Source organism: Thiocapsa roseopersicina, from assembly GCF_900106925.1.
Classification (GTDB): Bacteria; Pseudomonadota; Gammaproteobacteria; order Chromatiales; family Chromatiaceae; genus Thiocapsa; species Thiocapsa roseopersicina.
The window spans coordinates 173,015-230,685 of sequence record NZ_FNNZ01000001.1 but is presented as its reverse complement, the minus strand read 5'-3'; the positions used below and the strand labels follow the sequence as shown (position 1 = coordinate 230,685).

The following is a 57,671-nucleotide window of genomic DNA, read 5'->3' as shown; positions in this document are numbered from 1 at the left end:
AAATCGGCCAGCTCGGTATCATCCGGGTTCGTGACGAAACGGACGCACTCTCCGAGCTGATACTCTCCCATTACCTTCATCAGCGGACCATCCGGCGCCGGACCTGCCATCACCAAGCGCAGCTCCGGGCGCTGGCGGAGCATGATCGCGAAAACCTTCAGGACGCCGGCTCGGTTCTTGTAAAAGCTGTTATTCCCCACGTGCAACACAAACGGCGGATCGGAGGAACGACACTCCAGACCCACCACCTCAATAGGCGGAAAATTCTTCAAAGGCGAATGAATCACCGCATCAACGGGGCGCTTGGTCAACGCGAGCACATCGTCCGCCGTCTGCCGGCTTACAGCGCACACACTTCCGGCTCGGGCGATGACTCGCAGACTGGAATCGATGAGCCGCCTCGCTGCCCATCCAGGCGGTCGCACACCGAACCGGCCATGGGCCTGGAGGGCCGGGATCAGATCGTGCACCGTAACCAGCGTACGAGCCCACGGGAGCCCAGCGACCATATAACCGAAGCTGCCGTCGAGGAGGTGATAGACATCCGCCTTCACGGCTTCAGCGAGCCTCCGCGCAACCAGTATTTTGCGCACGCGGATAAAACGCTCCGTCATCCGACCACCCGGCGCATCTTCACGCGCACCCAAAAGCTGCACCAGTTCGACGTCCCATTCCGGGGCAAAGGTCGCCAACTCACGAGCCACCAGGTCGGCATAGACCGACATGCTCCCCAGCACCCCTGGTGAGGCAGTCGACAGCAGAGCGACATGCAAACGACTCATCAAACCAACAACCCCCGCATCAGACACCCCTCGCGAGGACGCTCGGCGCAGCGCTACCACGATCAAGCAGGCGAGGCCCCCTCAACGCCAACCAACCAGCCCAGAGGATCCCGAGCAACTCCGCAAACAGCGTCGCAGGGATCCACCATGGCGCACGCAGATGATGACGCGTGCGGATCGCTCTGATGGGCTGGACGACGACGGCTGTGACGCCCTCCCGAAAGCCTTGCCGAAAGGCGAAATAATACTTGCCGACAGAATGATGGGGTCGCCAGGTCGTCAATTGCCCGCCTTTTGAACGTGTACCGCCATGTCCAGCACGCAGGTGTCGAATACTGACGGTCGGATCGAACATAATGCGCCCCTTCGCTGCGACGACCCGCCGCGCAAACTCGCTCTCGAAATGCAACGCAGCGCCCTTGAAATTCTCATCAAATCCACCGATCGCCAGCGCAAGATCCCGCCGCACACACAAATTGCCCGCCATAACGACCGACACGGCCTGCCTTCGATCACTGTTGAAGGGAAACCAGGGTCGCTTCCAGCTCTCGAACGCGATGACCTGCTCGCCGGGCTGCAACACCTGCCCCGCAATGCAAGCGACGCGCTCCTCAACAGCCTTCAGCGCGTCAACCAACGCAGCGACCAGCCTCCGATCCGGAACGATATCGTCATCGAGATAAAGCACATAGTCGGTCTCCGCGGCGATTAGGCCGACGTTCATCGCCTGCGGAATGCTCGGCGGTCCGAAGGTGACGCGCCGAACGAGCCCTTCTGCCCCCCAAAGCGCCAGTTGTTCCTCGACCTCCGGCGAATGCACAGGCGTCTGATCGACGATCAAGATCTCCCGCGCCCGAACGGACAGATCCAAGAGTGCAGCAAGCGTGTCGACCAACACGCAATCGCGCCCATAGGTCGGGATTACAATGGAAATATCACTGGAATGAATCACGGCATAGCCCCGAATTTCCGCCGCCAATCACGCTGCGTCCAGTGCCGATAAAGGCTTGCCGGCGTGAGCCGCCCGACTTGAAACAAAACCCCGTCTACGCTTTCCGGGAGAAGCCGGTCCCTCTGCAGGTCAAGAATCCAGTCCACTGTACTCTGAAACACCACCGATTTGCCAAACCATGTCTCCCACGCGTCACGTGCCAATTCACCCATGTTGACGCTTTCCGCTTCCCGCGCCTCAAGTAACTGCGGAAGGGAGGTCACGTCGGATTCAGGTACGATAATCGCGAAGCGATCCCACTCCGGGCCTACAGGTGGGATCCAGTCATCAGCCAAGATCACCGGCGCCCGCCCAGTCTTCATCGCCTCGAACAGTCGGAAGCTTGACGAACCGAAGCCGCGCGGGCACAGCACGAAAGCACTTTCCTGGATGACTCGCGCATACGCATCGATCGCCAGGCTCGTCCCTGGCGCCGACGTATCCAGAACGAGGCCACGTCGATGCTGGAGCTGTACAAGCGCACGGCGTACGGGCGCCGTTTCCGAACGCCCAACAAAAGAGAAGAGAAAGCGGTGCGCACCATTGACAGGGGTGTGATGAAAGTGGTGACTAAACGCCATCCTTAGATAGCCGCCAGTCCGACTGCGTCGGGGCGAGTGGGTTGCGCGCTCCGCAGAGGTAAACAGACCCGGAACAAAAGGCATCACCCGGTCACCGCAATGAAGGACGAAACTCTTATCACGGAATCGACGAAAGACCGAGCTTCCACGGATATCACGCATATCGGGACGCGCCGAATCGACGAACAGGATGATTTCCGCATCTTCAGGAGAAGGACAGACCTCATGATCGCCTATCGCATCGTTCTGAATCGCAGCCAACAAGCGCTGCAATTCACCTGAGCCAACGCGGCTCTCCGGACAATATTGCTCGGCTGTCGACAACAAATGTACCTTAGCCATTACCTGATACCACGGGTCAGTTTCCGCGGCTGCGGTTTTACCCTGTCAGATCCATCACGATGGCTGCTATCGAACTGCATAGGATAACGGATCGAACAATAAGTTTGCCGCAGCATACCTTCGGGATCGCTCGGGATCGCTCGGGATCGCTCGGGATCGCGAAAACGCTATCGTATCAAAACCTCCTCGCCCAAAAAGAAATCACGGGAGAGCGCGAGGCAATCACGACCGTACTCAATGAAGTCGTAGCCTGCATGATCCAAGCGCGACCTCATATCCATTCGATCAGGGTTTGATAGATGCATGATCTCAAGATTGATAAGTGATGGCCGTATTCCGAGGTCCAGAACCCCGCTTACGATTTCCCAATCGAGACCTTCAGTATCCACTTGCAGGACATGCACTCCAGAGTGCCCGATCTTCTTGAACAGATCACCCGGTGTCACGACGGCAACGCGCACAACGTCAAGAATACGGTTAGCCGTACCGAACCGCCGGTGGTGATCCGCCTGGAGACTAGCCAGAAATGATTTGCCCTTGGGAACGTAAAGATCAGCTGTTCCCGTTATGCGTCCGACTGCAAATTCAAGGACGTGAACATCCGGGTTGCCCTCATGAAGCTTTCGGAGCTTCTCCGCCTCCGTGGGTTGAGGCTCCACTAAAAAACATTCTGCCGATCCCGGTTCGGCAATGAGCTGACGGAGAGGGTCGTCCAGCACCCCATCATGCGCTCCGATTTGGATAACGACCGGCTTGCTCGCACGTGCTTTAAGCAAACGAAAAGCATATGCGAGAATATTCCCATGAGTAAGCGGTAGCTTCCATGATGGAGTCAGTGTATAGCCGAAGCGATTAATCGCTTGACCGATCAGAAAGTTAATGCCCTGCACGATGCCCCCTATGTCCGACGCTTGTTCGCACCGAAGTCGATTAACCTGTCTTCATGCATAGCGACCGCGTTGTTGAGCTTCGTAAAATCATCAATCGGTCTACGTTCTCCACGCACGACGCTTCCCAATTCGTAGACGGAGCTGTACCCAAGAGTCTTGATTGCTTCCAACAAATCGGCTGGAGACAATCCGGCTGTACGAAGCGCCTGGGGGTTGATCTCGAACCAAAGTAGCGGGCGATGGTTTCGGATTGTCTCTGCAGCACCCTGAAACACGAGAAGCTCAGCCCCTTCGACGTCGATCTTGATCAGATCCACCGAACTAAGCCCGGCTGCCTTGACAAGATTGTCAAGCGTGTCGATCGTAACGCGGGTCCGTTTCGAGACCGACGCCTGCGCAGCATGTGACGCGAAAATAGATCCAACACCGGATGCCAGACCCGGGATAAAGAAATCCTGTACCCCGGACGTGTCGCCTACTGCCGACTCGACGACCTCCATTTGGTCAAAATCGTTAAGCAATTTGGTACGGCGCAAGGCGCTTGCCAAACGCGCGTTCGGCTCGATCGAAAGGATACGGCCGCCGCGCCCGATCAAGGTCGCGGCATGCACTGAAAATAGTCCTTGATTTGCCCCGACATCGATAAAAACACTCTCAGGACCAAGCACACTGTCCTGTAGAGCCATTTCATCGTTACCCCGCGATGCTAACGGGAGTGTATGTTGATAGCTCTCGAAATCACACAAGTCCACGACCAGATCTCGGTCCCAGCGGCTCATCTTCACCGGATGGAGATTATCGCGATTCGCGGGAATCACTCTGAGATAACGATGTAACAGAGAGAACAGGCGGTTACCGCCTAAGGTGCCACCCGACCCTCTCTTTGGCCCAACCGCACACCACCAAACCCAAAGCCTGACCGCCAACGGGAGTTGGTTGAGCTCCGGCGTATCGTACCAGTCAAGTCGCGAAGGACAGTCCATCAAGCGATTTTCCCAATCATGTAAATGTCTGAGCACAACTGGGGGCGTAGACGAAGCGGATAATCGAAGATCTGTGCGGCAAGCCGGATCCACGCATGTCGCGAGGAGTATCCAAGCCAATTGCGTCCATAGATTCTGACCTCGCGAAGATTCATATCCCCTGCGATGTATCTCAGATCGGCGACATCGGGTTCCCTGACGTGTCCCCGAAAGGTCGCCTGCTCGTACCAATCACTCATAGCACTCCACTTTCCGAAACCTAGCGGCACCGTCAGACGCTTGCGCAAGTTCACGCAATTCGGTACCCCCAGGCAAAAGACGCCACCGGGCTTCAGCTTTGACTTGATCTCAGCGAAAAGCTTCTTCGGTGAATGATGCCAATGCTCCATACTGTCAAAGGTGGTGACGATATCAAATTGCCCAGGAAGATCTTGTATTCCAGTTTGGATCACATCGCGCGAAACAACATCAACGCCAAGGGTGCGATGCAGATCCAAAATCCCGGCTCCGATCTGATGATTCACTGGATCATCAAAGTCATCAACCAAGACCATACGCTTGGCGCCATAGGCAGCGCATCCCGCAGAGAACAGCCCGATCCCGCCTCCAAGATCGCAGATCTCGGCTGTGCCGACAGGTCGATCGAGTGCGCGCAGGACCATGTGGATGTTGAATCGGATTCGAGGGACATCCCGTAACTGATACGAACGTAGAGTATCGGGGTAGCGGTACGCAACCTCGATCAGAACGTCTTTTAAATCCTCTTTCTTCATATCAGATGAACCTAATGAGTTAGGTCTGAAAAGGCCATGAGGGTTACATTAATGACGCGCTTTCGATTCCATGGGTCGGACGTGATTCACCGTGATTTAGAATGTTCCCGTATATCAAGAGGAAAGAGGCGGTACGGCCCGGTGGCGCATCGACAAAAGTGATTGATAAAACTCTGCGGTTTCATGCCCAACTCTAGTCCACGAATAATCCAGTGCTGTTTGTCTCGCCTCGGCGGCGATCGCGCGCGCCCAGTCAGGACGCCCGACCAACCCCCTCACGGCGTCTGCCAAAGCCACCGAGTCACCCGCCGGCACAAGCACTCCGTCTCGGCCGGACGTGATTACATCCGCCATGCCTCCGGTGTTGGACGCGACGACGCAGAGCCCCCTGGCCATCGCTTCGAGGAAAGCCTTACCAAATCCTTCAAATAAAGACGGAAAGAGGAAGACGCCGTGCCGATCATAACAGTCGAGGAGCTCTTTCTGAGGCATTGGATCCTGAAACAAGACCCGAGAAAGCACTTGAGCCGTTATATGACTTGCCGCAAGCCGCTGTTCGTCTCGGGCGCACACCCAAGTGAACGTCAAACCCGGGTCTATGGCCAACAATGCGGACACAGCGGCGCCCAAGACATTCGGGCCTTTGATAAAAATCGATGGTCCCACAAACAGCAACCGCCGCAGACGTTCGGGTGTCTGGGCCCGCACGGGGGTCATCCGGTACGCCTCGGGCGCCGCCTGCGGAATCAAAGCCACCCGGTCGGCAGCAACATTATAGCAACTCAAGACGTAGGACCGATCGGCCCCGCTGCTGACGATCAAGCCATTGGCATAACGAAGGACGAGGCGGCAGTGTCGCCGGACCCCAGCGTCGATGACCGCGCCTGGCAGATTCCTCGGAAAGCGGCGTTCCCGCAAGCCCCACCGGTTTCGCCAATCTCCAAGCGCGGCCATGACGTGTGTCTCGAAACCGTGGCTCCGGTTTACAAATACGCCCGGACGCCCGAGGGAACGGTGTTCGCGCGCCGCAAGAAAGGCATGGGGCTGGTTGCAGTGAATCACGTCGTAGGTTTTTCGAATACACGCTTCTCGGATGGCTCGCGCGAAAGAACCGGGAAGCTCGAGAAGATAGTGCAGGTTCGGATGCGTGATGCGACGGGGCATGCCGTCGGCCCAGATGGCATCAACGTCATGGCCCCCGGCGCGCAGAGCCAGAATCGTTTGATACTCGGTACCTGCGGCACCGGAGTTTGGATCAGCGGGGACGTCCGAGACAAAAAGAATTCGCATTGACAGTCAGCGCCGCCGAGATCCGATCGCAAGCACCCAAGCCCAGGGGAGAAACAGCCATGCATAACCATGCACAGGGTTTCTCTTTATGCACTGTAGTAAATATTTGAGCGATCGACCGTCTCGGCGATCGATCAGACATTTCCCGATAAAGTAGAGTGCTGCACCTTGAGATTCCTGCGATGGACGGATACTGGCAGCCGCAAGATGCCGAGGACTCGCTTGGTGGCATAGCTGTTTCGCTCGCTCCAGAATTGGTTTCTCGCTGCGGCCTGTAAGGCGGGCGGTATGCAGCTCGTTCACAATATCGATAAAATCCTTTTTCATGAACTGCCCACCACCACTAATTGAATCCGGGGAAAGTCGGTACCGGTAGAGTACCCGAGGAATGTACTGAAGCTTTCCGACAACTCCAAGTCTTAGCCACAGGTCGCTATCCTGCGCGTAATAGAGTTCCTCAACGTACCCACCGACGCTTTCGTACGAGTCCCGCCTGAACATCACACTTCCATGACCCGGCGGACCCGCAATCCGCTGCAATAACATTCGGGTTGCCGCGTCACACCCAATCGGGCGTTTGTGGACGATCAAAGGCTCGCCTTCAGGGCCCACTACCTCGGCCCAACAAGACACGAACGCAAGAGAAGGATCACTCACCAACAGACGCGCTTGGGCGCTGAGCCGACCCGGTAGGGAAAGGTCATCGGCATCTTGCCTTGCAATAAAAACTCCTCGCGCTTCCGAACAACCACGGATCAAGGCTCTGGTGAGCCCGGTATTCGCTTGGTAAATGACCCGGATTCTATCGTCTTGCTGGGCGTAGGCTTCGAGCATCTGCGGTGTATCATCGGTCGAGCCATCATCCACGACAATTAATTCGAAATCTACGCCCTCCTGAGCGCGCAAACTTTCAACGGATTCCGCGAGATAACGGGCGCCGTTGTGAACGCTCATTACCACCGACACTGTCGGGCTTTCTGCCATCATGAGTCCGTCCAGGACAGTGGAAGACCTTGACCGCGCCGACTCGCATTGCGGAGGCGCTCGCTAAAGAGACCGAGTCGTCCTGCCCCTTTCCATCCGAACAACCCTACGGCGGTACGATACAACAGAAACTGTCCTTTCAAACGCCCAGCAGAAGCACTCAAGGCAATTTCATAACATTCGCGGCTTTCATTCGGAAAGCCTGAAGCGCCGGCTCGCCGTGCCTCAAGAAACGCCCACCGAGAAAAATGCGCCATCTCTCTGCTTGTCGGGTTGACACCCGCTTTTGCTCCGCTGACATTCAGCGCCTTTATCAGCCGCGTCATATCCTGCGGATGCGCCAATGGATCCGCCTGACTCGTCAATCTGTCCCCCGAATGCCGACGCGTGTCGGAACATGCTTGCGGGCAGAACACAAGGCGCACGCCGAGCGCCCCGACGCGAGCTTCATATTCCCAATCCTCCGACATCCGCATGTCAGTCCAGGGTCCGACTTCATCGCAGACGGACCGTCTGTAGAGCGGTGTATGTGTATTCCACCATCGATCGATCAGCAATGACGGAAAGAGCGTGTCGAGTCCTTGGCCAGTCCATTTATAGGGTACCTTGATGATATTCCCGTTGGCATCGATTAGACGGGTCCATCCGTAAGCAATACCACATTCGGGATGGCGTCGTAGCGCCTCGATCTGAATTGAGAATTTCCCCTGCAGCAGAAGGTCGTCGCTGTCGAGATACTGGATGAATTCTCCCTGGGCAATCCGGCGACCTGCCTCACGCGCAAGTCCAGCTCCACGATTTTCGATATGCAGAACTTTGATTAAATCAGGATAACAGCTCTGCAGTGCATCCGCCGTTCCGGCGGTCTCGTCGGTCGATCCGTCATCGACGATGATCACCTCGATTGGTCGATGGTCCTGATTCAGGACCGAATGGACCGACTGCAATAACATCTCGGGCCGATTGAAAACCGGTATGATTGTCGAAACCAGTCCTACGATCGTTGCCATGACTTCAAACCTTCAGTCCCGAGATTCACCATACACATATCGACCGTGGCGGACTGCGCACCCGGACCCGGACGGGTGCACGATTCCACAAAACAAGAAAACCGGTTCTTTGTTTGTCTTAATCGTGATCTCGGATACTTCCAGCCAAGTTGGTCCGAAGTAGAGTTGAACATCGGGCAAACCATGCTCGATGCGGCTTCGGCGATGGGTCTATATCCGGCTGATCGCTTTGGTCGGATCGGTCGTGAATTCGATCGGATCGATGGTGATCGGGTGGGTATTTGCGGACTCTCTTTGCGAGTACACCGTTGTCGAGATCCAGGGCGAGCGAGAAGGACTTTCATTTCTTTATGGATGAGTGAGAAAACGAAAGTGACGTCGGTACTCTCCACATTGACATGGATCTTGGCCTGCCGGGAGCGACTGTAGCTGTCGATGCAAAGTTGAGTCGGTTTGGAAGCCGTCATGCTGACTGTGTGCGACACCAAGGGCCGGCGAGGTCACCCGGTCGGTACTGAAGCAGGCTTGACATGCGCTGAGTGGGTGGTACTTCCATTTTCTGACGGATGAAAGATTCACGTTCAGTCAGACCGGCATGTTTTTCAGGTTGAGACGGATGCCAAAGATGGATGAAAGGCAGAAACGCGCCGGGGTATAATCTCAGCGTTTCGGCACGCTGCAGGATCTCATCATCCTCCCCGCCCCAACCGTAAAACGACTCGTCATGTCCCCCGATGTCCCAGTACGCTTGTTTGGTCATTGTCAGTGGTATTCGGCCGTTGCTTTGAATATCCGATACGAAACCGATGTGATCGAGAGATTGACGAGTCTGAACCGAGACCGTGCTCGGCGCGTCGAGATAAAAGATCAATCGAGGAAGGCGTGCCCCGGCAAAACCTCGTGCGATCAGATCCAGTACGGCCTGAGCATAACCGTGGGGGGCCAGCATATCGGCATCGTGAAAAAGCAGGATGTCGGAACGCGCAAGTCTGGCACCGACATTCAGTGCCCAGGACTTGTTGAAAGGCATATCCGGTGAAGTCGAGCGAGCGTGAACAAGGCGGACGCCTGGGACTTGAGTGGCGTCGAGAAGGGAATCCCAACTTTGCTCCACAAGGATAATCTCAAGCGACACTCCGAATTGGCCCCAGAGGCTGGCCAGGCAACACCGTAATTGCGGCAGTCGCGCGGTACCGCGAAACGCGATGATGAGGCTCAGGTCTGGCGCGCCGAAAGAGGCTTGCGGCGGCTCAGCGAAGCGGATCGGCCACTGAGTCAGACAGTGTCTAAGCAAACGGGCGCCGGTGGCGGGGAACAGGCGACAGACCGTCAGCGGTGAGGTATCGGACCAGTTGCAGGCCCGGGCCCGCCCGCTATCGGTCTTGGTCAAAGATTCGTGGCGGTTGCAGAGGTCAAGCCATGGGAAGCCCGGTACCCGCAAAACCAACTCGGTCCGCCAGCGCTCGTGAACCCAACAACCGATTTGTTGCCGTAGGGTCGCGGTCATGGCCTCATTGGGTTCGCCGCGGGCATACGCAGGATCTAGGTTGCAGGGGCTGCGGCGCGAAAGATGCCGAGCAGACATTGTCCGCCAGCTTGAAACCGGGATGAGGCTGACGGATCCGATCCAGGCAGGCTAGGTCCAAACGCCGATCTCCGAGAAAGCGCAACACTTCCGGGTAACGTAGCAGGGCAAGACCACGCAACCAGACGGAGAGACGCCCGCTGCTCATGCCGAAGCCTCTGCGCGCTCATCAAGGCGCTTCGCCAGGGACCAGAAGTCTTTATTCCAGTAAGCGGTACCTCCGTGCGAATGCGGCCATTCGCCGCCGGGGCCGGCATCAGGGCCGATGCGCCCGACCCGGCTCCTCAGCGTTTCGGCCAGACTTGCCCCAAGCCAGCGGTCGAGGCGACCCGCTGCGGCAGGCGAATCAAGCGCGGGTGTTGCCTGCAGCGACGCTTGCTCATTCATGGCGCGCAGATGACGGTCCCAATTGGCGACGGAGACCGGGATGCTGTAGCACTCCTCGATCAACGCGTACGCATTCGCCCGCAATCGCTCGCCCAGGTCCGGCTCTTGCCACAAGCGGCGTACATTTAGCGCCGCCTGTCGAGAGTCGCCGATGGAGAACAGCAACGCGTTCTCTTCATGACGCAGGGCACCTTCCAGACCGGACCCAACATAGCGCGACGACACGACCAGCACCCCGGCGGCCATGGCTTCCCAGATCACCAGAGGACCGGTTTCCCAATCGGACGTGAGAAGCAGAACATCGACTTGATCCAGCACCTGCCGTTGCAGCTCATCCGGCGACAGGAACCCGAGAAAGCGCACCCGGCCCGCGGCTAGGGGCTCCGTCAACTCCTGCCTCAGGAGCGACTCGTCGGGTCCGCTGCCAGCGATCTGCAACTCGTAGGGAACCCCCTGTGCATCAAGATCAGCGAGGATTGGCGCCAGGTCGAAGATGCGTTTCTGGTCTTGCTCCAGACGGCCCACGAAGGCGATGCGCAGCGGCTCCGCCCGGGCGGGACGCACGATACATCCAGAGTAGTTCACTCCGTAAGGGACATGAGAGACCCGCCTGTCGTCGATGCCGCCAAGATCAGTGGCCAGCCGACAGGCCAAACGATTGGTGCAGTACACACGATCGAGCAGGCTCCCGTAGGCACGCAGATCGTCATACAGGTCCGGTTGGATCCCGTGCACGGTCATCGCGATCTTCAGTTTGGGCCGGCCACGTCGGCGCGCACGGGCGGCGCCCAGTACGCAATCCGGCAGGTTAACGGTCGCGACCATGTCTGGCGCAACCTGTTCAATGGCTTTCTCTACCGCACGCATTCGACCTTCCGGAGTGCCGGTCGAGCTGGAGATCGCGATCCAGTTGTCGACGGGATGGCGGGCGAGATAGCGCTTGGGTCGATGGTAGCGAGGTCCCGCAACCAGACCCAGGGTCACCGCCCACCCGACCGACCGCAGACCCGGCACCAGGTAGTCGAGCCAAGTCGCCAGCCCGCTGAGCACATAGGCACTTGGGGAGACGAACAAGAGCGAGCCGCGAGGACTTGAGATGGTCAACTGTGTGCTCCTTCGGAGGCCGAGAAGGCTTCGCGCATTTGCTCCAAAATGAGTTCGTCCGTGCAGCGGAAATGCGGCCACTCCTCGCCGGGGCTTGCGTGCGGGATGCGTTTGCGCAACAGCCGCCGCAATCGCTCCCACTGTGGTCCGGGTAGACCGAACCGACCGCGCACTTCGAGGCTGGACGGACGCGCAGGGACCGGTAAAGCAGGCAGCTTCAGACACTCGTTAAGGGTCTGCGCCCACCGCTCACCAAATCGCTCCAGCGAAAAACCGTCCCGGATCTGTGTCTTGGCCGAGGCCGACAGGCGCTCTCTGAGCGGGGTGTCGGAGCACAGACGTACAGCCAACTCGACGGCCCTGGGAACGTCACCCACCGGGAACACCAGCCCCGTCTCCCCTTCCGTCACGAGACCGTCCGACACCAAACCAAGAAACTTCGACGTGACCGGCACGACTCCATAACTCATCGCCTCTGCGATGGAGAAACCCCATGCCTCAGCGGCTGAAAAATGCACCAGGAGATCAAGCACGGGATAGAAATCCCGTTCCAGCACCGATCGGTCCAGTTCGCCGAAGTATCTGAATGAGAACGGGAACTCCGCCGCCAGCAATCGCATGCTCGGCGCATGCTCGCCCTCCCCAGCCACCCACATTTCAACTGTTGGCAACCGACGATGCAACGCGCGAAAAAAAGGCTCAATGTCGCCTGCGCGCTTCTCCTCGGCCAAGCGGCCGACGTAGCCAATACGCATGGGATGATCGGCCTTGTTTCGAGACAAGGTCGGCACATCCACGGCATTCGGAATGTGCCGCACACGCTCCGGCTCGAAGCCCTCAAGTGCTCCTCCGATAGCCTGATAGCTCAGTCGGCTAACGCAGACCACCTGGTCGATCACATCGCGGTTTTGCAACAGGCTCGCGGCTAGGATGGGCAGATTGCCATGGTTGACTGCGACTAGGCGACATGACGCTCCCCGGTAACGAACCCGGCGCATTGCCTCGAACGCGGAATCGAGGACCGTCAACAAAACCACGTCAGGATCTGTCGCTACTATGGCTCTCTCGATTGCCTGGATACGCGACTCCTCAGTGCCCGAACGCCCGTCCATACGCAGGGTCTGCAGACCCAGCCGAAATACCTCGACACGTGAGGGATCATGAAAGCGTCGGCCCCATGCCAAACCAACCCGCACATCCCAGCCCTGCGGGTGGAGCGTCGCTGAAAGTGCGTCTATCCATGTGCCGACCCCGCAGGCAGCCGTAGAGGACTGGTATAGGATCAATACCCTTTTCATGACACAGACATCTATAAGGAACGGCTGAGCGCCGTCGCGTCCGGCACAAAAAGCCCAGAGGTGCTAACAAGTCCCGGATACCGCTTCCGGTAGAGTCGCCAAATGTCTCGAAGCGCACGAATCGCGGTCTTCACCGTACCGGCAAGCGAGTGACATTCAAGTCGGTATTCTACCGAAGACAGTTCGAGTCTTTTAAAACCGGCCCTCCCCATCAGAGCGTCTAAAGTCCGCGGACTGAAATAGGAGAGATGCTCCCACGGGTTGAGATCCTTTGGCACCTGCCCGCCCTTCGCGATCATCTCGACAACAGCATCCATGCGCCAGTCGATAAAATTCGGAACATTAATCCATAGCACGGAACCTGGATGACAGAAGTCCAGCAACCTCGAGGCGAAGATCATTGGCTCGGGAACATGCTCAAGCACGTCATTTAGGATGATTCCGTCGAAAACGCTTCCACAAGGTATATCGTCGAGTCGAGCATAAGTTGTGACTCCGGACCTAGTTAGGTAGTCCCGAACGACAATGGAACCCTCTACGCCAGACACTTCGTATGGGAAAAACTCGCGGGTCAGGCCCGAGATACCGACTCCAAATGCGCATCCCACATCCAGTATTCTGACACCGTCAGAGACACGCCCTTGAGCATCCCGAGGGAGTCTCCGGTCCAGCGCGGTGAGCAGCTTCGACAACGATTCGAACGCGAAAGCCGCCCGTCCAGGACGCGCGAAGACGCCAACCATATCCTCGACGGAAGCAGTGTCGACTCGATAAAGCCTCTGTAAAACTTCTTCGGAGGGGATTTCGGACGAAAAGACCAAGGAGCAGTCCAGACATCGAGACAAGGCAAACCTCGTTTCGGGTGTAATTCCGAAAGCCTCGTAAAATGAATCATCATAATAAGGACTGGATTCGATAACCTGTACCGCCGACACACTCGCCACGAATTCATTGCGCGTCGAATGACATAACGGACAAGGACGGCTCGTAGAAGTCTGTGCGGTCACGCCGAAATTCATCCCGTTCATATCCACTCACGAAATTCCCAGCAAGGGACCATTGGTAATTTATAATAAACTCTTCACCCAGGCCGGGTGGCGTTGGGAAAAGTCGTTAACTAAAAACGAAGACGAAAGGCTGGGACAGCGGCTGGACAAAACTACAACCCCGCCGCACCTAGAAGACGCGCGCAATCCGGTGCGCCCATCCAAGCACCCGCCACCTCCAGTGCATCAAAAAATTGCCCTGTTTCAGGGCCTTTTGCTGGCGGATGAAGCACTCCTTTGCACGCTCGGCAGCCAGCCAAGCCTCGACGATCACTCGGTCGTTCGCGGATAATCCAGAACGTTTCTCCCGAACGACGTCCATTACCTCGATTAGGAACATCTCTCCGGTGGAAACCGTTTTGCTCGAGTCATGAAGGCGGAATTGCGAGAGGACCGTATCCAACTGTCCAGGCGGGCCGAAGTGCTCTCGAATACGATAAAAAAACTCGAAATCGAAGGCATAATGGAGATCCTCCCGCAGAGGCCCGACAGCCTCCCATGCCTCCCGTCGCCAAAAGGTGGAAGGTTGAAGTATCGCCGCACGATTATCACGAAAGTGCATAAGCCACGAAATCGAAGGCAACGCTGCATTGACCTCCAACACCTGACCGGGTACCCCGGTTTCATTGATGAGCTGGCACTGTCCGGTACACCAAACCGCATCCGGATGATTGGAAAAATAGTCCGCAACGCGCTGCAGACAACCAGGCGCCAGGAGGTCGTCCGAGTTGATCCAGCATAGAATATCGCCGGTTGCTTTAGCGAATCCCTTATTAATCGCGTTCGCTTGTCCGCTGTCCGGCTCGCTAACCCAGTCCGCAAGGTGGTCCGAGTGTGCGTCTATGATCATGGTCGAACCATCTTCGCTTGCGCCGTCGACGACAATATGCTCCAACCTCGAGTAGCCTTGACTCAGGACTGATTGAAGCGTGGCTTCTAGAAACTTCGCCTGATTCAAGGATGGCGTCACAACCGAAATATCAAACTTAACTGATTCCATAGTAACTATTCACAAACAAGCACGTATATTATCTCGGATTTCTGTTATAAAAATAGCGTTACCGCTTTGAGCAGCTATCGACCTTCTGCGAGCATCACTCTCGACGATCCGAACGGAGGAATCGCACCATGAGCAAATTTCCGCGCTACGCGGACTCGGCGCCGAAGGCGTGCGGGTCAACAGTGCGGTTGCTCGCTCGCACCTTGGGCGAGGAGCACCGGCGGCGCAACGCGGCGATCGAAGCGCCCCGGATCTGTTGGCTTCGGTGCCCATCGCCAACGTGACGTGCGTGCTGGCTTGTTGAGGGGTTCAAAACATCGACGGCCTCGCCTGTTTGCGCAGTATCGCGGATGACGGAATCGAGCGCTCGGCAATGATATCCGGCAGCGAAGCGACCGCCTTCAGGATACCCAAAGTCGATCATCACCATCCACGGAATGAGCCCGTAATCATTTCGGATCTCCACTCATGTATTCATCGTCGTGTTAAAAAGACTCAAAAATAACGAGAACGTGATCTTTCATGGCCATCGTCCACGGCGGTCCTTGCCTATGCATCAGTCCTCGGTAACGTGGTAAAGACTGAATCAAGCGCTGCGGTAGGCGGTAAAAGCCGCCTCGCTGGCGGCATTCCCAATACCCGAATTCAAATAACTGATCCAGCTTTACCTGGGGGGAGGCATCCTGATGCGGAATCCGATACATCGCGACCAATCGCAGGGGCAGCAGTCTATGAATCTGTTGAAAAAAGCTGCGTGATCCAAACGAAAGATGTAGCAAGGTCTGCAGATACCAATAATTTCCACCCGCCAACCGCCAAGACCACGCATCCATATCACCGGTACTCAAAAGCAACCGACCACCTGGCCGCAACCAAGTGGCGACCTGAGCGAGTTGCTCGAACGGATGTACGAGATGTTCAAACACATCGAACATCGTGACGGCATCAAAGGCGTGCTGCCACCGACACGGCACCGCCTCGATTCGCTCACCGATGAGCGTGACGCCATGAATCTCCGACGCATGCCTACGTGGCTCAACCGCACTCTCAATGCCGAAACGCTTCCAGCGGGACGGTAACCTGTTTAGGAAGGCGCCTGCGTGGCACCCGACGTCACAGATGTGACGTACTTCGTTACCTTCGAATGTCAGAAAACTCCGCCCCAACCGCCAGGCGGCGTTCTCGACCAGAGAATAATCCATTTCTTCCGCGGAAGTCGCACGATAGGCTGCGGCAAGCACTGTATCTTCAAGATGCGGCGAACGTTGTCCAAAGTGGCATCGCGTACACCGGTAGAGCCGTCCAGGGTTCTGATCGGAAAACGAAAGATTTATCTGGCATTTCACCACCGGTGCACACGGACCCAAATCGATCAACTGATTTGAGCCGCAAAAACGACAAGTCACAGGCATCTGCCTATCTCCTGCCCGCGCTTATGCACCAAAGGCCGTTCATTCAACATGCGACTCTCTCATTACAACCGTGAAAATGAGAAAAGGACTCTAATCATATTGCAACAAGACAAATAAAGTAACGATTCACTACCAAGCAACGTATTTTTAACTCGGCCTGTTCTTTAAGAAGGGTTAACGTTGAGAAGGTATCGACCTGCTTCGAGTGTCGCCGAAACCGATCTTCAGCCCCTCGATCGCCGCGTTGCGGCGACGATGGTCCTCGTCCAAGGTGCGCGAGTACAATCGCATCCCCGCCTCATGCGCCGCTGCGTAGCCCAGAAGTTTGTTCATCGTGCGACCGCTCCAGTTCGGATCATCGGGAGCGGTGCTTGCAGCAAGTCGATGCCTTTTCAAGTGGATAACGCTCATCGCCATCCACGGCAATGAGTCAGTCAAAAATATTCTCAAAAAGGGCATCCGCAAACAGGATGCGGTCCTGTTGATGGCTGAAAGTCTGCTCAAGGCTACCCCGATAGACGTAGCCAAGCGCCCTCAACTCCCGATAAATACCATCGAATAAAGGTTGTCGCTCGTACAACTCGAAGAAGGAGACCTCGACAATCGCGAAGCGAGCCTGTCGTAAGGTATTAATGCCACCCCGGATCACTGCCAACTCATGGCCTTGTACATCAAGCTTGACAAGGACATGAGGCCCGGCCTTAAGACCAGAGGCCGTCATCCAATCATCCAGGCGCTGGACATCGACCTCAACGGTAGTCTGCGGCGCGCTGTGTGGATACTCAGTACGATGCAGTTCCGCCATGGGAAGTAACGAAGAACTCGGGCTGAAGGTGCTTCGGTTCATCACAACTCGCCCTGCTCCATCGCTTAGCCCACAGGGGACGGGAACGACGGATGGATCATTTCTGAACCGTCGTTGCAGAAGGATATGAATGTCGGGTAGCGGCTCGAATGAATAGACCAGGGTGCGGGGACAGAGATCCCGAATCAACTTGGCAAACTGACCCTCGTTCGCGCCGATATCGAGAACGGTGCGCACGTCATAGTGTTGCAAAAGACGCCAGGGCTCAAGCTGGCGTTCGGCCCTTTCGCGTTCTCTGGCGGCTTGGAGATTACGCGTCAGCCTAAGCTCCAGGCCGAAGCGGTTTAGAGTAGTATGAACAGCTTGACCGAAAGGGTTTTTCATATATTGAGAATACTGTCGGAGAAGCAACCCGGTGATGATCAAGGCCACGGTCCGCCCTGACCGATAGGTGACTCGGACGGCACTAGGCGAAGGTATTTCTGTCTGAGTTGCTCTGCGGCTTAATCGAAGAGAATGGATCCGGTTCTCGCGAATCCGCGTCGTGTCCGTCACTCTCGGACATCTGACCGGGCCACATCCGTTAGTCTATTTGCGAGACTCCCGGGCTCATGGAGCTTAAAATTGTACGGAATCGACACAAGACTTCTCCGAGGACCGGAATATCGGAGATCACACCGCGCTTCGCGATGGTGGTCCTCATGTAAAACAAAGCGATACCCATATCACGGATCTACGTCAGTCCAAGCGGCAATCCCTGGGCCAGTTATACCTGTCCATGCGTTTTCGGAATATCGACCCATCGCGGTGCAATCGGCGGCTATGCTGAACGACACTGCATGGGGTTCATTAAATATAAGACGCTTGTATGGGATAGCGGCGCTGGCAGAAACCGAGTAAAAACCTGCGTTTAGTAAGTGTGAAGGAAGTAGAGCGCTTAGCTTATGCTCGCCAACTCCCATTTTCCGCAGAGCGCGATTCATAATGCTTGAGCTATGCACGACGATCTTCCCTTCCGAGTTAACGATGATAGTGTTTATTCCAATTTCTTCTGCTGCGCTATCGATCCTCACCGTCGTCCGGATATCGACTGGCAAGGTTATTAATGCGGCTGATGTCGAAATAGGTTGGTTTGACTGAAAAACCTCGATAGACAAAAGTCTGCAGCTTGTATCCCCCGGGGCTTCGTCATTCTGCCATTGACGGCTGGAAGCGTTATGCGTTCCCGAAGTAAGATATCGTTCAACAATATCTTTCGGGTGCCCTTCCGTTTTCATCTTGCCGTGCTCAATGAGTGTCGCCCTCGTACATAGATCGCTGATTGATCCCATATTATGACTGACGAACAGAACGGTTCTTCCATGACCTGCTACATCCTTCATTTTTCCCAGGCATTTTTTCTGGAAGGCTGCGTCGCCGACAGCCAAAACCTCGTCAATAATCAGGATCTCGGGCTCTAGATAGGCAGCTACGGCAAATGCCAGACGTACCGTCATGCCGGATGAATACCGCTTGACGGGCGTATCGATGAATTGCTCTATCTCGGCAAAATCGATGATCTCATCCAGCTTGCGGGTGATCTCGGGCTTCTTCATGCCGAGGATGGCGCCGTTGAGATAGATGTTCTCGCGCCCCGTCAGTTCGGGATGGAAGCCGGTGCCGACCTCGAGCAGGCTGCCGACACGGCCCCTGATCTTGATCTGCCCACTTGTCGGCGCGGTGATCCGGGAGAGGATCTTGAGCAGGGTACTCTTGCCGGCGCCGTTTCGGCCGATGATGCCGAGGATCTCGCCTTCGCGCACTTCGAAGCTCACGTCGCGCAAGGCCCAGAGCTCGCCGCCCACGCGGTTGCCGTGGTCTTCCTGGCCGATCCTGAGCAGTGGATCGGGCCTGCCGCGGGTCATCGCCCACCAACGGTTGATGTCTTCGCGCAGGGTGCCGCCGCCGATCAGGCCCAGGCGGTAGTATTTGCTTAAGTTCTCGACTTGGATGACTACGGACATGGAATAAGGTGAAAGGTGAAAGGTGAAAGGTGAAAGGTGAAAGGTGAAGGGTGAAGGGTGAAGGGTGAAGGGTGAAGGGTGAAAGGTGATGCCGGATGAGGGCTTTGGCTATCTCGCGGGGGTGGGCCTGGGCCAACGGCGACCGGGCCCGCGGGCGGTCATCGGGCGGCGAGCCAGGCGTCCAGGTCCGGCGCGGCGGTGAATTCCAGAAGGTCTTCGCCGAGGGCTTCCAGGGTGTCGAGGGTAAGGGCGGCGATGCGCGTCTGTTGGCTGGGGGTCAGGGGGCCAAGGCGGCGCTGCAGTTGGCGTAGCACCAGGCGCTGGGCTTCGGCTTGGCGGCCTTGCGCATGGCCTTGTTCTAGGCCCTGCTCCAATCCTTCACGCTTCCATTGATCGGTCCAACTCTCGATGCGTTCAGCTAACATGCTGCGTACCTCGTGTAAATCGTTCATGGAATCGATCTGCACCCCAGGGAGTCGCCGCGGCAGGAATACACGGCTGAACCAGACCGTGAAGGCGCGGCGCAGGCTGGTCTGCTCGGGGGCCTGCAACCAGTCGACGAGGGCCTGCAGGATACCCAACACGTCCGCCGGCGAGCGGCTGGCTTCAAGCCGAAACAGCGCGGCACTCAGATTGCGCTCCGGCAATGCGCCTTGCTCGGCGAGGCGGATCTCGTCGATCAGATAGTAGCCCTGTCGGGGGCGATACTCCCGCACGAAGGGCGGCGCCGGGGCGATCAGCTCGCCGACCTCGCGGGCGGCGTTCCAGGGTTTCAGACCATTGTAGAGGACGATCGGCAGCACCGGGGGCAATTGACCCGTCGCGCCGAGCTGTTCGGCACGGATGAGGTCCTGGTAGAGGAGTCCGACGTAGGTCTGGATGCGCACCGCCATCCAGGCGTCGATGCTGGATTGAAATTCGAGCAGCAGGTAGATGTAGAGCCAGTCACGCCCCCAACGCACCCGCCAGACGAGGTCGTCGGCGCGGTCGCGCAGATCGTCGCTGACGTAGCTGCCGCTGCATTTCTCCAGGGTCTTCAAGTCCAACTGGTCGATCCAGTCGCCGGGCACACAGCCATGCAACAAGTCGCGGACCATGGCGACGTGGGAGTACAGCAGTTTGTAGCCGCCATCGTGGGCGGGATCGCGCACCGGGCGAGGGCGTGGTTTGCGCTTGGTCATGGGGGTGCAGTGGTGGGCGACTCAGGGGCTCGGGAGAAGCTTGCGCAGGGAGGTCAAAGGTCAAAGGTCAAAGGTCAAAGGTCAAAGGTCAAAGGTCAAAGGTCAAAGGTCAAAGGTCAAAGGTTAAAGGTCAAAGGTTAATGTTGGCGGGTTAGGGGGTGAAGGATCTTCTTGCTTTGATTAGGGCGGCTAGCATTTTGCTGATTTGTTGGGCTTCGTTGAGCCAGTGCTTGCCGGTTTGTCGATCGATGTAGCCGATGTCCATTCCGATGTAGATTTGGGTTCGTAGCTCGCCGGCGCTGCCTTTGGCGTAGGAGAGGAAGTTGATGCAGTCTCGGTTGGATTCACGCTCGTAGCCTTCCGCGATGTTGGATGGAATCGAAAGCCCTGAGCGGGTGATCTGATCCCGGAAACCCCAGTCCTTGAGGTCCCGCAGGCCGCGGTAGATATCCGCCGACAGCCGCGCCCCACGCTTCCACACCTCCAGATCCTCAAATGCCTCCGCCATCCCCTACCCTTTCACCTTTCACCTTCCGCCTTCCGCCTTCCGCCTTCCGCCTTCCGCCTTCCGCCTTCCGCCTTCCGCCTTCCGCCTTCCGCCTTCCGCCTTCCGCCTTTCCGCCTTTCCGCCTTTCCGCCCTTCACCCTTCACCCTTCACCCTTCACCCTTCACCCTTCACCCTTCACCTTTGACCTTTGACCTTTGACCTTTGACCTTTGACCTTTGACCTTTGACCTTTGACCTTCTTCTTAAACCGTATCCATGAACGTACGTTCAACACGGTTAAAAAGCAGGATACCGACGACAAGGATCAGGCCGATCAACGCGGCGGCATAGAGCAGCAGACCGACGCTTACATCACCCGCCCCCAGATAGGCGTGGCGGAAGATCTCCATGATGGGCGCCATGGGATTGAGCAGCATCCAGGTTCGGTAAGGCTCGGGCAGGACCGACAGCGGATAAATGACCGGGGTCGCGTACATGAGCAACTGTACGCCGAAGCCGACAACCACCGTGAGGTCGCGGTAGCGGGTCGTGAGCGATGAGACGATGACACCGAGCCCGAGGCCCAGTGCGGCCATCATGAGCAGCAGCAGGGGGGTCAAGAGTGCCCAGGCGTTCGGGGCAACATCCGCACCTCGCCACATGAAAAAGGCCAAGAAGCAGAGGAAGAAGAGAAATTGTATGCCGAAGGCGATCAATTTCGACAGCAGACCGGCAACCGGCACGGCGAGGCGCGGGAAGTAGACCTTGCCGAAGATGCCGGCGTTGCTGGTGAAGGTGCCCGAGGTGCCGGTGAGCACGCCGGAGAAATAGGTCCAAAGGACGGTGCCGGCCATGAAGAAGAGAAAGGGCGGTACGCCGTCAGTCGGGATCTTGGCGATCTTGCCGAAAATGATGGTGAAGGTGATGGTGGTGAGCAACGGCTGAATCAGATGCCAGGCGGGGCCGAGGATGGTCTGTTTGTATTGGGCGACGAAGTCGCGGCGGACGAACAGGGCAATCAAATCGCGGTACTGCCAGAGCTCCCGGAGCTTCAGATCGAGGACATGGCCGTGGGGCTCGATCACGAGATCCCAGCGGTCTCGTTCCGGTGCGGTGTTACTAGTGACGGGGTGCATGGGCGATTCGGGTTCAGGGTGACGCGGGACAGGCGAGGGTTCAGACATCGCGGGATGCGACGGTCTGGGGCTCGGCATCCGCCATCAGGCGGACGACGTCGGGCATCTGGTGGATGGCGTGCCAGTTCAGCAGGCGCCTGGCCTTCGCCGGGTTGCCTGCGTTGAAGGCGATGTCGGATGGACGCAGGAGCGTCGAGTCCGGTTCGACGTGGCTCGTCCAATCGAGGCCGTATGTCTCGAAGGCTGCGGCGACGAACTGTTCCAACGAGTGGGTGGTGCCGGTGGCGATGACGAGGTCCTCGGGCTGATCATGTTGGAGCATGCGCCACATCGCATCGACGTACTCTGGCGCCCAACCCCAGTCGCGGTGGATCGCCAGATTGCCGAGACGCAGTCTCTCCGGACTGCCCCGAGCGATGCGGCGAGCGGCCGCGACGATCTTGCGGGTGACGAAGCGTTCCGGGCGCAGGGGCGATTCGTGGTTGAAGAGGATGCCGGTGCAGGCAAAGAGGCCGTAGGCGTCGCGGTAGTTTGCGACAAGCCAGTGCGCGGTCGCTTTCGCGACGGCGTAGGGGCTGCGGGGGTGGAAGGCCGTCTCTTCATCGGCAGGTTGTCCGCCGGTATCGCCGAAGCACTCGCTGGATCCCGCGTTGTAGAGACGCGTGCGCCAGCCGAGGAAACGGATCGCCTCCAGCAGGTTGAGGGTGCCGGTGGCGATGCTCTCCAGGGTCTCGACGGGTTGATCGAAAGACAGCCCGACGGAGCTTTGGCCGGCGAGGTTATAGATCTCGTCGGGCTGCGCCTTGGCCAGGGTCTGCAGGACGCTGCGAAAATCCGTGAGGACCATGGAGGCGAGGCTCACGCGGTCGAGGATGCCGAGGCGCCGGAGGTTCGTGAAGGGTGTGATCTGGGCATCCCGGGAGGTGCCGGTGACCTGATACCCCTTCTCCAGAAGGAGTTGAGCCAGGTAAGCGCCGTCTTGACCGGAGATGCCGCAGATCAGGGCCTTTTTCACGCGAGCATGTCTCCTGTGTGACCTTTGCCGTCATGGTGGGCCGAGGTCCGACCGAGGGTGTGTTGGGCATGGCGGCGGTTGCGTCGGTCGTCGCCGGTCGGGTTGGGGCAATCCCGTGTGAGTGGACGACGGCAACGGCGCTGTGGGTCGGGCATCAGGTGCGGTCATCCCTTTGACATTGGGACTCTGCTTCCGCGGTCAGTTGCGCGATCTCGGCCTTGAGGGCTTCGTACTCGTCGCGTTTGCGCTGCAGGAAGCGCGCGGTGATACGGGCCTTGGCCTCGATGCCCTGCGGGGTCAGCAGGTAGGCGTAGGCGAGCTTGTTGTCGCTCCTGCGGAAGTTCTGGACCTTCACCCACCCTTGATCGATCACGGCGCGCACGCAGAAATTGGTGCTGCCCAGGCTGATGCCGAGGGCCTTCGCCAGGTCGCGCTGGGTGGCGTCGGGGTGCGCCTGGAGGTGCTTGAGGACGCGGTAGTGGAGGTCGTCGGTCATGGCTGTGTGCGTCGCGGGGTGCCGGGGGTGACCGTTGGCGTCGGGGGTCGGGTTCGTGACGCGGAGCGTCGGGGCGACACTCCCACGCGGAGCGTGGGAGCGAGTGCCGCGATGAGGAGCTTGGGAGCGAGTGCCGCACCTGCGAGTGCCCCAGGGCGTGGGAGCGATTGCCCAGTCTCGGAACGTGGGAGCCAGAGCCGCACCGGCGAGGGTCTTGCCTGGTGGCCTGGGTCGGGCTTGCTGCGGCGCTTCGGAAACGCTACCGCCCTACCCTGTCGTTTTCGGGGTATGGGCGCGGAGGTGATTTGTTCAGGCGTTGTACAGCGGAAGTAGGTTAGCGGGTTGAGCGCGGCGGGGCAAGGGCATCGGAGGTGTCGTGTCTCCGGGATGAATGTCGCGCAGCTGCGGCGCCGGATCTTTTCGCGGTGCTGGCCAATTTGGCCGCTCGCGAAAGCGCGGCCGGCGGCTTTGTTCATCAACGTAAACCGCGCCCGGCGCGGTATGCGACCCACTCGCTCCCACGCTCTGCGTGGGAGTGTCGACCCGACGCTCTGCGTCGCGGGACGGCGCGAGCGGGCACCGGCGCGGGACGTACCGCCGGCGGTGCGCGTCGACCTGGCGGCAGGGACGCCGCGCTCTCCTCTCCCCTCCCGCCTCGCGGGGGAGGGGTCGGGGAAGAGGGGGCATCCCGGTCGGGCATGCGCAGCAACACCCTACGGCATGCGAATCGCCGAGGTTTCGGGGCTCACCCCGCGTCGTCTCCGATCAGGTCCTCGAGGACAAAACCGGCGTCGCATCCGCTGGCTGCCGACTCACTCCCACGCTCCGCGTGGGAGTGTCGCCGGGACGCTCCGCATCCCTGCCGCCAAGTCAAGGCGCCCCGCCAGCGCACGATCGCGCCGGGCCCCGCGACGCAGAGCGTCGGGTCTACACTCCCACGCGGAGCGTGAGAGCGAGTTGGGGCGCGGAGCGTGGGAGCGAGCTCGAAACAGGAAAGCCGCCACGGAGAAGTGCGTCGGGAGTCGTGCATACAGCTCGCCGAGCTGTTGACGCAGTAGATCATCCAACCACACCACGGGCAGAACACCGTCGGCGTTCTTAATTTGGTCGCTGAGCATGTGCCATTCATTCAGCGCGTGCTCGGGGACCGCATCTCCCCATTTGTAGAACTGCATCGCCAAAGTCCGGCGATTTGTCGCCGCGGTCCATCACATGGTATTCGTACCATCCGCGCGTCGACATGAAAGACTCCTCCAGATTTTCTTGAGCAGCCGGTCGTCTGTCGTGCGGCATCCTGGCCGGGCCTGCAAAGCGACACCGGGCGACCAAAGTCGCCCCTTGTTGGTCGATGCATTCCCGGAATTCACCTTAAGGTCGCGGCTGCAGGTTGCCGCCACCCTCTCGGGATTCGCTTAAGGCGATTTCCGCAAAATTCCATGCCCGTTGTGCCGACGATAGGAGGCACGACTTGCGCCGACGTTCGGCCTAGTGTCCGTCGCCGGCACTCATGTTCTGCACCGCCCTCAACCAATCGGCCCCGTCGGGGCTGATGAGCAGTTGGTCGCCGAGGTCTTCCAACATCCGGAGGTCGACGATGCGCGCAAGCAACGGTTGTGTCTGCTCGGCGATCGTTGGACCAAAACGGCGTCGCACCTGACGGACCAGGATGTGGCGGGTCGCCTCGCGACCTTGCTCCAAGCCTTGTTCCAAGCCTTGTTCCAAGCCTTCTTGTTTCCACTGATCGGTCCAGGTTTCCAGATTCTCGGCCAGCATGTGATTAACCTCGCTGAGATCGCCAAGGGGTGGCAGTTGCACGCCGGGCAGTCGCTTGGGCAGGAAGACGCGACCGAACCAGACCGCGAAGTCACGGCGCAGACCGGTCTGTTCCGGCGCCTTGAGCCAGTCAAGCAAGGCGTGCACGATGCCCATCGCCTCGGCCGCGCCGCGACTGGCCTCGAGCCGAAACAGTGCGGAACAGAGGTTGCGCTCGGGCAGGGGGCCGGCTTTGGCGATGCGCTGCTCGTCGAGCAGCAGGTAAGCCTGTCGCGGGCGATAGCGCTCGAGCATCGGCGGCGCCGGCTCGATGAGCGGCTCCAGCGTGTCGGCAGAATGCCAAGGCGTGCCACCATTGTAGAGCACCACGGGCAGAACGGGCGGCAGACGTCCTGCTGCACTCAGGGTCTCGGCGCGAATGAGATCCTGGTAAAGCAGCCCGAGGTAGGTCTGGATGCGTACGGCCATCCAAGGATCGACGGTGGATTGGAATTCCAGCAGCAGTTACTTGGTCATCACGATCGGCCCTTTCCAAATTCGACGGGGATCGTGGAGTTGAGCTCGACCCCGCCGGCCGTCAAGGCAGCGGCGCGCACGGACAGACGAGAGTATCTCGGTTCGTCAAAGACGACCGTCGACGGCCTGCACCGGCAGAACGGATTTCACGTCGTAGAGGATCGCCTTGGGTTTGGCCCAACGGCGGATCCCGGTCGCTCCCGTCTCGATGAAGTCGCGGTGGGCGACGGCGAGGATGACGGCGTCGTAGGTGCCTTCGGCCGGAGGCTCGGGGAGACAGTCGAGGCCGTATTCGTGCTTGGCCTCGGCGGGGTCGATCCAGGGATCGTAGCAGTCGACCGCGATGTTGTATTCGCGCAGGGCCTGGATGATGTCGAGGACGCGGGTGTTGCGCACGTCCGGACAGTTTTCCTTGAAGGCGAAGCCGAGGACCAGGATGCGGCTGTTGCACACACCGATGCCGCTTTTGAGCATGAGCTTGACCACGGTCTCGGCCACATGGGCGCCCATGCGGTCGTTGATGCGTCGCCCGGCGAGGATGACCTCGGGGTGGTAGCCGATGGCGACGGCTTTGTGGGTCAGATAATAGGGGTCGACGCCGATGCAGTGTCCGCCGACCAGGCCGGGGCGGAAGGGGAGGAAGTTCCATTTGCTCCCGGCGGCTTCCAGAACCTCGAGGGTATCGATGCCGAGCTTGCCGAAGATCAGGGCGAGCTCGTTCATGAGGGCGATGTTGAGATCGCGCTGGGTGTTCTCGATGACCTTGGCTGCCTCGGCGACCCGGATGCTGCTGGCCGGGTGAGTGTCGGCGGTGATGATCTCGTTGTAGAGGGCGTCGACGATGGCGGCGATCTCGGGGGTGGAGCCGCTGGTGACCTTTTTGATGGTGGTCAGGCGGTGATCGCGGTCGCCGGGGTTGATGCGCTCGGGGCTGTAGCCGAGGTGGAAGGTGTTGGTTGGATGCCCCCTCTCCCCCGGCCCCTCTCCCGCGAGGGGAGAGGGGAGATGTGCTCCCTCCCCCCTCGCGGGAGAGGGTCGGGGAGAGGGGGATCCAAAGTACCGAAGCCCGGAATGCCGCTCCAAAACGGGCGCGCAGTCGTCCTCGGTGCAGCCGGGGTAGACGGTGGATTCGTAGATGACCAGGTCGCCGGGTTTGAGGACCTTGCCGACGGTCTCGGAGGCCTTGAGCAGGGGCGTCAGATCGGGCCGCTTGTAGTCGTCGACCGGGGTGGGCACGGTGACGATGAAGATGCGGCAGCGACACAGGGCGCCGAGGTCGCTGCTGTAGGTCAGGTGGCGGGCGGCGGCGAGATCCTCGGGGGTGGTCTCGCGGGTGCTGTCGCGACCGGCTTTGAGCTCGGCGATGCGGGCTTGGTTGATGTCGAAGCCAACCACTGGGCGGTGTTTGGCGAATTCCACGGCGAGCGGCAGGCCGACGTAGCCCAAGCCGATGATGGCGATGGGCGTGTCGGGGTCCGTGAGATGGGCGAGGTGTTGGTCCATCGTGGTTTGCGCCTGGGGCTATGTAGGTGTGTAGGTGGGGCGACTTCAGTCGCCCATAAATCTCGGCAAGGACATCCCGGGGCGACTGAAGTCGACCCTACCCCGACACCTGTCAACTCGCTCCCACGCTCTGCGTGGGAGTGTAGGTGCGACGCTCTGCGTCGCGGGGCAGTGCGGTCGGGCGCCGGTGCGGGTCGCAGCGCCGGGGGTGGGCGTCGGTATGGCGGCAGGGACGCGGAGCGTCCCGGCGACACTCCCACGCGGAGCGTGGGAGCGAGCTCATAAACCTCGGCACGGACGTCTCGGGGGGACTCAAGTCGACTGATACGCCTTCGTCTCCTGAATCGGCGTCACTAAGTTCAGCATCGCCCGGAGCTCCTGCACGGTCAGTCCGCGAAATGTTCAGCCGTCCTGCAATTCCAAACGACGCTCGATGCGTTCGATTCGGGCGACGAGTTGATCGGTGTGCGCGTGCTGCTCGACGATTTCGCCATACATGTGCGCCAGATCACGCCGCATACCGGCAACCGTCAGCTCCAAGTTGCTGATGCGCGACTCGATTCGGGAGAAGCGCTCGGTGTGTTTGTCCTGTGTTGCACGAATCGCGCGCAGGTTCTCGAGTACGAGGCTTTCGATGTTGTCGGTCATGGCCCACTCCCGGTCGTGCTCTTGGTCTTGATCATCGGTGATGGCAAGCTGCCCTATGGCCACGGGTATCGGCGGGATGCTAGAACGATTGCGCGGTTTGCGCCAGCCCGCGTCAGATCGCTGGCTCCGCCCGCGCTCCATCCCCCAACTCGCTCCCACGCTCTGCGTGGGAGTGTGGACCCGACGCTCTGCGTCGCGGGGCGGTGCGGTCGTGCGCCGGCGCGGGTCGCAGCGCCGGGGGTGGGCGTCGTCATGACGGCAGGGACGCGGAGCGTCCCGGCTACACTCCCTTCGCAGACCAACACGCGTAGCGGGGATCATATCTCCGGTGCACGCAGGGACTCTTCCGTCAGACAGGCATTGGATGGCGACGCACTGCCGAGGTCGACGATTGGAGGAGTGAGCGGGGTTTGGCTGTGGTGACAGTTCATCCGAGGTTGCCCTCCCCGACATCGGGCCAATACTCATCGTCCAGAATCTGATCGATGGTAAAGGGACAGGTCGCCGGAAAACGGTTCAGCGCCAGCCCGGTCTCCTGCGCCGCCTCGCGCCGAGCCGTATCGTAGATCTCACCCAGGGTCGCAGCCGGGGTTGGCCATAAGCTCGGACTCTCTTTGAGCAGAAGCTTGATATCGATCCGCTGGGTGATGACGGTCACGCCCCAGCTGCGGGAACGGCGTTCGGGTTGGCACTGCATCTTGAGGAGATGTAAAACCAAAATGATCAGACGGTTGCGCAGTTGTCGCCGCTCGCTTCGGCTCATGCCGTCAAGCTCCTCCGACAGATGTTCCCGATCGAGTCGTTCGAGGTCGCCCGCGCGGAGATGACTCGCTTGCTCTTCGAGCCAGCGCAGGTAATCGGTGTCATAGCATGTGGTTTGGGTCATGAGCGGTGCCTGATGCTTGCAGTACCGAACGCTAGGTTACGCGGATGCCGCTATATCCGTCATCCAGTAGCGCGTGCTGGCGATCCGGCGCAGAGATCTCCGAGACTGGTCGCGGCCAGTCGATGGCAATGCGCGGGTCCAAGGCGTTGAGCCCGGCTTCCGCCTCCGGTTTATAGGCCGCAGTGTGCAGGTCAATCAGCTCGCAGTCGTCGGTCAGGGCATGGAAGCCGTGGGCAAAACCTTCCCGGATGGCCAGGGTCCGGTGGTTGTCGGCACCGAGGTGCTCGGCATGCCAGTGCAGGAAGGTCGGTGACTTTCGGCGCAGATCGACAGCGACGTCGAACGCCTTCACCCAGTTGCGCAGGGTCTGCTCGACCAGACCCACCTCCTGAGCGACCACGCTCTTGCCGTACTTGACCCGCTTCGCTGCCTGTTCCTTGAACTCGGCGGTGCACTCTTGCTTCGGAATCTTCTGCATCGCCGTCTCCAGTGTGACAGACAGTCTACGTCACCCTTGGAAGACTAAATTTCGGGGGGAACCTCAGTTTGGCGTGTAGGGGCGACTGAAGTCGCCCATAAACCCCGGCGCGAACATCTCGGGGCGACTGAAGTCGCCCCTACCCAAACGCCTCGGTGGATGTCTCGGGGCGACTTCAGTCGCCCCCCGGACCGCTAGGCGGAGCGGCGGATGTCTGCAATGGGGATCGTCAGGGTGACTTGGCGATGCAGCAGCTCGATGAGGAGTTGGGCTCGGCGCTCGCCTTGGTGGACTTTGAAGATGGCCTCGAGCCCGCGGAAGGGGCCTTCGATGATCTCGACCTTCTGCCCCGGAGAGAGGGCGGACTGGGCCGGTCGGGCTTCGAGACGACGCCGAATCTCTTCGATCAGGGCGCCCTCGACGGGTAAGGGCTCGCGGCCGAAGGCAACCAGGCGTGCGACGCCGCGGGTGGAGCGCAAGGGATACCAGTTATCGACCCAACGCCGCAGACAAATGAAGAGGTAGTTGGGGAAAAGCGATTCCTCGACCACCACGCGTCGCCCGCGACGGATGCGCTCGACCATGAGTTGCGGGTGGAAGACGCTGTAACCCTGCTGGACGAGATTCACCGCAGCGCGCTCGGCTTGGCGCGGCTTGGACTGCACCAGATACCATTGGGGCGCGGCTTCCGCGCCGATCTCGAGATTCATCTTAAGGGTCTCGATCAGGTCACTTCGCCGACGATCTGTCGATTCCCTTGCTCCAATGCACGCGACAGACTGTGCACGTAGCGCGCAACCAGCAGGTAGGCGGCGAAGATCGACAAGGCCGCATAGAACATGACGGCTTCCCCGATCTGGTTCAGAAACCCGAAGACGCCGACGCCAGTCAACAGGATCGCGGCGGCCAGCATCAGAATCAGCGCCTTGCGTGTACTGTGGAAGACGCGGGACAGGAAGTGGTGGAGATGGCCGGCATCCGCGGTGAAGGGAGACACCCCTTGCAGGATCCGCCGACCCATGACGCGCAACGTGTCCATCAGCGGTATGGCGATGATCCAAAGTGCCGTCACCGGGTCGATGCTCCCGGCCGGTCCGGCGGCATCGACCAGGGCCCAGACCAGGATGTAGCCCAGCAGGAGGCTTCCCGCGTCGCCGAGGAAGACCTTGCGCCCGGTCACGCCGAAAAGCTCCAGATTGCAGATCAGATAGGGCATCAGCACCGCGATCGTGGCGAGCAAGAGGATTTGGATCGGGCCGATCTCGGGTGCGAGGAGCAGCAGTGTTCCGAACGCAATCAGGATTAGGCCGCCGGCCAAGCCATCGATGCCGTCGATCATGTTGATTGCGTTGATGACGCCGACCATCGCAAACACGGTGAACGGGACCGAAAACACCCCGAGCTCGATCGGACCGAAGCCCAGCAAATCCCCCAGGGCGGTCAGCGTGACCCCACACCCGAGGGTCAGCAACAGTGCGGCAACGACCTGCGCCACGAGGCGCACCCTCGGTCCGAGACCGAAACGGTCGTCCAGGGCACCGACCAGCACCAAGAGCGCGGCACCGGCCATGCCGTAGAGGTGGGGCACGGCGAACGGCAGACTGAGCAGACTGCACGCGACGAGGCCGGAAAAGATCGCGATCCCGCCGATCGGCGGCACTGCGTGGCGGTGGACCTTGCGCCGGTCGCCCGGGTGATCCATCAGGCCGATCCTGGGTGCCAGGGGATAGAGCACGGCCAGAACGACGCTGCTGACGACAAACGCGATAACCATGTCCGAAAACGTCATCACCGGATGGACTCCGACGTGAATTCGAGAGCCGCCGTCAGTTCCTGCGCGAGCATATCCGTCTCCTTTCCGTCTCCTTGGCTCAAGACTCTACGAATCGGCGCTGTAAGCCTTGAGTGTTTTGTTTCGTTCCGGTCACGGCGGCGACGTACGAAGATACTCGAACGCGCGTCGGCGGCATTAAAACCCGCTCAGGAAAAAACCACAAGACGTGAATTTTTCATGCGAATTCGCAATCCTTGCCCAGTGATCAGGTCGGTTTCATTCAGCGCCTGCCCCCAAGCGCGGGCGTAACGGCCTCCCGAAGGACGTCGATACGAGATCCGTAGAATCCGCGCGTCCGCCGCGACCGGCGGAATGACGGATTTTACCGACGGGGGGCGCATCGTCGCACCGATCTCGGCGAAAACCAGCGCGACCAGAATCCCGACCAATACCGCCAGCTGTCGCCGCCGCAGGTCCGCCGTCAGGGCGGCGGGCGCCCAATAGGTCGTGAACATCCCCCATTGAGTCGCCAAGTCCGTCGAAGAGGCGACTGAAGTCACACCTACCCCGTCGCCCCTACATCACGCTGACCCGGATGACGGCTTACTCGTGCCGTTCGGCTACGTTGAAGCCTTCGCGTCGGCATAGGGCGTCTTTTTCGGCCTCTTTGAGGTCTTCGCGCATCATCTCGGCGACGAGGGCCTCGAAGCCGATCTCGGGGGACCAGCCGAGCCGCTCGCGAGCCTTGGTGGCGTCGCCGAGCAGGGTCTCGACCTCGGTCGGGCGGAAGTAGCGCGGATCCACGGCGACGACGCAGGCGCCGGTGGCCTCATCGAAACCTTTTTCGAGCTGGCCCGCGCCCTCCCAACGAATCCGGATACCGACCTCGGCGGCTGCGGCGGCGACGAAGTCGCGCACGGAGTATTGGTGCCCGGTGGCGATCACGAAGTCCTCCGGGGCGTCCTGCTGGAGCATCATCCATTGCATGCGAACATAGTCCTTGGCGTGGCCCCAGTCGCGCCGTGCGTCGAGGTTTCCGAGATAGATCCGATCCTGCAGGCCGAGCTTGATGCGGGCCAGTCCGCGGGTGATCTTACGGGTGACGAAGGTCTCGCCGCGCCGCGGGCTCTCGTGGTTGAAGAGGATGCCGTTGCAGGCGTAGATGCCGTAGGCCTCGCGGTAGTTGACCGTGATCCAGTAGGCGTAGAGCTTGGCGACGGCGTAGGGCGAGCGCGGGTAGAAGGGCGTGGTCTCGCTCTGGGGCACCTCTTGGACCTTGCCGTACAGCTCGGAGGTGGACGCCTGGTAGAAACGGGTCTTGCGCTCGAGGCCGAGGATGCGGATCGCCTCTAGCAGGCGCAGGGTTCCGATGCCGTCGGAGTCGGCGGTGTATTCGGGCTCTTCGAAGGAGACCGCAACATGGCTCTGCGCGGCGAGGTTGTAGAGCTCATCGGGTTGGACCTGCTGCATGATGCGGATCAGGCTCGAGGAGTCGGTCATGTCGCCGTGGTGCAGGATGAAACGCCGTTCGCTCTGCTGCGGATCCTGATACAGATGATCGATGCGGTCCGTGTTGAAGAGCGAGGTACGCCGTTTGATGCCGTGCACCTCGTAGCCCTTGGAGAGCAGCAGCTCCGCCAGATAGGCCCCGTCCTGTCCCGTGATGCCGGTAATCAGCGCCTTCTTGGTGGTCATGTCCTTACCCCGATGTCGATATGCAATGTGTTGTGTTGCCGTTGCCCGGGATAGTCGACTTGCAGTCGACCTCTTCCCCCGCCCTGACGGCCCGCGGTTTCAAGACGACGGAGGCCATCGCGTCCGGCCGGCGAACCGCCCCCCGATGCCTCATGTCCTGAGCACGTCCCGATGGTCGAGGAACCAGGCGTAGGTTTGTGCCAATCCCTCGGGAAGCCGGGTGCGCGCGGTCCATCCGAGTGCGGCGAGACGGCTGACGTCGAGGAGCTTGCGCGGGGTGCCGTCGGGCTTGTCGGTGTCGAAGCGGATCTCGCCTTCGAAACCGACGACCTCGCCGATGGTCTCGGCGAGCTCGCGGATGCTGACGTCTTCGCCGACCCCGGCGTTGACGTGGGAGCACATGGGCCGAGTGTGTGCCCGGTAGGTCTCGGGTGCGAGCCCCATGAGGTGTACGCAGGCGTCGGCGAGGTCGTCGACATGCAGAAATTCCCGACGCGGCGTGCCGGTTCCCCAGACGGTCACCGCGGGCGTACCTCGGGTCTTGGCCTCGTGGAACTTGCGGATCAGCGCCGGGATGACGTGGCTGTTCTCCAGATCGAAGTTGTCGCCGGGTCCGTAAAGGTTGGTCGGCATCAGGCTGCGGAAGTCCGTCCCGTATTGGCGGTTGTAGGACTCGCAGAGCTTGATCCCGGCGATCTTGGCGACGGCATAGGGCTCGTTGGTGGACTCGAGCGTCCCGGTCAAGAGCGCCTCTTCGCCGATCGGCTGCGGGGCGAGGCGCGGATAGATGCAGGAGCTGCCGAGAAACAGCAGGCGCTCCACACCGTTGCGCCAGGCGGCGTGGATGATGTTGGCCTCGATCATCAGGTTTTGATGGATGAACTCGGCCGGGAAGCTGTTGTTGGCCTGGATGCCGCCGACCTTGGCCGCCGCCAGATAGACCCGAGACGGGCGCGTCTCGGCGAAGAAGGCATCGACCGCCCGGGTATCCGTGAGATCCAGCTCGCGATGGGTACGCGCGAGGATGTCCGAGACCCCCGCGGCTTCCAAGCGGCGCACGATGGCGGCACCCACCATGCCGCGATGTCCGGCGACATAGACCCTCGACCCGACCTTGCCCTGCTCGCTCACGCCGATCTCCGTTATGGATGCTGTGTGTTCGGGAATCCCTAGGGTAGCGCCCCGATGGGTCGGCTCACCAGCCTTGCGCGGCAAGAATCCACGAAACGCCGGCGGGTGCGCCCCGGACCCCGGCGAGATCACCAGCACGCAGGCCCCGGCGAACCGGTTGACGCAACCCCCGTCAGGTTCGACACTCATGCCCTACCGAGCGCGACACCGGATCGGCTTCTCGCCCACCCGGATCGCAGCATCGGGCACAGTGCTGCCGTTGGCTGCAGCGCTGCAACGACGACCAATCATTCCTTACTCAGGAGGTAACGATCGTGGCACAAACGATGGGTGAGATCATGAATCCGGGCTCCGTCGTACGCGACGCCGAGTTTCCGGACGCCCCGGACGACTGGACGCGCGAGCAGGCGGTCGCCGCGGCTCAGGCCGACGCGGTGACGCTGAGCAACGATCACTGGGACATGATCAAGGCGCTGCAGGACTATTTCGCACGTCACGAGAAACCCAATGTGCGGGATCTTCACGACGCGCTCGAAGAGGCATTCCACGGCCGCGGTGGCCTCAAGTATCTCTACGGGATCTTCCCGGGCGGTCCGGTCGCGCAAGGCTGTCGGTTTGCCGGACTACAGGCCCCGTCGGGCGCGGCGGATAAGTCGTTCGGGAGCGTCCAGTAAGGGTTCCCGAGTCGCGGTCCGCGCGCGCCCGCTGCCGCCGCGATGTCGGTCACCCGGCCGACATCGCGAAAGAGGCCGACAGAGTCAGTCCGAACTCCCATCAATAACGGGCGCAATCCTTCTGACATATCGAGTCTTTTCGTCGGCGTTTTCTTGCCAATCCGGTAGGTCCCGCCTATCCTTGCCCTCGAACTGCTACCGCCTTTCGCTTGGGGACGTCCGAGGCTGAAGCGTGTCCCGGACGCGTCGCGACGCCGGCCGGGGATGCTCCGAATCACTGCTCACCCGGACCGGCAGGCGGCGGCAGGCCGAATCCGGATCACGGGGGAGCCGATGATGTACGAGCGCATTCACGTCGACGAACAGCCGATCACCGAAGACGAGCACCCGCTTCGTCCCGATCGACGCACCTTTCTTGCGGCGCTTGCCGCAACCTCTGCGGGACTCTTGGTCGGAGGGGTGCCCGGCATTGCCGAGGCGGCCTCGAGCCGGACATCCCTGCAACGCCAAGTCGTCGAGCTGGTGACGAGCATGCGCCGCCAGGGCATGATCCAGCCCAACGAGAAGACCTCTTGGTCGGTGTACGATTTCACCGCCCGCAAGAAGGTCGTCTCGATCAACGAGGGCGCGCCGCGACAGGCCGCGAGCATGATCAAGCCGCTCGTCGCGCAGGCCTATTTCTTCCAGATGGATGGCTCGCGCGGCCAGGTTGCCTACTCGGAGGATGTCCGCAAATGCATGGAGCGGATGCTCCAGCGCAGCAGCAACCCGGACACCAACCGGATCATGGATCTGGTCAGCCAGCACCAGTCCCGCCGCGGACCCGCGGATGTCGAGCTGGTACTCAAGCAGCGTGCGCCCGCCGTCTTTCAAGAGACCCGCATTGTCGAGAAGATCCCCACGACCGGCCAGACCTATCGCAACCAGGCATCGGCGCACGACTACAGCCGCTTCCTGATCTCGGTCTGGGAAGGCCGCATGCCGAACAGCAAGGAGATGCTGCGCATGATGGCATTGCCGGGCGGCGACCGTTTGGCCAAGGGCGTAGCCGGCTTCCCCCCTGAGGCCAAGGTGTACAACAAGACCGGCTCGACCGCGATGCTCTGCGGAGACATGGGGGTTATCGAGATCCCCGATCAGCGCGGGCGCAAACACGCCTATACGGTGGTCGGCATCATCGAGCGACCGAGCCGCGCCGAAAACTACGGCGCTTGGATCCGCAATCGGGGGGACGCCATCCGGCGCGTGTCGAACCTGGTCTACCAAGACATGAAGAGCCGTTACCAGCTCGTCTGACGCCAGCGTAGGGGCGACAAGGGGCGACTTCAGTCGCCCACACCCCACCAACGACCGAACACCCCGAGGCGGCTAAAGCCGCCCCCACATGGCAGCGACGGTTAGCTCCGCTTCAGAAGCCGTCCGCAGATCGGCCCCAAAGGCCCCTCCTCCATGCGCCCGCACAACTGAGGAACCAGGAGCAGCAGGCCGAGCGCGGTCACGAGCGGCATCAGAAACAGCGACAGACCATCGGGGTCGCCGAGTATCGCGCGCTGAATCAGCACGGTGAGCAACTGGATCCAGACCACGCCGAGGATGGTGCGCAACCGGGCCGGACCGCGCAGAAACCACACGATCACCGACAGGATGATGTAGGGGATCATCCAAGCCGCCAACATCAAGGGCTCGAGCCGATAAGCGCCGTCGAAGTGAGGCACCACGGCGATCAGAAACGACAAGGCAAACCCCACCACCAAGGTCGAAAAGACCCAAATCTCTTGGCTTTCACTCGCGCGATCCATCGAAACACTCCCCCGCGTAGAATGATCTCGGAGCGCCAATGATATACCGACGGCATGCGTTGTTCGTAACTTCGGGCATTGCGTTACGTGGCGCAGAGCACCAAGGGGCATGCGCAACATCGCGCAGCGGTGTCGCGAGTTTGTGGATGCTGGGGTGACCGGTCGAATGAGCGAGGCCCGAGGACGGGTGCGGGGACCCTGCTCGGGGGCGTGTCACGGGTGTTTCGCCGCATCCTGAACGGGGGACCGCGCACGATGCGACGCACACCATCCGGAGATCGGCTGCATCGCGCCATGGAGTCGCTGAGACTCCGGCTTTCGCGTCCGGATGCACTCTTCTGGCCGGCCGTCCTGGGTCTGATCACCGGACTCGCGGCCGGGCTCGTCATCGTCGCTTTCCGTCTCGCCGTGGAGGGCCTGCAGGCGACGACCCTTCCCGGTCACGGAGAGAACTACGAGGCGCTGCCGATCCCGGTGCGTCTGGTGCTGCCGTTGCTCGGCTCGGTGCTGATCGGACTGCTCTTCGTGCGTTTCGCGCACGGCATCTATGTGCTGGGTGTCGCCCGCGTCATGGAGCGCATGGAATATCACCAGGGACACATGACCCGGCGCGGGTTCGTGCTCCAGTTTCTGGGTGCGGCAATCGCGATCGTCAGCGGTCATTCGGTCGGACGCGAGGGACCTCATGTCTATCTCGGCGCCGCGAGCGGGAGTCTGATCGGACAGTTCCTGACCCTGCCCAACAACAGTATCCGCAACATGGCGGCCTGCGGCACCGCGGCCGGGATCTCGGCGTCGTTCAATACACCGCTTGCGGGCGTGATCTTCGCGCTCGAGGTGCTGGGATTGGAATACAGCGTCGCGAGCTTCGTGCCGATCATCCTGGCTGCGGTGAGTGCGAATGCGCTGTCGGTCGCTGTCTTCGGCAGCGACCCGGTGCTCCGGGTCGCGCCGGTCGTGGTGACATCGCTGACCGCGCTGATCCCGGTGGCGGTTCTCGGGCTCTTCGTCGGCGCACTCTCCGCGGCCTACATCCAGTCGATCAAGACGATCGCAGGCTGGGGCAAACGCATGGGCTTCTTCCGCCGGGTCTTTGTCGCCGGGGTGATCGCCGGGATCGCCGGCGCCTTGGTCCCGGAGGTGATGGGACTGGGCTACGACACCTTGCGCAAGCTGCTGACCGAGCCGCTGACCTGGGGCTTCCTGCTCCTGCTGCTGTTCTTCAAGCTGCTGGCAACCTCGGCCAGCGCGGGGCTCGGGATCCCGGGCGGGACCATCGGCCCCGCGCTCTTCATGGGTGCGATCCTCGGCAATCTGGTCGGCGTCGCGGCAGTCGCCTTCATCGGGCTCGAGGCCGATCAGGTCGCCTTTTTCGCGTTGCTCGGGATGGGGGCTATGATGGGCGCCAGTCTCCAGGCACCCTTGGCGGCCTTGACCGCCATCGTCGAGCTGACCCACAGCCCGGGCGCCATCATGCCGGGGATGTTGGTAATCATCTTGGCCGCGCTGACCAGCAAGGAGGTGTTCGGCAGGGATTCGCTCTTCCTCACGACCTTGCGGGCGAACGGACTGGACTACCGCTCCAACCCGGTGGTCCACCTGCTGAGGCGCAGCGGCGTGGGCGGCGCGATGAACACGAGCTTTGCGCGGCACGAACAGAGCTTGACGCGGGAGCAGGCGGAACGCCTGGTCGGGGAAGGGCCGGAATGGATCATCGTCGACAAGGACGGCGGACCAGCCTACCTGATGCCCGGGATCGCGGTGGCAAGCGCCCTTTCGATGACACCCGATGCGCAGGAGATCGACTTGCTCGCGATCCCGGGGAATCGGCTCGAGCTCGCGCCGATCCATCTCCAGGCGACCCTCCAAGAGGCGCTCGATCTGATGCAGACGCGCGGTGCCGAGGCGCTCTACGTGCAGCGGATGATCGCGCCCGGGATCACGCACATCTACGGCGTCTTGACCCGAGAGCGGATCGAATCGGCTTACCGCTATTGAGAGTGAGAGCCAGGCGACCTCACACGCTCCCGTACAGCTCGCGGGATCCGAGCCAGCGTCGGATCAAGGGTTCGACCCGATCGGGATAGCGTGCCAGGATCAGATCGGCGGCCTGTTGGGCGGCGGGGACCAGGTGTTGGTCGCGCAGGGGGTCGGCAACGCGAAACTGTACGGTGCCGGTCTGGCGCGTACCCAGAACCTCCCCCGCTCCGCGCATGGCCAGATCGCGCTCGGCGATCTCGAAACCGCTTTCGGCGGCGCGGATGATGCCCAGACGCTCGCGCGCCGCGATCGACAGGGGCGGATGGAAGAGCAGCACACAATGGCTTTGGACCGACCCGCGCCCGACCCGTCCACGCAGTTGATGCAGCTGGGCAAGACCGAGCCGCTCGGGGTTCTCGATGATCATGAGACTGGCGTTCGGGACATCGACGCCGACCTCCACCACCGTGGTCGCGACCAGGAGGTCCAGATCGCCGGCGGCGAAGGCGGCCATCACCGTCTCGCGCTCAGGCCCCTTGATACGCCCGTGCACCAGGCCGATACGGATGCCGGGTAGGCTTTCCGCTAGCTGGCGCGCGCTCTCTTCCGCGGCCTGGCACTCCAACGCCTCCGACTCCTCGATCAGGGTACAGACCCAATAGGCTTGCCGCCCCTGTGCACAGGCCTGCTCCACGCGTGCGATCACCTCCTCGCGACGGGTATCCGGGACCGCGACCGTGACGATGGGCGTGCGCCCGGGCGGCAGCTCGTCGATGACCGACAGATCCAGATCCGCATAGACGGTCATGGCGAGCGAGCGCGGGATGGGTGTGGCGGTCATGATCAACTGATGCGGCGCACCGCCGGAGCCGCCGCCCTTGGCGCGCAGACGCATGCGCTGGTGCACGCCGAAACGGTGCTGCTCGTCGATGATGACGAGACCCAGATCGGAGAAGACCACGTCCTCCTGAAAGAGCGCGTGGGTACCCATCACCATGCGCGCTCGGCCGCTCGCGATGGTCTCGAGCAACCCGGCACGCTCGCGGCCCTTGTGTCGCCCGACCAGCCAGACGGGCTCGATGTCGAGCGGGGCAAGCCAAGCCACGAAGCCGCGTCGATGCTGCTCGGACAAGAGCTCGGTCGGCGCCATCAAGGCGACCTGAGCGCCGGACTCGATCGCCTGGAGCGCGGCCAGCGCGGCGACCAGTGTCTTGCCGGCCCCCACATCGCCCTGGAGCAGACGCTGCATCGGGCGGTCGCCTTGCAGATCGGCTGCAATCTCGGCGACGACGCGCTCCTGTGCGGCGGTCATCCGAAACGGCAAGGCGTCGAGCAGCCGGCGTCGCAAGCTGCCGTCGCCCGCGAGCGCAGGCGCCAGGATCGCCCGCTGGGCGGCACGCAGCCGTCGCAGACTAACCTGATGGGCGACCAGCTCCTCGAACGCCAGTCGGTGGAAGGCCGGATGGCGTCGCTCGATCAGATCGTCGGGGTCGGCATCCAGCGGCGGGCGGTGCAGAAAGGTCAGCGCCTCGACCAGGCTCGGCAGACCCAAGGGGAGCAAGATCTCCTCCGGCAGACACTCGCGCGGCGCCTCTCGGGCCAAGAGCGCCAACGCCTGGTCGGTCAGACCGCGCCACGAGGATTGCTGCAGGCCCTCGGTCGAGGGATAGAGCGGCGTCAAGCGCTCCTCGATCGCGCCCGGCTCCTCGGACTGGATGCGATATTCGGGATGGACCATCTCCAAGGCGCTCGGCCCCTGCCGAACCTCGCCGTAGCAGCGCAACCGCACGCCGGGCTTGAGTGAATCGATCTGCTGCCGGGAATAATGGAAGAACCGCAGCAGGAGCCCGCCGAACCCCCCGTCCGAGACCCAGACCTTGAGCGAGCGGCGGCGCCCGCCCGAGAGATCGACCTCCTGGATCTCGCCCTCGACCAATGCCTCGTCGCCCGACCGCAGCTCGGCGATCCGGACCAAACGCGTGCGGTCCTGATAGCGGTGCGGCAGATGGAAGAGGAGATCCTGCACCGTGCGCACACCGAGCTTGCCGAGACGCTCGGCCACGCGCGGACCGACCCGTTTGAGCCGCTCCACCGGGATGGTGTCGAGCGAATCGAAAGTGAGCATCTCGCTCTGGACGCGGTTTAACTGCCCTTGCGTTCCGCGATTGCGCGGGCGAGCTGGTGCACGGCCATCGCGTAGTAGCTGCTGTGGTTGTAGCGGGTGATGGTGTAGAAATTCTGCGACCCCAGCCAATACGCGTAGCCGGTGCCGACATCGAACTCGAGCAAACTCACCTGTGTGGCGCCGCCGAGGTTGCCTGCCGGGACGATCCCGCGGCCTGCCAGCTCGCTCAACCCGTAGCGCGTATCGAAGCCCGACTTCATGGCGCGGGCAGCCGAGGGGGACTGCACGTTCGCGCGCACGGCCACCGGCACGCCGGCCTGCCAACCGTGCGATTTGAAGTAGTTGGCGACGCTGCCGATCGCATCCGCCGGATTCCAGAGATTCCGATGACGATCGCCGTCGAAGTCCACGGCATAGTCGCGGAAACTCGAGGGCATGAACTGCCCGAGGCCCATCGCACCGGCAAAGGATCCACGCGGACCGAAGGGATCGATACCCTCCTCCTTGGTCATGACCAGGAAGGATGCCAGCTCGCCCGAGAAGTAATCGGCGCGGCGCGGGTAGGCGAAGGCCAGGGTCGCCAAAGCGTCGACGATGCGTGTCTTGCCCACGTAGCCACCGTAGCGGGTCTCGACACCGATGATGGCGACGATGTACTCGGGCGGCACCCCGTACCGTGAACTTGCCCGGTTGAGCGCGGCCTCGTTTTGCTGCCAGAAACGCACGCCGTTGGCGATGTTCTCCGGGGTCAGGAACTTGGCGCGATAACGTATCCAAGCCCCGGTCGGCCCGGTGCTCGGTCGCGGGGCCTGGCGATCCATCGCGTCGAGGATCCACTGCTCGCGTTTGGCGCCGGAGAGGACGGCGGCAACCTGGTTGGGCGCGAAGCCCTGCTGCTGCATGCGGCGGATAAAGGGCTCGACCCCCGGATACCCGGCGAAATCACCGGTCACCGTCGCGGACCCGGATGTCGGATACGGGGATCCCTCCGCGATCTCGCCGGGGCGGGTCGACTGGGAGCCGCAGCCCGCAACCAGGGTCAAACACAAGAGCGCGGCGATCGAGCAAACAAAGCGCATGGGCAATCCAGGGTGAGAAATCGGTGCCCGGTATAGTAAAGCAGTTTTTCAGTAAAGCAATTCAACCGATGAATTTAGCTCGTGATTGTGCTGTTAAACCGCGCCCGGCGCGGCATGCGATGGCTTTGGATGGGATCGGCCCCGGCAGACTTGACGACCGCTGGAGTCGGCGCGGTTTAAAATATTAAAAAGTATATTATTTTAAACCGCGTCTCCGCCAAGGGTCGTGGATACATCAAACGTTGAGCTCACTCGAAACTGAGCATCGCGCGCTCTGGACGCGGTTTAATCAGCCAGCACCATGATCGCGTCCATCTCGACCCGAGCACCTTTCGGCAGGGCCGCGACACCGATCGCCGCCCGTGCCGGATAGGGCTCCTCGAAGTAGTCGGCCATGACCTGATTGACCGACGGGAAGTGGGCCAGATCGGTCAGGAAGACGTTGAGTTTCACGACATCGGCAAGACTGCCGTTGGCTGCATGGGCAACGGCCCGAAGGTTGTCGAAGACACGCCGGATCTCGGCCTCGATGTCGCCCGAGACCAGCTCCATGGTCTCGGGCACGAGCGGAATCTGGCCGGACAGATAGACGGTGTTGCCGACGCGAACCGCTTGAGAGTAGGTCCCGATTGCCTTCGGGGCTTGATCGGTCTTGATGATGCTTTTTGGCATGTTGGGGTGACTCCGAAAGTATCGTTACCCGAGGACATCGGCGTGAGCCTAATGCAGCGCGGGGCTTACGCCAAGACGCGGAGGGTATGTTCGGGGCGACTGAAGTCGCCCCTACCCCCTAAGGCCCTACACGCAGGCGTGCGTCGATGCGCGAACGGCTATACTTTGGCGCTTCCAAATCCCGGATCACACGCCATGAACGCACTCCATCAGTCCAACCTCGCCAAGCTGCGCCTGATCGGACGCGGCAAGGTCCGCGATCTCTACGAGATCGACAGCGAGCATCTCTTGATGGTTGCGAGCGACCGTCTGTCCGCGTTCGACGTGGTCCTTCCGCAGCCGATTCCCGGCAAGGGCGAGGTCCTGACCCGGGTCTCGCGCTTTTGGTTCGCACGCACGGCGCAGCTGGTGCCGAATCATCTTGCCGATATCCCGGTCTCGGCAGTCGTCGAGGACCCCGAGGAGCTGGCCCAACTCGGCGATCGCGCCATGGTGGTGCGCCGGCTCACACCGCTGCCGGTGGAGGCGATCGTGCGCGGCTATCTGATCGGCTCGGGTTGGAAGGACTATCTGCACGGCGGTGCGGTCTGCGGCATCGCGCTCCCGCCCGGTCTGCGTCAGGCCGACCGGCTGCCCGAGCCCATCTACACGCCGTCGACCAAGGCCGAGATCGGCGGGCACGACGAGAACGTCGACTTCGCGCACACCGAGCGCCTGCTCGGCCCGGCGCTGGCGGCTCAGGTGCGCGACGTCAGCATCGCCATCTATCGCGACTGCGCCGAGTATGCCTTGGCGCACGGCATCATCATCGCCGACACCAAGCTCGAATTCGGCCTCGACAGCGAGGGGCGGCTGCATCTGATCGACGAGGTGCTCACACCCGACTCATCGCGTTTTTGGCCGGCCGATCAATACCGACCGGGGACGAGCCCGCCGAGCTTCGACAAGCAGTTCGTCCGCGATTATTTGGAGACGCTCGACTGGGACAAGACCCCGCCGGGGCCCATGCTGCCGCAGGAGATCATCGACCGGACCGCCGCCAAATACCGCGAGGCCGAGGAGCGGTTGACGCACCGCTGATCCGCCCGCGAGGCAGGGCAACGTAGGGGCGATGTAGGGGCGACTTCAGTCGCCCACGCCCCGTCAACCCTACACCATTGGGCGGCTAAAGCCGCCCCTACCTTGGATGTTGCGGATCAGAGCTCGTCGGGCGTGGATTGGCGGACGGCCCAGACGGCGGCTTCGACGCGGGTTCTGAGCTTGAGTTTCTTGAGGACGTGTTTGACGTGGACCTTGACGGTCCCGAGCGACAGGTCCAACTCGCGGGCGATCAGTTTGTTGCTCAATCCGTCGGCGAGCAGACCCAGCACCTGTTGCTCGCGCGGTGTCAGACCGGCCTCCCGCGGACGCACCGGGCGGCTGTCGTGGCAGAGCGCCCGCGCAATCAGCTCGGTAAGCCGTTGACTGATCACCAGGCGACCCCGGCCGGCAGCGAGCAGCTGCTCGAGGATGTCCTCGGGCTCCATGTCCTTGAGCAGATAGCCATCGGCCCCGGCGCGTAGGGCGGCGACCACGTCTTGCTCGCTGTCGGAGACGGTGAGCATGACGACACGCGCGTCCAGATCGGCCCGGCGCAGACGTTCCAGGGTCTGGATGCCGTTCATGCCCTTCATGTTGAGGTCGAGCAGGATCAGGTCCGGGCGACATTCCGCCGCGACGCGCACGCCCTCCTCCCCGTCGCCGGCCTCCCCGACCAAGATCAGCTCGGGTGCCATCGCGATGAGATCGGACACGCCCTTTCGAAAGAGCGGATGGTCGTCGATGATGACGACGGCGGTTCGGGTGTCGGTCGTCATGAGGTCTGCACCGCCTCGATGGCGCCTGCATCGCTGACCTCGGTGTCGCTGTCTCGGGCTCGGCGGCTCGGGAAGGTCAGCCGAACACGTGTCCCGCCGTGCGGCCCGGGCACGATCTCGATGTCGCCGCCGAGGCCGGCGGCACGCTCGCGCATGATGCTCAGTCCGTAGTGACCGCGCGGGACGGCATGCGGATCGATGCCGCGGCCGTCGTCGTCCAGGGTGACGCGGATCCCGGCGCCACCGGCCGCCAAACGCAGCAAAGCATGCGCCGCCCCGGCGTGACGGATGACGTTGGACAGGGCCTCGCGGACGATCTGCAGCACATGGATTTCCTCATTGGGGCCGAGCAGCAAGGCGGGGAGCCGATTGTCCAGGCAAATCTCGGTGGTCGCGCGCGCGCGATACTCGGCCACCGTCGCCTCCAGCGCGGCATTGAGGCCGCGATCGTCCATCTTGAGCCGAAAGGTGGTCAACAGCTCGCGCAACTGACGATAGGCGTTGTTCACGCCCTCGCGCAGCTCGGCGAGCACGGCGCGGGTGCGTTCGGGCTGCGCGCCGGCTCCGAGGAGCGCATCCAGGCGCGACGCCTGGATCTTGAGGTAGGAGAGCGACTGTGCCAAGGAGTCGTGCAGCTCGCGCGCGATCACGCCGCGCTCCTCGAACAGCGCGAGACGCCTGCCGTCACGCTGGCGCCGATGCAGACTGAGCGCGGTACCGATGAGCGTGGCGAGCGAGGCCAAGAGCCGCCCTTGCCAGGGCGGCAGGGACTGTTCGCGATCCAGCTCCACGATCAGCACGCCGAAGGGCCGATCCTGCTCCGCCACGACGAAGGACACGGGGGGCCGACGGTCGCCCCGTCCGAGCGTGCGCAGTAAGGGATGATAGGGCTCGGCCTCGCGACAGACCGGGCATCCGTCGCTCGAGCAGGCAAAGCGCTGCTCGCCCTCGGCTCTCGCGGTCACGCACGAGCGGCCGTCCTTTCGATGGGGGTCCGGGTCCGGGCCCAGATCCGGCGCTTCGTCCAGGCAAAGGGTGACGGCCCGAAGCCGCAACTTGACCCGGATCTCCTGCAGGACGCGCTCGAACATGGGCGTGGAGATCGGCGACTCATGCAGCACCTGGCCCACGCCGTAGAGCAGCTCCAGTGTCTGGTTGGAGCGCTCGAGATCACGGGTCTTCTCGGCGACCCGACCCTCGAGGTCCGTGTAGAGCTGCGACAGGTCGGCGGCCATGCGATTCATGGCATCGCCGAGCCGGCCCAGCTCGTCGCTTCCGGTGAATCGGGTACGTCGCGTGAAATCGCCGCGCCGCGACCCATCCGCGCACTCCAAGAGCTCGGCGAGCGGTTGGATCACCCGGCCGATGACCAAGACCATAGTCACGAGCACCACGATCACCGTCAGGACCAAGGCAACCGCCTGGACGACGCGCAGCATGGCCAAGCGTGCCTCCGTGATTCGCTCCAGCTCCCCGACCAACACGTCGATCTGCTCGACGAAGCCATCGACAGCCGCCAGATAGGACATCGCAGGGGCATCCCGGGATGTGCCCGGATCGAGCACGCGCAATCGCGCAATGTCCGCCGACACGAGCGGGCGCATGCGCTCGTTCCAATCCGCGCGGATACCCTCGTAGGCGTCGCGGATCTCCTCCCCGGCACGCCGCGGGATGATGTCGGCAAGGCGCGGACTGGCCAGACGCTGCTCGAGCTCCTCGGCCAGTGCCGCAACCCGATCGGCACTCAAGTCGGCCGGGGCTCGCGCGTCGGCCAGCGCCATCCCGATGCGATACGACTGCATCCGCAGCGACCCGGCCTGGTTCACGGCGGCGGCAAACCCCTCCGTCGCCCGGCCCACGCTGCCGCCGATCAACATGCTGAGGATCGCCAAAACGACGACGAGGGTCATCAACAGACCCACGCTGAGCAGGATCGAGCGATGGAACGAACGCGGCAGAAGAGAGCTCATATCGATCACCCCCGCATTCCAGCCCAGTCGCGCCCACCGCGAAAGGGGATACCTCCAAAGAATCAGGACCGACTCGAACCCGGCGCAACACGCCTCGGATCGAAACAACTACGAGAATTCTCAGTACCTTGACACTCTACCACTGCTACCCCTTGGGAGGTATTTCCCGGCAAACCGGTCAGTCGTTCCACGCCTTGTTGAAAATCCCTCGGTCGATAGACTTCGGCTATGAACGACATCGACCGCGCCTTTAATTTCCTTCCTTACCTGCGCGACGTCCCTGCCTTTGCCGCACTCGGCGACGAGCCGGCCCGATTCATCGCCGGCGGCAGTCAACTGCGCACGGCGACACGGGGTCAGATCATCTGCGAGAAGGGCAGCCGCCCGAGCGGGTTTCAGTGTCTCCTGAAGGGGGGGATCAAGCTCGCCGCACTCTCGCCTCTGGGGGCCGAGCGGGTGCTGGACATCCTCCAACCCGGACGCGTCTTCGGTGTCGCGGCCATCCTGCTCGACGAGCCCTGCCCGGTCTTCGCCGAATCGATCTGCGACAGTCGGATCCTCGTAGTCGGTCGCGAGCGCATCCACACGGCCATTGCCGAATGGCCCGAGGTCGCGGCCGTCATGCTCAAGCTGGTTGCCGGGGATGTCCATCGGCTCGTCCATGACCTGGAAGCCTGCTGCCTGATGACCGCACGTCAGCGGCTGGCCGACTTCCTGATCAAGCAGGGCCGCTGCAGCTCCGATGCGAGCGATCGCGCGGTCGTGGTTCTGCCGGCGGCCAAGGCGCTGATTGCGTCCAACCTCAACATCAGTGCCGAGACCTTCTCTCGCGAGCTCCATGAGCTGGCCCATCGCGGTCTGGTCGAGATCGAGCGGCGGACCATCCTGATCCCATCGCTGGATCGCTTGGCGGCCTTCGTGTTCGACGACCCGATTGCCGAGCGGAGCCCGGCACAAGCCGGCGCGGCGGCCGTAGCGGGCTGACGTCGCACTCGACCTCGCTACGGGCGGATCCGGGCGTCGCCCGACACGCCGGTGATGGGTACAATCCCCGAGTCACACGTCGGAAACAAGCAGACCTGCGTGCGCTCGGTATAGACGCGCCTTGTCCGCACCGCGCTCGATGACGCTGCGCCGCTTGTCTCCGAGCCCTGTCCCGACGGCGGGCGCATCCGCGGCGCGACATCACGGATCGAGCCGTTCACGGGGCGGCCGACATCATCACGGGGGATTTGCAGTGAAGATCGTTCGCAACCTGTTGGCCGTCATCGGCTTCTTGACCCTTGTCGGGATCGGCGTCCTGGCTTGGCGCGTCGCCCCGATCCTCGGCGAGTTCGACCCCGAATATCCGCGCGTCTACGGCGAGTTCGCCTCGCGCCTGCTCTCGACCGGCGATCCCGGCGTGGCCATGATGTGGGCGATTCCGGTCGAGGAAGGGCTGAGCCCGGACGACGTCATCGAGTCCATGAAAAGCATTGCGGTCTCGCGCAATCTGCTCTTTGTCGGCGAATCGCCCTTCTACAAACAGATCGAGGCGATCACCGGCGAGTCCTATCGCTACGTCAATTTTCTCTCCTTCTGCGATGCCCGGGTCGGTCGACAGATGCTCGAATATCGCAACGAGTACAGCGGCTTCATGCCCTGCCGCATCGCCTTGGTGGAAGACAAGGAGGGGCGCCTGACGCTCTACAGCATGAACTTGGACATGATGATCCACGGCGGTCGGGAGCTTCCCGAGGAGCTCAAGACATCCTCGCTGAAGGTCCGCGACACCATCCGGGCGATCATGGAAGGCGGTGCGGCCGGAGAGTTGTGACCCGGAAGCCCTGGTCACGAGCGTCGGGGTCCGGGCGCTCGTGACATCGCGCAATCCAGATATACGGAAAATCGTATAGAGTAGACGCCAATGATCAACGCCGCAGAGGCGCACATCGGTGTTCGATACACTCGGCGATCTCCTCGTCTACCGTCTGCTGGGCATCGACCCGGCGACCCATCTCGGCGCGGCGCTTCACTTCTTCGTCATGGACACGGCGAAGATCTTCTTCATGCTGGTCATCATCATCTATCTCATGGGGCTCTTTCGGGCGCTCCTCTCGCCCGAGCGCGTGCGCGCCTATGTGCGCGGCAAACCCAGATGGGCGGCGCGCTCGACCGCGGTTGGACTGGGCGCGGTCACGCCCTTCTGCTCTTGCTCGTCGGTGCCGCTCTTCATCGGCTTCGTCGAGGCAGGCATCCCGCTCGGTGTGACCTTCTCCTTCCTCATCGCCAGCCCTATGATCAACGAGGTCGCGGTGGTCATCCTGCTCGGGATCCTGGGCTGGGAGCTGACACTCATGTACGTCGCCGCGGGGTTGACGGTCGCCTACGTCGGCGGGGTCGTCATGGAGCGCTTCAGACCCGAGCGCTGGGTCGAGCCCTATGTCTGGCAGATCCACATGGGCGAGCTGAAGATGCCCGAGCCCGACACCTCGCTGGCCGGGCGCCATCGCTACGCCATGGGCGAGGTCCGCGAGATCCTGCGGCGTCTCTGGAAATGGGTGCTGCTCGGCATCGGCGTCGGAGCACTCTTCCACGGCTATGTCCCGGAGGAGTGGGTCGTGGAGCACCTGGGCGGCACCGACAATTGGCTGGCGGTACCGGGTGCGGTTCTGCTCGGGATCCCGCTTTATTCCAACGCGACCGGGGTGATCCCGGTGGCCGAGGCCATGCTGGGCAAAGGTGTTGCGATCGGCACCACGCTGGCCTTCATGATGAGCATCGCCGCGCTCTCTCTGCCCGAGATGATCATCCTGCGCAAGGTCATCCGCTGGCCCGGGCTGGCGCTCTATGCGGGTGTCCTGGCCGTGGCCTTCATCCTGGTCGGCTACGGATTCAACCTGCTGGCGTAGAATGGAGACCCAATGGCCTTAGGACGATTCCCGGAATCGGGACCCAGCGACACGAGGACCGATATGAAAGAAGTGAAGATCTTGGGATCAGGCTGCGCGAACTGTAAAGCGACCTACAAGGTGGTCGAAGAGGCCGCGAAGGCGAAGGGCGCCGAGATCACCCTTGAGAAGGTCGAGGATCTCGGCCGAATCATGGGTTACGGGGTCATGTCGACACCCGGAGTCGTCATCGACGGTCAGGTGGTGCATGCCGGCGGGGTTCCGGATCGCAAGACGGTCGAGGGATGGTTCAGCTGATGACGTTCTCCGCCTGCCTTGCCTGCAAGGCATCGAAATGACAGGCCCGTCCCCTCGCCTGCTTTGGGGATTGATGGCCGGCGGTTGCGCCCTTGCGGTCGTGTCGAGCTTTGTCATGACCGACTGGCTCGCGTTGGATCCCTGTCATCTGTGCATCTTTCAGCGCCTGCTCTTCATGGTGCTCGCGGTGCTCGCGCTCGGGGCCGCGGTGGGCAGCGGACGCACGGGAGCGGCGGTTCTCGGGGGCCTGATCGGCGCCTTGACCCTGCCGGTCTCGGCCACGGGGATCGGTGCTGCGGCCTACCAGAGCTGGCTGCAGATGCAGCCGCCGGAGAGCGTTTCCTGTGTGGCCGGCGCGCCCGGGCTGATCGAGCAGTGGGTCGAGTGGCTCGGCCAACAGGCACCGGCGCTGTTCATGGCGACGGGTTTTTGCGAGGACGAAGGCGCCCTGATTCTCGGCCTGTCGTTGGCGAACTGGGCCTTGCTCGGCTTTGGCCTCTGCCTCGGTGCCGGTGTCCTGGCGCTGGTTCGAAGCCGCCCCGGGACGGGGGTCCGATGACCCTAAACCGCTTATCCCCCGAGGTCGGTGAAATCCCCAAGGCAAAATACAACATGATAATGACGCATGTCGCTCTGGACGCGGTTTAAACCGCGCCGACGCCTTCGGTTTGCGTTTGTGTTCGCCGCGCCCGAGCGATGAACCTCGGGAGCCTTCTCCCGCATCCACCGGATCACATCGCATGAACGAGCAAACCCTGACCGACCCGTTCGGCCGACGCATCGCCTATCTGCGGCTTTCCGTCACGGACCGCTGCGACCTGCGCTGCGGCTACTGTCTGCCGAAGGGATTCAAAGGCTTCGAGGAGCCGGAGCACTGGCTCAGCTTCGAGGAGATCGGTCGGGTGGTCGCCGCCTTCACGGCACTCGGGGTCCGGCATGTCCGCATCACGGGCGGAGAGCCCTTGGTGCGCAGGAATCTGCCGGACCTCGCCGAGCGTCTCTCCGCCCTGCCCGGCCTCGACGACCTCTCCATCTCGAGCAATTGCACCCGTATGGACGCGCTGGCCGAGCCGCTGTACCGCGCCGGCGTGCGCCGCCTGAACGTCAGCCTGGACAGCCTGCGCCCGGAGGTCTTCAAGGAGGTCACGGGAGGAGATCTCGACAAGGTGCTGCGCGGGATCGCGGCGGCCCGCGAGGTCGGCTTTGCGCCGATTCGCGTCAATACGGTCGTGATGCGCGGCGTGAACGACGAGGAGATCGAAGACATCCTCGGCTACTGCGCGGAGAAAGGTTTCACGCTGCGTCTGATCGAGACCATGCCGATAGGCGCGACTGGCCGCGGCGCTCAGGATCACTATCTTGATCTGCAAATCGTACGCCGACGTCTCGAGCAGAGCTTCGAGCTGATCTCGGACATCCTGCCCGGCGGCGGTCCCGCGCGCTATTACCGTGTCGGGGCCACCGAGACGCGGATCGGCTTCATCACCCCGATCTCGCAGCACTTCTGCGAGACTTGCAACCGGGTGCGCCTGACCGTCGACGGGACCCTCTATCTGTGTCTGGGCCAGGACAACAGTTACGCGCTGCGGCCCCTGCTGCGCGACGGGATCGGAGAGGCGGATCTGATCGCCCATCTGCGAAGCGCCATTGCGCTGAAACCCGAGCGCCACGAGTTCAAGGAGCGGCCGGAGAAGATCATCCGCTTCATGTCGGCGACGGGGGGGTGAGCGGTGGGGTGGTGAGTGGTGCAGTGTAAAGATTCCGGGACCGTCCGAGTTCGTTGTCGTTGTCGTTGCCGCAACCGTGGTCTTAGGTGATTTCCGGGAAAGCCTCGAAAAACGCGTAGGGGCGACTTTAGTCGCCCGCTAAGCATTGGTGACACGCACGGCCGGGACGATCATTCCCGGAAATCGCCTTAGTCGTATCGATGGTCGATTACGACAACGAATGGTCTCGACACATCTGTCGTGCTGCACTCGCCGCCTTAGTCAGCGCTGACGACAGGAAGCACAACACCGTGCCGGCGGTCGTCGTGCCTCCCTCCGGCACCACGCAACCTACGCGGACTCGGTCGTGTCTTCGGCCTGATCCTCCGAGATCGCCTCCCGGAAACCGCATTCCTTCTGAGGACACACCTTGGAGGCCCCTTTGGTCTTGGTGGTCTTGATCGTCAAGACCGCCCAGCCGCACTTGGGGCAGGGCTCGGCGATGGGCTCGTCCCAGACGGCGTAATCGCACTTGGGATAGGTCGAGCAGGAATAGAAGATCTTACCCTTGCGTGACTTTTTCTTCTGCAGCGTCCCCTTGGTGCATTTGGGGCAGGTGACGCCCGTGTCTTCGGGCTTCTCCAACGGCTCGATGTGCTTGCAGGTCGGGTAGGCGCTGCAGCCGATGAACTTGCCGTAACGCCCTCGCTTGATCTCGAGTGCCGAGTTGCACAGCGGGCAGGTGCGGCCCTCGATCAGCTCGGGGGCATCCGCCTCGGCCTTGTCGGGGTTGAGGTCGCGCGTGTAGTCGCACTCGGGATAGTTGGTGCAGCCGATGAAGCGACCGTTGCGTCCGAGGCGAATCGACAACTGACCGCCGCACTTGGGGCAGGCCTCGTCGATGCGCTCCTGGGTGACGTCGCTGCGCTTGACCGACGCCTCGGTGTGGTCGACACGCTCCTTGAAGGGTTTCCAGAACTGCTCGAGCAGGGGAATCCACTCGCCCTCCCCCCGCGAGACCGCATCCAGGTCGTCCTCCAGACGCGCGGTGAAATCGTAGTCCACGTAGGAGGTGAAATACTCGGTCAGGAACCGGTTCACCACCCGCCCGACGTCGGTCGGCAGGAAGCGCTTGGTCTCCAGGACCACGTATTCGCGATCCTGAAGTGTGGAGATGATGGAGGCGTAGGTCGAGGGGCGACCGATCCCGTATTCCTCCAGCGCCTTCACCAACGATGCCTCGGAGTAACGCGGCGGCGGCTCGGTGAAATGCTGCTCGGGGCGAATGGCGAGCAGATCCACCAAATCTCCGGCCTTCATCTCGGGGAGCATGCGCTCCTCGTCGTCGTCGGCGCCCTTGGCGTCGTCGCGCCCTTCCAGATAGACGCTCATGAAGCCGGGCTCGGCGACCGTCGAGCCGGTGGCTCGGAAGAGATTGCCCTCTCCGGCGCTCAGTGTGATCGCGACTTGATTGATGAGCGCATGGGCCATCTGACAGGCCAGGGTGCGCTTCCAAATCAGCTCGTAGAGCTTGAACTGATCCGCGCTGAGATGGGCGCGAATCTCCTTGGGGACCTGATAGACCGAGGTTGGACGAATCGCCTCGTGCGCCTCTTGGGCGTTCTTGGCCTTGGTCTTGTAGAACCTCGGCTGCTCGGGCAAATGATCGGCGCCGAAGCGCTCCGTGACAAAGGCGCGGATCTCGTCCAACGCCTCTTGCGCGAGATTCACCGAGTCGGTGCGCATGTAGCTGATGAGCCCGATCGGCCCGCCGCCGACATCCACACCCTCGTAGAGCTGCTGGGCGACACGCATGGTGCGCTGGGCCGTGAAGCCGAGCTTGCGCGCGGCCTCCTGCTGGAGTGTGGAGGTGATGAAGGGCGGTGCGGGGTTGCGCTTGCGCTGCTTGCGCTCGACCTCCTCCACCTTGAGCTTACCGGCGGCGGCCTGCTCAAGGGTCTCGTGGATGGTCGCGGCACGCTCCCCGTCGACGACGGTGAACTGCTCGACCTTCTCGCCTTCGAATTCGACCAGCTTGGCGGTGAAGCGACGCGCATCCTTGGCGGCATCGGCCTCGATCGACCAGTACTCCTGCCGGACGAACGCCTCCACCTCGTCCTCGCGCTCGCAGATCAGACGCAGCGCCGGACTCTGCACACGTCCGGCGGAGAGACCCCGCCGGATCTTCTTCCACAACAGCGGCGAGAGATTGAAGCCGACCAGATAATCCAGGGCACGACGCGCCTGCTGGGCGTTGACGAGATCGTAGGAGATCTCGCGCGGATTGGCGACCGCCTCCTGCACCGCCCGCTTGGTGATCTCGTTGAAGACCACCCGAAACACCGGGCGCTTGCCGATCTGACGGCGGCTCTTCAGCAGCTCGTAGAGATGCCAGGAGATGGCCTCGCCTTCGCGGTCCGGGTCGGTCGCCAGATAGAGAGCATCGGCCTCCTTGAGCTTCTTGGCGATCGCCTGGACGTGCTTTTCGTTGCGATCGATGATCTGGTACTTCATCGCGAAGCCGTTCTCGGTGTCGACCGCACCCTCCTTGGGCACCAGGTCACGGACATGACCATAGGAGGCGATCACCTCGAAGTCGGGTCCGAGGTACTTCTTGATGGTCTTGGCCTTGGCCGGTGATTCGACGATGACGAGATTCATGGTGTCCGCGAGCGAGCTGATCAGGGCCTCTAGGGTAAACCCGGTTCGCATCGGCGCGTCAAGGGGAGTCGAAGAGATGAGCGGCGGCGAGAGCGGCCGTCGGACGGAATTTCGGGCCTAGGCGAACCGAACCGGAGATCGGCAAACGCGGGGCGAAACGCCTCGCGAATCGGCGGCTCCGACGACACGGGTCCGTTAAAGGACGGTTAAAAAACAAGTAAAACAACTCGACGAGAGAATACCTTCGCCACGTCTTTCGTTGTCGTTGTCGTTGTCGTTGTCGTAATCGGAAACGACAACGACAACGACAACGACAACGACAACGATTAGATTCGGTGCTCGACCTATTTCGGACAGGTTACTAAGAAATCATCGCCTTATAAAACTTGAACCGCGTCGACTCCAACGCCTGCTTAGGCGTACGACGCCGCGCCGACTCGACAAGGCAGCAGATCATGCCCGACGCGGTTCAATGCGGTTCAATGGAGGTAAACCGGCTCGTCGTTGTACACCAAATCCTCCATCTGCGAAAACGCATCCTCGCGACCGGGACGATTCATCAAGACCAGCAAGACGACCCACTTGACCTCGTCGAGCCCAACCAGGGCGTGATCGATCGCGAGCAGGCGGTCGATGACCAGCTCGCGGCTGACGGGATCCAGAATCCCGTTCTGCTCCAAAAACAGCAGCAGACCGCGCGCCTCGACATCCAGCTTGCTCGTCTCCGCCGCGTTGTAGACGCGGATGGAGCCGAGGGTATGGGCATGATACTGCGGGACATCCACACCCGCCGCCAGCTCGTCGAGCCACAGCAGCGCCTTTTCGATCTCCGTGGGGGTAAAGCCGGCCTGAGCGAGCTCGTCCTCCAGCGCACCTTGATCGGCCGGGGGCTGACCCTCGCCGTCCATGTAGTTCTCGTAGAGATAGATCAGCACATCGACCATGTTTTCGTACATCAGCCAACCTCGTGGGCGGCGTCAGCCCGAAGGCTGACGGAAGCGGACTTCACGGGTATTCCATTCAGGCGTTCCGTTGGGGCAACCCGGACGTCTCCGCTTAAGAACCGAGCCGGCAAAAGCGGCCTCCAGGGGCCGATGATACATGACCCTCCAGCTCCAGGACCAACAACATGGACGACACCTCGCGCGCCGAGCGGCCGGTGCCGGCGATCAGCTCGTCGGGCGCCACGGGGTCGAATCCCATCGCATCGAGCAAGGCGCGATAGTCCGCATCGAGTGCCGCGGTCCGGCCGCGACCGGCCGCTGCGCGGTACTCGTCGGGCGCCGCGGACGCCTCGCCGGGACAGGCCGAGAGCAGATTGCGCAGCATCGGGGCCAGCTCGAGGAGGATCTCGCCGGGATCCTCGACCAGCTTCGCGCCGTCGCGAATCAGCGCGTGGCTGCCGCGCGAAAGGGGGTTGCGGATCGAGCCGGGTACGGCGAAGACGTCGCGGCCTTGCTCGAGCGCAAAGCGTGCGGTGATCAAGGAGCCGCTCTTGAGCGCCGCCTCGGTGACCAGGACGCCGACGGAGAGCCCGCTGATGATCCGGTTGCGCCGCGGGAAATTCCGCGCCGACGGCCCCTGCCCGGGCGGAAACTCGCTGACAAGCGCACCGCGCTCGGCGACGCGCCGGGCCAGATCACGATGCGTCGCGGGGTAGACCAGATCCGGACCCGTGCCCAGAACGGCGATGGTTCGCCCCGTTTCCAGCGCGCCCGCGTGCGCGGCGCCGTCGACACCGAGCGCCAAGCCGCTGGTAATCAGCAGGCCGTCGGCGGCGAGCCGCCGCGCGAAGTCGCGGGTGATCTCAAGGCCCGACGGGGTTGGATTGCGGCTGCCGACCACCGCGATCTGCGGCTCGGCGAGCAGCTTGGGATCGCCGCGCACGTACAGCAGCAGCGGGGCATCCGGGATCTCGGCGAGCAGCGGCGGATAGCGGGCATCGGTAAGGGTCAGCACAAAGGCGTCGGGCTGGTCGGCCCAGGCGAGGGTCCGCTCGAGCGCCGCGGCGTCCGGCTGTTTGAGCGCGGCGATCGCCTCGGGCGAGATCCCGGCCGCGGCCAGATCCCGGTGCGATGCATCCGCGACCGCCCGTGGCGTGCCGTAACGCTCGAGCAATCGGGTCGCGGTACGCGACCCGATGCCCGGCGCGGAGAGGAGGACAATCCAGTCCGCGATCGAATCCGAGGAGACGCTCAAGGGGCGGGCGGTGCGATCCGATCGCCGATGCTCATGGCCCGGTCCGCATTGAGCACGAGGGCGAAGCTCACGCGATCGAAGCTTCGGAAGACCATCAGCAGACCGGCGCGTTGCATGGGCCGGATGTAGGTCGCGCGATCGCGACCGATGTCGGCGTGCAGTGGGATGGGAGTGCTCGAGCCCGTCGGACTCTCGCTCCAGCCTTTCACCGAATAGTCGTTGCCGAGCCAGAACTCGCCTGTCAGAGGTCCGTCGCGCTTCCAGTTCCAGTTCACGCCGCCGTCTCGGACCTTGTCGCGAACCGGCTCCCCGCCGCGAAAGACCTCCAAGACGTGGCCGGGCGCAAGCCGGTCGTGGGCCCCCCGGTTGAGGGTCACGATGTCGTACTGGCCGATCTGGGAGACACCGTTCATCACCGAGAGGATCCGACCGCGCATTCCGGACGGCGCAGGACGCGGGAAAAAGTTCTCCAGCGGGGCCTCGAGCGAGGCCGGGATGACGCGATCGCCGATCGAGACCTCGCGCTCGGATCGCGTGACCCGTAGGATCGCGGGATCTCCGACGCGCTCGAGCACGGCGTTGGCCACGAAGGTGGCCTCGTAGCCGAGGATGCGGTTGGTGTCCGGATCGCGCAGGGCATCGCCGGGGCGCAGGATCTCGAACTCGCTGACCGCGGTCGTGTCGATGCGGCGCACGAAGACGTCGTCCGACGGCGCGGCGACGGTGCGATCGTCTGCAAAGCCGACGACATAGGGCGCACGCTTGATCGCGTCCGACTCCGCCACCCAGGGCTGGGTCAGGAAGGGTGCAATCGAGGCAACCGGGATCATCGGCACCGGAGCCTCGAGCGCGCTGACCCGTACCCGCGGACTCAAGCGCACGACACGCATGTCGCCGCTCGCCCCGGCCGCGGTGTCGCGTACGACCCGCGGCCGACCCTCGACATGAACCAGACGCAGCCGCTCGCCCGGGTAGATGAGATCCGGATTGCCCGCATCGTCGTTGGCCTGCCAGATCTCGGGCCAGAGCCAGGGGTCGCGCAGGTAACGCCCGGCGATCGACCAGAGCGTATCGCCGGGGCGCACTTCGTAGACTTCGGGTGCGTCCTCGGCAAGCTCGAGCGCACGCACCGTCGACGCCGGGGCCATGGCGACCAGACCGATCAGGGTGCCGAGAACCAGGTCTGCGAGGGTTAAACGAAGGGTCAAAGCACGCATCGGACCTCCCGGATGCTCGAAACGGGATTCACCCGGCCCCAATTCGGGGTGTAGTATTATGTGGATACTAGCGCATGCGCCCCGACCCCTTCTACTCGGCTCCCGACTCGACATCTCCGTCGCGGGTCTCTCGCGGGACAAGCTCCCCGAGAGATGCGATCACGCGAGAGACGAGATCCCCCGAGAGACGAGATCTCCGAGAACCAATTCTCCAGACGATATCCCGATGGCAAAGCTCGATATCCTGACCTTCCCGGACCCAAGACTCCGCCGCAAGGCGACTCCGGTCGCACGCGTCGATGCCGATATCGTGCGGCTGGTCGACGACATGCTCGAGACGATGTATGCCGCACCCGGCATCGGCTTGGCCGCAATCCAGGTCAACGTGCCGCGCCGGGTCGTGGTGATCGACATCTCGGAAAACCACGACACCCCCCTGTGCCTGATCAATCCCGAGATCCTCTCGCGCGAAGGCGAAGAGCAGATGGACGAGGGATGCCTCTCCGTCCCCGGCTTCTTCGAGCCGGTGAAACGTGCGGAGCGGGTGCGGGTCCAGGCGC

General features: G+C 62.0%; 53 protein-coding genes and 1 pseudogene (2 of these 54 running past the window's edge). 11 read left to right on the top strand and 43 right to left on the bottom strand.

Annotation, left to right across the window (positions count from 1 at the left end; genetic code table 11):
- The 33 genes and pseudogenes from BLV04_RS01025 to BLV04_RS00865 all read right to left on the bottom strand — a co-directional run.
- Positions 1 to 725, bottom strand: partial view of a glycosyltransferase family 4 protein gene (locus BLV04_RS01025; protein ID WP_139191837.1) — the 5' portion only. Its footprint begins 322 nt before the window's first position; the window shows 725 of its 1,047 coding nt (coding positions 1–725); the start codon lies at positions 723 to 725; the stop codon falls past the left edge of the window.
- Between the two features lie 76 nt (positions 726 to 801).
- Positions 802 to 1,734, bottom strand: a complete 933-nt coding sequence (locus BLV04_RS01020; protein ID WP_175534433.1) for a glycosyltransferase family 2 protein — start codon at positions 1,732 to 1,734, stop codon at positions 802 to 804.
- On the bottom strand, positions 1,731 to 2,678 hold the full coding sequence (locus BLV04_RS01015; RefSeq protein WP_217633634.1) for an exostosin domain-containing protein: 948 nt from the start codon (positions 2,676 to 2,678) through the stop codon (positions 1,731 to 1,733). Before BLV04_RS01015 ends, BLV04_RS01020 begins: the two co-directional genes overlap by 4 nt.
- A 185-nt stretch (positions 2,679 to 2,863) precedes the next feature.
- Positions 2,864 to 3,586, bottom strand: a complete 723-nt coding sequence (locus BLV04_RS01010) for an FkbM family methyltransferase (RefSeq protein WP_175534432.1) — start codon at positions 3,584 to 3,586, stop codon at positions 2,864 to 2,866.
- A gap of 8 nt (positions 3,587 to 3,594) precedes the next feature.
- On the bottom strand, positions 3,595 to 4,365 hold the full coding sequence (locus tag BLV04_RS01005) for an FkbM family methyltransferase (RefSeq protein ID WP_217633633.1): 771 nt from the start codon (positions 4,363 to 4,365) through the stop codon (positions 3,595 to 3,597).
- A gap of 203 nt (positions 4,366 to 4,568) precedes the next feature.
- Positions 4,569 to 5,342, bottom strand: coding sequence for a class I SAM-dependent methyltransferase (locus BLV04_RS01000; RefSeq protein ID WP_093027237.1), 774 nt, complete (start codon positions 5,340 to 5,342; stop codon positions 4,569 to 4,571).
- 114 nt (positions 5,343 to 5,456) lie between these two features.
- On the bottom strand, positions 5,457 to 6,632 hold the full coding sequence (locus tag BLV04_RS00995) for a glycosyltransferase family 4 protein (RefSeq protein ID WP_093027235.1): 1,176 nt from the start codon (positions 6,630 to 6,632) through the stop codon (positions 5,457 to 5,459).
- A gap of 6 nt (positions 6,633 to 6,638) precedes the next feature.
- Complete coding sequence (locus tag BLV04_RS00990; RefSeq protein ID WP_093027233.1) at positions 6,639 to 7,619, bottom strand: glycosyltransferase family 2 protein; 981 nt, start codon at positions 7,617 to 7,619, stop codon at positions 6,639 to 6,641.
- A complete protein-coding gene (locus BLV04_RS00985; protein ID WP_093027231.1) occupies positions 7,616 to 8,626 on the bottom strand; it encodes a glycosyltransferase family 2 protein in 1,011 nt (336 codons plus the stop codon). The genes BLV04_RS00990 and BLV04_RS00985 overlap by 4 nt, the downstream gene beginning before the upstream one ends.
- Positions 8,627 to 9,089: 463 nt before the next feature.
- On the bottom strand, positions 9,090 to 10,133 hold the full coding sequence (locus BLV04_RS00980) for a glycosyltransferase family 2 protein (RefSeq protein ID WP_175534430.1): 1,044 nt from the start codon (positions 10,131 to 10,133) through the stop codon (positions 9,090 to 9,092).
- Positions 10,134 to 10,355: 222 nt separating this feature from the next.
- On the bottom strand, positions 10,356 to 11,672 hold the full coding sequence (locus tag BLV04_RS00975; protein WP_139191835.1) for a glycosyltransferase family 4 protein: 1,317 nt from the start codon (positions 11,670 to 11,672) through the stop codon (positions 10,356 to 10,358).
- A gap of 26 nt (positions 11,673 to 11,698) precedes the next feature.
- Complete coding sequence (locus BLV04_RS00970) at positions 11,699 to 13,000, bottom strand: glycosyltransferase family 4 protein (RefSeq protein ID WP_093027225.1); 1,302 nt, start codon at positions 12,998 to 13,000, stop codon at positions 11,699 to 11,701.
- Between the two features lie 11 nt (positions 13,001 to 13,011).
- Positions 13,012 to 14,019, bottom strand: coding sequence for a class I SAM-dependent methyltransferase (locus BLV04_RS00965; RefSeq protein ID WP_175534429.1), 1,008 nt, complete (start codon positions 14,017 to 14,019; stop codon positions 13,012 to 13,014).
- Positions 14,020 to 14,176: 157 nt separating this feature from the next.
- Positions 14,177 to 15,046, bottom strand: a complete 870-nt coding sequence (locus tag BLV04_RS00960; RefSeq protein ID WP_093027221.1) for a glycosyltransferase family 2 protein — start codon at positions 15,044 to 15,046, stop codon at positions 14,177 to 14,179.
- A 485-nt stretch (positions 15,047 to 15,531) separates the two neighbouring features.
- Positions 15,532 to 16,458 carry a class I SAM-dependent methyltransferase gene (locus BLV04_RS00955; RefSeq protein ID WP_093027219.1) on the bottom strand — a complete coding sequence of 309 codons (927 nt, stop codon included), beginning with the start codon at positions 16,456 to 16,458 and terminating at the stop codon, positions 15,532 to 15,534.
- Positions 16,459 to 16,888: 430 nt separating this feature from the next.
- Positions 16,889 to 17,689 (bottom strand): FkbM family methyltransferase, encoded by an 801-nt coding sequence (locus BLV04_RS00950; RefSeq protein WP_093027217.1) that lies wholly within the window; start codon positions 17,687 to 17,689, stop codon positions 16,889 to 16,891.
- Between the two features lie 299 nt (positions 17,690 to 17,988).
- Positions 17,989 to 19,266, bottom strand: coding sequence for an ABC transporter ATP-binding protein (locus tag BLV04_RS00945; protein WP_093027215.1), 1,278 nt, complete (start codon positions 19,264 to 19,266; stop codon positions 17,989 to 17,991).
- Positions 19,267 to 19,424: 158 nt separating this feature from the next.
- Positions 19,425 to 20,447 (bottom strand): Rpn family recombination-promoting nuclease/putative transposase, encoded by a 1,023-nt coding sequence (locus BLV04_RS00940; protein WP_093027213.1) that lies wholly within the window; start codon positions 20,445 to 20,447, stop codon positions 19,425 to 19,427.
- Between the two features lie 151 nt (positions 20,448 to 20,598).
- A complete protein-coding gene (locus BLV04_RS00935) occupies positions 20,599 to 20,955 on the bottom strand; it encodes a four helix bundle protein (protein ID WP_093027211.1) in 357 nt (118 codons plus the stop codon).
- A gap of 242 nt (positions 20,956 to 21,197) precedes the next feature.
- Positions 21,198 to 22,070, bottom strand: a complete 873-nt coding sequence (locus tag BLV04_RS00930) for an ABC transporter permease (RefSeq protein WP_093027209.1) — start codon at positions 22,068 to 22,070, stop codon at positions 21,198 to 21,200.
- Positions 22,071 to 22,110: 40 nt separating this feature from the next.
- Entirely contained in the window at positions 22,111 to 23,085 is a 975-nt protein-coding gene (locus BLV04_RS00925; protein WP_093027207.1) for a GDP-mannose 4,6-dehydratase, read from the bottom strand.
- A 154-nt stretch (positions 23,086 to 23,239) separates the two neighbouring features.
- On the bottom strand, positions 23,240 to 23,581 hold the full coding sequence (locus tag BLV04_RS00920; protein ID WP_093027205.1) for a MarR family EPS-associated transcriptional regulator: 342 nt from the start codon (positions 23,579 to 23,581) through the stop codon (positions 23,240 to 23,242).
- 1,485 nt (positions 23,582 to 25,066) lie between these two features.
- Positions 25,067 to 25,852 (bottom strand): Rpn family recombination-promoting nuclease/putative transposase, encoded by a 786-nt coding sequence (locus BLV04_RS00910; RefSeq protein ID WP_281241795.1) that lies wholly within the window; start codon positions 25,850 to 25,852, stop codon positions 25,067 to 25,069.
- Positions 25,853 to 25,975: 123 nt separating this feature from the next.
- Positions 25,976 to 27,373, bottom strand: a complete 1,398-nt coding sequence (locus BLV04_RS00905; protein WP_093027201.1) for a nucleotide sugar dehydrogenase — start codon at positions 27,371 to 27,373, stop codon at positions 25,976 to 25,978.
- Positions 27,374 to 27,775: 402 nt separating this feature from the next.
- The gene (locus tag BLV04_RS25430; RefSeq protein WP_245731635.1) at positions 27,776 to 28,162 is read right to left on the bottom strand and encodes a hypothetical protein; all 387 of its coding nucleotides are present in this window, start codon (positions 28,160 to 28,162) and stop codon (positions 27,776 to 27,778) included.
- 286 nt (positions 28,163 to 28,448) lie between these two features.
- Positions 28,449 to 28,907: a DUF29 domain-containing protein gene (locus BLV04_RS00895; protein WP_093027199.1), complete on the bottom strand. Its 459-nt coding sequence runs from the start codon at positions 28,905 to 28,907 to the stop codon at positions 28,449 to 28,451.
- Between the two features lie 31 nt (positions 28,908 to 28,938).
- On the bottom strand, positions 28,939 to 29,259 hold the full coding sequence (locus tag BLV04_RS00890; RefSeq protein ID WP_245731682.1) for a dTDP-4-dehydrorhamnose 3,5-epimerase family protein: 321 nt from the start codon (positions 29,257 to 29,259) through the stop codon (positions 28,939 to 28,941).
- Positions 29,251 to 29,385: pseudogene (locus BLV04_RS25425) on the bottom strand (transposase); the annotation flags it as partial. The gene BLV04_RS00890 and the pseudogene BLV04_RS25425, both read right to left, overlap by 9 nt.
- A 194-nt stretch (positions 29,386 to 29,579) precedes the next feature.
- A complete protein-coding gene (gene rfaH, locus BLV04_RS00885) occupies positions 29,580 to 30,095 on the bottom strand; it encodes a transcription/translation regulatory transformer protein RfaH (RefSeq protein ID WP_093027195.1) in 516 nt (171 codons plus the stop codon).
- Between the two features lie 14 nt (positions 30,096 to 30,109).
- The gene (locus BLV04_RS00880; RefSeq protein WP_093027193.1) at positions 30,110 to 31,174 is read right to left on the bottom strand and encodes an undecaprenyl-phosphate alpha-N-acetylglucosaminyl 1-phosphate transferase; all 1,065 of its coding nucleotides are present in this window, start codon (positions 31,172 to 31,174) and stop codon (positions 30,110 to 30,112) included.
- Between the two features lie 191 nt (positions 31,175 to 31,365).
- Entirely contained in the window at positions 31,366 to 31,674 is a 309-nt protein-coding gene (locus BLV04_RS00875) for a hypothetical protein (RefSeq protein WP_093027191.1), read from the bottom strand.
- An 88-nt stretch (positions 31,675 to 31,762) separates the two neighbouring features.
- Positions 31,763 to 32,854, bottom strand: a complete 1,092-nt coding sequence (gmd, locus tag BLV04_RS00870) for a GDP-mannose 4,6-dehydratase (RefSeq protein WP_093027189.1) — start codon at positions 32,852 to 32,854, stop codon at positions 31,763 to 31,765.
- A gap of 150 nt (positions 32,855 to 33,004) precedes the next feature.
- Entirely contained in the window at positions 33,005 to 33,931 is a 927-nt protein-coding gene (locus tag BLV04_RS00865) for a GDP-L-fucose synthase family protein (protein WP_245731681.1), read from the bottom strand.
- A gap of 368 nt (positions 33,932 to 34,299) precedes the next feature.
- Between BLV04_RS00865 and BLV04_RS00860 the strand changes: the two genes are divergently transcribed.
- Together BLV04_RS00860 and BLV04_RS00855 are read left to right on the top strand one after the other, a co-directional pair.
- Positions 34,300 to 34,659: a TusE/DsrC/DsvC family sulfur relay protein gene (locus tag BLV04_RS00860; RefSeq protein ID WP_093027185.1), complete on the top strand. Its 360-nt coding sequence runs from the start codon at positions 34,300 to 34,302 to the stop codon at positions 34,657 to 34,659.
- A gap of 333 nt (positions 34,660 to 34,992) precedes the next feature.
- Positions 34,993 to 35,955 carry a serine hydrolase gene (locus tag BLV04_RS00855; RefSeq protein ID WP_245731634.1) on the top strand — a complete coding sequence of 321 codons (963 nt, stop codon included), beginning with the start codon at positions 34,993 to 34,995 and terminating at the stop codon, positions 35,953 to 35,955.
- A gap of 101 nt (positions 35,956 to 36,056) precedes the next feature.
- Here the strand turns inward: BLV04_RS00855 and BLV04_RS00850 are convergent, their stop codons facing one another.
- The gene (locus tag BLV04_RS00850) at positions 36,057 to 36,458 is read right to left on the bottom strand and encodes a hypothetical protein (RefSeq protein ID WP_093027181.1); all 402 of its coding nucleotides are present in this window, start codon (positions 36,456 to 36,458) and stop codon (positions 36,057 to 36,059) included.
- 255 nt (positions 36,459 to 36,713) lie between these two features.
- Here BLV04_RS00850 and BLV04_RS00845 point away from each other — a divergent pair, with 255 nt between their 5' ends.
- On the top strand, positions 36,714 to 38,456 hold the full coding sequence (locus tag BLV04_RS00845; protein WP_093027835.1) for a chloride channel protein: 1,743 nt from the start codon (positions 36,714 to 36,716) through the stop codon (positions 38,454 to 38,456).
- Positions 38,457 to 38,475: 19 nt separating this feature from the next.
- Here the strand turns inward: BLV04_RS00845 and recG are convergent, their stop codons facing one another.
- From recG to ridA, 3 genes are all read right to left on the bottom strand, one after another.
- Complete coding sequence (gene recG / locus BLV04_RS00840) at positions 38,476 to 40,563, bottom strand: ATP-dependent DNA helicase RecG (RefSeq protein WP_093027179.1); 2,088 nt, start codon at positions 40,561 to 40,563, stop codon at positions 38,476 to 38,478.
- A 17-nt stretch (positions 40,564 to 40,580) separates the two neighbouring features.
- A complete protein-coding gene (gene mltB / locus BLV04_RS00835) occupies positions 40,581 to 41,642 on the bottom strand; it encodes a lytic murein transglycosylase B (RefSeq protein WP_093027177.1) in 1,062 nt (353 codons plus the stop codon).
- A gap of 285 nt (positions 41,643 to 41,927) precedes the next feature.
- Complete coding sequence (gene ridA, locus BLV04_RS00830) at positions 41,928 to 42,314, bottom strand: deaminase RidA (protein ID WP_093027175.1); 387 nt, start codon at positions 42,312 to 42,314, stop codon at positions 41,928 to 41,930.
- A 195-nt stretch (positions 42,315 to 42,509) separates the two neighbouring features.
- Here ridA and BLV04_RS00825 point away from each other — a divergent pair, with 195 nt between their 5' ends.
- Positions 42,510 to 43,394 carry a phosphoribosylaminoimidazolesuccinocarboxamide synthase gene (locus BLV04_RS00825; RefSeq protein ID WP_093027173.1) on the top strand — a complete coding sequence of 295 codons (885 nt, stop codon included), beginning with the start codon at positions 42,510 to 42,512 and terminating at the stop codon, positions 43,392 to 43,394.
- A gap of 116 nt (positions 43,395 to 43,510) precedes the next feature.
- On the opposite strand, the gene narL is transcribed toward BLV04_RS00825, so the two are convergent.
- Together narL and BLV04_RS00815 are read right to left on the bottom strand one after the other, a co-directional pair.
- Complete coding sequence (narL, locus tag BLV04_RS00820) at positions 43,511 to 44,170, bottom strand: two-component system response regulator NarL (protein WP_093027171.1); 660 nt, start codon at positions 44,168 to 44,170, stop codon at positions 43,511 to 43,513.
- Positions 44,167 to 46,140: an ATP-binding protein gene (locus BLV04_RS00815; RefSeq protein WP_139191832.1), complete on the bottom strand. Its 1,974-nt coding sequence runs from the start codon at positions 46,138 to 46,140 to the stop codon at positions 44,167 to 44,169. Before BLV04_RS00815 ends, narL begins: the two co-directional genes overlap by 4 nt.
- Positions 46,141 to 46,368: 228 nt before the next feature.
- Here BLV04_RS00815 and BLV04_RS00810 point away from each other — a divergent pair, with 228 nt between their 5' ends.
- From BLV04_RS00810 to moaA, 6 genes are all read left to right on the top strand, one after another.
- Positions 46,369 to 47,124, top strand: a complete 756-nt coding sequence (locus tag BLV04_RS00810) for a Crp/Fnr family transcriptional regulator (RefSeq protein WP_093027167.1) — start codon at positions 46,369 to 46,371, stop codon at positions 47,122 to 47,124.
- A 253-nt stretch (positions 47,125 to 47,377) separates the two neighbouring features.
- Positions 47,378 to 47,956, top strand: a complete 579-nt coding sequence (locus tag BLV04_RS00805) for a DUF302 domain-containing protein (protein WP_093027165.1) — start codon at positions 47,378 to 47,380, stop codon at positions 47,954 to 47,956.
- A gap of 118 nt (positions 47,957 to 48,074) precedes the next feature.
- The gene (locus tag BLV04_RS00800; protein WP_093027163.1) at positions 48,075 to 49,031 is read left to right on the top strand and encodes a permease; all 957 of its coding nucleotides are present in this window, start codon (positions 48,075 to 48,077) and stop codon (positions 49,029 to 49,031) included.
- Positions 49,032 to 49,094: 63 nt separating this feature from the next.
- On the top strand, positions 49,095 to 49,328 hold the full coding sequence (locus BLV04_RS00795) for a thioredoxin family protein (protein ID WP_093027161.1): 234 nt from the start codon (positions 49,095 to 49,097) through the stop codon (positions 49,326 to 49,328).
- A 37-nt stretch (positions 49,329 to 49,365) separates the two neighbouring features.
- The gene (locus BLV04_RS00790) at positions 49,366 to 49,887 is read left to right on the top strand and encodes a disulfide bond formation protein B (RefSeq protein ID WP_093027159.1); all 522 of its coding nucleotides are present in this window, start codon (positions 49,366 to 49,368) and stop codon (positions 49,885 to 49,887) included.
- Positions 49,888 to 50,068: 181 nt separating this feature from the next.
- Positions 50,069 to 51,055 (top strand): GTP 3',8-cyclase MoaA, encoded by a 987-nt coding sequence (gene moaA, locus BLV04_RS00785; RefSeq protein WP_093027157.1) that lies wholly within the window; start codon positions 50,069 to 50,071, stop codon positions 51,053 to 51,055.
- A gap of 330 nt (positions 51,056 to 51,385) precedes the next feature.
- On the opposite strand, the gene topA is transcribed toward moaA, so the two are convergent.
- The 4 genes from topA to BLV04_RS00765 form a co-directional block, all read right to left on the bottom strand.
- Positions 51,386 to 53,695, bottom strand: coding sequence for a type I DNA topoisomerase (gene topA, locus BLV04_RS00780; protein ID WP_093027833.1), 2,310 nt, complete (start codon positions 53,693 to 53,695; stop codon positions 51,386 to 51,388).
- A gap of 479 nt (positions 53,696 to 54,174) precedes the next feature.
- Positions 54,175 to 54,651 carry a Smg family protein gene (locus tag BLV04_RS00775; RefSeq protein WP_093027155.1) on the bottom strand — a complete coding sequence of 159 codons (477 nt, stop codon included), beginning with the start codon at positions 54,649 to 54,651 and terminating at the stop codon, positions 54,175 to 54,177.
- 100 nt (positions 54,652 to 54,751) lie between these two features.
- Positions 54,752 to 55,894 (bottom strand): DNA-processing protein DprA, encoded by a 1,143-nt coding sequence (dprA, locus tag BLV04_RS00770; RefSeq protein WP_093027153.1) that lies wholly within the window; start codon positions 55,892 to 55,894, stop codon positions 54,752 to 54,754.
- Complete coding sequence (locus BLV04_RS00765; RefSeq protein ID WP_093027151.1) at positions 55,891 to 57,111, bottom strand: LysM peptidoglycan-binding domain-containing protein; 1,221 nt, start codon at positions 57,109 to 57,111, stop codon at positions 55,891 to 55,893. The genes dprA and BLV04_RS00765 overlap by 4 nt, the downstream gene beginning before the upstream one ends.
- 226 nt (positions 57,112 to 57,337) lie before the next feature.
- Between BLV04_RS00765 and def the strand changes: the two genes are divergently transcribed.
- Positions 57,338 to 57,671, top strand: the 5' portion of a protein-coding gene (gene def / locus BLV04_RS00760) for a peptide deformylase (RefSeq protein WP_093027149.1). Its footprint extends 200 nt past the window's final position; 334 of the gene's 534 nt are visible here — the first part of the coding sequence; it begins with the start codon at positions 57,338 to 57,340; its stop codon lies beyond the right edge, outside the window.

Excerpts from the sequence above, each read along its gene's own strand:
- BLV04_RS01005 (WP_217633633.1), bottom strand. The coding sequence starts at position 4,365 with ATGAGCCGCTGGGACCGAGATCTGGTCGTGGACTTGTGTGATTTCGAG.
- BLV04_RS01000 (WP_093027237.1), bottom strand. The coding sequence starts at position 5,342 with ATGAAGAAAGAGGATTTAAAAGACGTTCTGATCGAGGTTGCGTACCGC.
- BLV04_RS00995 (WP_093027235.1), bottom strand. The coding sequence starts at position 6,632 with ATGCGAATTCTTTTTGTCTCGGACGTCCCCGCTGATCCAAACTCCGGT.
- BLV04_RS00990 (WP_093027233.1), bottom strand. The coding sequence starts at position 7,619 with ATGATGGCAGAAAGCCCGACAGTGTCGGTGGTAATGAGCGTTCACAAC.
- BLV04_RS00985 (WP_093027231.1), bottom strand. The coding sequence starts at position 8,626 with ATGGCAACGATCGTAGGACTGGTTTCGACAATCATACCGGTTTTCAAT.
- BLV04_RS00980 (WP_175534430.1), bottom strand. The coding sequence starts at position 10,133 with ATGACCGCGACCCTACGGCAACAAATCGGTTGTTGGGTTCACGAGCGC.
- BLV04_RS00970 (WP_093027225.1), bottom strand. The coding sequence starts at position 13,000 with ATGAAAAGGGTATTGATCCTATACCAGTCCTCTACGGCTGCCTGCGGG.
- BLV04_RS00965 (WP_175534429.1), bottom strand. The coding sequence starts at position 14,019 with ATGAATTTCGGCGTGACCGCACAGACTTCTACGAGCCGTCCTTGTCCG.
- BLV04_RS00960 (WP_093027221.1), bottom strand. The coding sequence starts at position 15,046 with ATGGAATCAGTTAAGTTTGATATTTCGGTTGTGACGCCATCCTTGAAT.
- BLV04_RS00955 (WP_093027219.1), bottom strand. The coding sequence starts at position 16,458 with ATGCCTGTGACTTGTCGTTTTTGCGGCTCAAATCAGTTGATCGATTTG.
- BLV04_RS00945 (WP_093027215.1), bottom strand. The coding sequence starts at position 19,266 with ATGTCCGTAGTCATCCAAGTCGAGAACTTAAGCAAATACTACCGCCTG.
- BLV04_RS00940 (WP_093027213.1), bottom strand. The coding sequence starts at position 20,447 with ATGACCAAGCGCAAACCACGCCCTCGCCCGGTGCGCGATCCCGCCCAC.
- BLV04_RS00935 (WP_093027211.1), bottom strand. The coding sequence starts at position 20,955 with ATGGCGGAGGCATTTGAGGATCTGGAGGTGTGGAAGCGTGGGGCGCGG.
- BLV04_RS00930 (WP_093027209.1), bottom strand. The coding sequence starts at position 22,070 with ATGCACCCCGTCACTAGTAACACCGCACCGGAACGAGACCGCTGGGAT.
- BLV04_RS00920 (WP_093027205.1), bottom strand. The coding sequence starts at position 23,581 with ATGACCGACGACCTCCACTACCGCGTCCTCAAGCACCTCCAGGCGCAC.
- BLV04_RS00905 (WP_093027201.1), bottom strand. The coding sequence starts at position 27,373 with ATGGACCAACACCTCGCCCATCTCACGGACCCCGACACGCCCATCGCC.
- BLV04_RS25430 (WP_245731635.1), bottom strand. The coding sequence starts at position 28,162 with ATGGAGCGCGGGCGGAGCCAGCGATCTGACGCGGGCTGGCGCAAACCG.
- BLV04_RS00895 (WP_093027199.1), bottom strand. The coding sequence starts at position 28,907 with ATGACCCAAACCACATGCTATGACACCGATTACCTGCGCTGGCTCGAA.
- rfaH (WP_093027195.1), bottom strand. The coding sequence starts at position 30,095 with ATGAATCTCGAGATCGGCGCGGAAGCCGCGCCCCAATGGTATCTGGTG.
- BLV04_RS00880 (WP_093027193.1), bottom strand. The coding sequence starts at position 31,174 with ATGACGTTTTCGGACATGGTTATCGCGTTTGTCGTCAGCAGCGTCGTT.
- BLV04_RS00875 (WP_093027191.1), bottom strand. The coding sequence starts at position 31,674 with ATGTTCACGACCTATTGGGCGCCCGCCGCCCTGACGGCGGACCTGCGG.
- gmd (WP_093027189.1), bottom strand. The coding sequence starts at position 32,854 with ATGACCACCAAGAAGGCGCTGATTACCGGCATCACGGGACAGGACGGG.
- BLV04_RS00865 (WP_245731681.1), bottom strand. The coding sequence starts at position 33,931 with ATGGTGGGTGCCGCCATCGTGCGCCGCTTGGAAGCCGCGGGGGTCTCG.
- BLV04_RS00855 (WP_245731634.1), top strand. The coding sequence starts at position 34,993 with ATGATGTACGAGCGCATTCACGTCGACGAACAGCCGATCACCGAAGAC.
- BLV04_RS00850 (WP_093027181.1), bottom strand. The coding sequence starts at position 36,458 with ATGGATCGCGCGAGTGAAAGCCAAGAGATTTGGGTCTTTTCGACCTTG.
- BLV04_RS00845 (WP_093027835.1), top strand. The coding sequence starts at position 36,714 with ATGCGACGCACACCATCCGGAGATCGGCTGCATCGCGCCATGGAGTCG.
- recG (WP_093027179.1), bottom strand. The coding sequence starts at position 40,563 with ATGCTCACTTTCGATTCGCTCGACACCATCCCGGTGGAGCGGCTCAAA.
- mltB (WP_093027177.1), bottom strand. The coding sequence starts at position 41,642 with ATGCGCTTTGTTTGCTCGATCGCCGCGCTCTTGTGTTTGACCCTGGTT.
- ridA (WP_093027175.1), bottom strand. The coding sequence starts at position 42,314 with ATGCCAAAAAGCATCATCAAGACCGATCAAGCCCCGAAGGCAATCGGG.
- BLV04_RS00825 (WP_093027173.1), top strand. The coding sequence starts at position 42,510 with ATGAACGCACTCCATCAGTCCAACCTCGCCAAGCTGCGCCTGATCGGA.
- narL (WP_093027171.1), bottom strand. The coding sequence starts at position 44,170 with ATGACGACCGACACCCGAACCGCCGTCGTCATCATCGACGACCATCCG.
- BLV04_RS00815 (WP_139191832.1), bottom strand. The coding sequence starts at position 46,140 with ATGAGCTCTCTTCTGCCGCGTTCGTTCCATCGCTCGATCCTGCTCAGC.
- BLV04_RS00810 (WP_093027167.1), top strand. The coding sequence starts at position 46,369 with ATGAACGACATCGACCGCGCCTTTAATTTCCTTCCTTACCTGCGCGAC.
- BLV04_RS00795 (WP_093027161.1), top strand. The coding sequence starts at position 49,095 with ATGAAAGAAGTGAAGATCTTGGGATCAGGCTGCGCGAACTGTAAAGCG.
- BLV04_RS00790 (WP_093027159.1), top strand. The coding sequence starts at position 49,366 with ATGACAGGCCCGTCCCCTCGCCTGCTTTGGGGATTGATGGCCGGCGGT.
- moaA (WP_093027157.1), top strand. The coding sequence starts at position 50,069 with ATGAACGAGCAAACCCTGACCGACCCGTTCGGCCGACGCATCGCCTAT.
- topA (WP_093027833.1), bottom strand. The coding sequence starts at position 53,695 with ATGAATCTCGTCATCGTCGAATCACCGGCCAAGGCCAAGACCATCAAG.
- BLV04_RS00775 (WP_093027155.1), bottom strand. The coding sequence starts at position 54,651 with ATGTACGAAAACATGGTCGATGTGCTGATCTATCTCTACGAGAACTAC.
- BLV04_RS00765 (WP_093027151.1), bottom strand. The coding sequence starts at position 57,111 with ATGCGTGCTTTGACCCTTCGTTTAACCCTCGCAGACCTGGTTCTCGGC.